Genomic DNA, 57,671 nt, shown 5'->3' on the forward strand with positions numbered 1-57,671 from the left:
GTTTTTGCTTGTTCAGCTAAATAGTTTGGATTACACACATTCGGTGGGCAATTCGCCACATCTTTTGCAGCTTTAACACCTTGTGCAATGGCTTGTGCATGTTGAATAGCAAGATGTGCTTGCATATCTTCTGTATGGAAAATAATTTGTTCTAATTTATCTGCACGCTCAGTTTTTTTGCTTTTGAATTGATCAAACACATATTGGTTATTTTCAATGGTTTCAATACTAAAGCGAATGTTCCAATATAGATCTCGTTGTTTAATTTGTACTTCAGTTAAGGCATTCACCAATTGCGTTGCGGCTGTCAATCTGACGTTTTTAATTGCCGTTTCGGTGATTTGTTTGAATTGGCGTTCAGTTATTTCATTTTGTTTGCCTGCACCAACTAAGAAAATGCGTTTTCCTTGTTGGCGCAATAGGGTGATTTCCCCAATTTTGCCTGAAATTTCACCGCACTTTATCAGTTCACTCATTTCGCCATTATGGTCCAATTGTTGTGCTGTTGGCGATAATTTACCTTGCTCGAAAACTGCCACTAATAGGGCATCAGCACTAGAAAGTGCGGTTAAATTTGCTGAATATTTCATTGTGATTCCTACTGTTTTTATAGTGAAAAATGAGCTATTATATGCGGCAAAATATTGACGCAAAAAGTGAAAAATAATGCGTTAAATTAACCGAATTTCAATAAATTGCAAGTGAAATAATAGGCGATAATGTGATTTTAAATAGATATTTAACCAAAGAAGTTTTTAAAAGCCAGATAGCGATTTTGTTTATTCTGCTGTTGATCTTTTTCAGCCAACAATTAGTGCGCGTACTTGGCTCTGCAGCAAATGGTAAAGTGCCAGCAGATTTGGTACTTTCATTGCTTGGTTTAGGTATGCCAGCCATGGCGCAATTAATGTTGCCTTTATGTTTGTTTATCGCCATTTTATTAACTTTTGGACGTTTATACGCAGAAAGTGAAATTACAGTCATGCGTGCCTGTGGTATTGGTTCTAGCTTGTTAGTTAAAGTTGCCTTGATTTTATCGGTTTTAACCGCAGGACTTGCTACTTATAATGCGCTCTGGTTATCACCATGGGCAATTAAGAAACAAACTGAAATTGTTGAGGATGCGAAAGCAAATCCTCGTCTTGCAGCCTTATCATCTGGACAGTTTATGTCTTCTGATAATGGCGATTTTGTTTTATTTGTCAATGAAATAAAAGACAATTCATTAAATGATATTTATATTTTCCAAATGAAACCTAAGAAGAATATTAAACCAGCAGTGGTGACTGCTGAAAAAGGAAAATTAGTTTCTCTACCTAATGGTGACCAATTATTAAGTTTGGAAAATAGTCAACGTGTTGAAGGTACGGCTGTATTGTCTGATTATCGAATTACACATTTTGAGGATTATCAGGCTTATCTTGGTCGTCAAATGGCAGATGATAAAGCAGCAGAAGTTGAAGTGTTACAACTAAACGAATTATTAGCGACAAAATCACCTGCGGCGAAAGCTGAATTACATTGGCGTATTACTTTGATCCTTGCGGTGCCTTTAATGGCATTATTGGCAGTACCTTTAAGTCGCGTTAATCCACGCCAAGGTAAATTTTCGAAAATTTTACCCGCACTTTTACTTTATCTGATTTATTTCTTAGCACAAAGTGCATTGAAATCAGCTGGTGGCGCTGGAAAATTAGATGCAGGGCTTTGGATGCCATTAGTGAGCATCGTCTTTTTGTTACTTGCCATTATATTAAATAGTTGGGAAAGTACGTTTATGTATAAATTTCGCTATGCGTTGAATCGCACTAAGGTGGCATAGATATGATGAATACATTAGAACGCTATATTGGAAAAAATATCCTTGGCACTATTTTTGCGACCTTATTTACCCTTGTTGGTTTGTCTGCAATTATCAAATTTGTTGAACAATTCCGCAGTGTAGGTAAAGGCAGCTATGATAGTATGCAGGCCGTTATTTATACGATATTAACGATCCCAAAAGATATTGAAACTTTCTTTCCGATGGCTGCCTTATTAGGGGCGTTAATTGCATTAGGGAATTTAGCTAGCCGTAGCGAATTAGTTGTGATGCAGTCTGCGGGTTTTTCCAAAATGAAAATTGGTTTGGCGGTAATGAAAACTGCATTGCCACTAGTTGTTCTTACCATGATTATTGGGGAATGGGGCATCCCTCAAACTGAGCAATATGCTCGTGATATGCGTGCAAAAGCGATTTCTGGTGGTGCAATGTTGTCGGTAAAAAATGGTGTTTGGGCAAAAGATGGTAATGATTTTATTTTTGTCCGTCGTATAACTGAAGAGGCGAAATTAAGTGATGTTTACATTTATCACTTTAATGAAAATCGTCAATTAGCTCAAATTAGCCATGCAAACCAAGCGCAATTTAATAATGGTGAATGGTTATTAAGAAATATTAATACTTCAGTTATCGAAGATGAACAAATCGTTACCACAAATAAACTAAATGATAAATGGAATACTAATTTAACCCCTGATAAATTGGGTATTTTCTCAATACGACCAACATCGCTCTCTATTTCAGGTTTATCTGATTATATTAGTTTCTTAAAACAAACAGGGCAGGATAGCAAAAAGTTTGAGTTGACTTATTGGCGTAAATTATTTCAGCCAATTTCTGTGGGGGTTATGATGTTACTTGCGCTATCCTTTATTTTTGGTCCATTGCGTAGTGTGACTGCAGGTGCTCGAATTGTAACAGGTATTTGCTTTGGTTTCCTATTTTACGTTGTGAATGAAATTTTTGGACCGATGAGTTTAGTTTACAATGTTCCCCCTATTATGGGTGTTTTAATGCCAAGTGCCCTTTTCCTTGTGATTACTTGGTGGTTGCTCAGTCGGAAACGTGATTAAAAAATTAAAGGACAGATTAAATCTGTCCTTTAATTTTGGTTATTTAATTATTCCATACTTTTTTGAGTTTCCTCTGCTTTTATACTATTTTGCCAGATTTGGTTATTCTCATAGCGGAGTTCAAATTCATATTTATTATTTTGTTCATTTTTAATAAATAGTCCTTGTTGTATTGCTTGAGCAATTTGTTGCCAGAATAAGGTGTCTGGTTTATTTGGTTGGGTAAGTTCGGTTGATAGCGCGCCAGTAAGATTTAGTTTTAATGGACTATCTGAACCATAAAATACAGCGACAGGGTCAATAAATTTTCCATTGGTTGTTAAATCTAGTTTAAATTCAACGGGTGCAGGCCCCGTTGCTTTCGGGTAAGTATCAATTTCACTTGTTAAAACTGCATTATTAATTTCGCCACCTAGTTTTTGATACATCTTAATCGCTACATTAGCATATTCTTCTTCCCCTAAATGATAGAAGCAGAGTACAGAGTAGAAAGTGTTATTACAAATATAGCTTTGATAAAATTCATCATTACTGAGCCATGCAAAAGGTAATTTGAATTCACTTTGTTTAAAGTGCACTTGTTGATCTTCAACAATTAACTTACCAATTTTGATGTTTGAATCAATATTTAAACTGTCTTTTGTTGGTTTCTCTTGATAGTTTAATTGCAGATTTTCACCACTGATTTTGTTCTTTATTGCAAGTTTTTTTAGCGTTAATTGGCTTGTTAATTCCGTTTTATAGTTGCTCGCCATTTTCTTTAGGTCAGTTAAAAAAGCTTTGGTACTCTTTTTAGATTTATCTAATTCATTAATATTTGAAGGAGTATAACGAGCTAAAAATGCCAAGTTCTCACTTAAGTCTAGTTGTGAGAATTCACTTTTACCATTGAGATCAGTCAATGTGATTGCAGGTAAGTCATTACTATTTTTGTCTGAAATGCTTAACGTACCAATATTGGTTTCATATTGATGGACTACGTTATGTTTATCTTGGTTATTAAATGTCGTTGAAAAATCGGCTTTTTTGAATTCCAAGGCATTTTCTGGTGAAATAAAGGCCCCTATTGCAATTTTGCTTTCAAATTGTTGGTTATTAAACAGAATATCGGAAACATATTGTAGTAATTTATTGAAATCAAAATTCTCTGTTTCAAACTGTTTTAATTGTTCGATAAATGTGATGTGAGATGGCACACCAGTATGTTTAGTGGATAATGCAAAGTCCTGAAAGCGCGTTTTATCTTCATCAAATTTTGTTGCTTTATTTGAAAAATAAATGCCTGGTGTTTTAAAACTTTGAACTAAATCATAGCCGATGTCAGTGATTTTCTTATCAATTTTATATTGACCTTTAACAATACCAATATGAGTGTTGTCGCCGTCTAATAAATTAATATCCGTTTTCTTAATGGTTAAATCTGCTTTTACTAAATCATATAAGCTATCTTTAACAGGGCTTAGCAAAAATTCACCACTTAGTTCTTTTAGGTTTAACATTTTGTCATAGTTAAAGCCTGACAGTTGGGTTTGTAAAGCAATGGTTTGTTTGTTATTTGAGTAGGTTAACTCAGATTCAAGGGTTTGAGATTTATTAGTTCCATCACGAAATTCAGTGATCATACGAGAACTTAAATTATCACTAAATGCTAAAAATTGATTGATGATGGTGTTTTTATCAATAGTAATATTTAGCTGTTTATTCAGTGACTTGATGATTTCTGGTGTTAATTTTGATTCCGCATTAATCATAGCGGGAAGTGCGGTTAATTTTGTCTGAATAAAATCGGTTTTTTGACCATTGTGTTCAATACTAAAAGTCAGATCTCTGGTAATAAAATCGCGATTACTTTCACTAACGGAAATATGAAATTGATCTTTTAATTGATAAGGAAACTGGCTGAGGGTTTGATCAATTTTATAATTGGTGTAAAACTGACCTGCAGTGCCTAAGGCTAATGCGACAGCAGAGAAAGTTAATAGCGCTTTTCTTTTTTTACTCATGGATACGCCTATATAAAAAGGGAATGAATGGCAAAAGTATAACCAATTCAGTCATTAACTACAAATGGCTTATTATGAATTCAATTCATAATAAAATTGAAATATTTGAAATTGAAGTATGTTAGAATTTATTTTAATTTAGTATCCAACATATATACGGAGTTATTGGAGTTTAACAATGAGTTATGCAAAGCAAATCGATACACTAAACCAACATATTGCTGATTTAAATGGAAAAATTAATGTGTCTTTTGAGTTTTTCCCACCAAAAACAGAAAAAATGGAAGAAACATTATGGGCATCAATTCATCGTTTAAAACCATTAAATCCTAAGTTCGTTTCTGTTACCTATGGTGCAAATTCAGGGGAGCGCGATCGTACTCACAGCATTGTGAAAAGTATTAAGCAACAAACAGGATTAGAAGCTGCACCACATTTAACAGGCATTGATGCAACACCAGAACAATTACGTCAAATTGCTAAAGACTATTGGGATAGTGGTATTCGTCGCATTGTAGCTTTACGTGGTGATGAACCTGAAGGTTATGTGAAGAAACCATTTTATGCTTCTGACTTAGTGGAATTATTACGTGACGTGGCGGACTTTGATATTTCTGTTGCTGCTTATCCAGAAGTGCACCCTGAAGCTAAATCAGCTCAGGCGGATTTAATTAATCTAAAACGAAAAATTGATGCGGGAGCAAATCATGTGATTACCCAATTCTTTTTTGATGTAGAAAGCTATTTACGTTTCCGCGATCGTTGTGCAGCAATTGGTATTGATGCCGAAATCGTACCGGGCATTTTACCAGTGACCAATTTCAAACAATTACAAAAAATGGCGAAAGTGACTAATGTGAAAATTCCTACTTGGTTAGCGAAAATGTATGAAGGTTTGGATGATGATCAAACCACTCGTAATTTAGTCGCTTCGAGTGTAGCAATTGATATGGTGAGAGTGCTTGCAAGAGAAGGAGTGAACGATTTCCATTTTTATACCTTAAACCGTAGCGAGTTAACCTATGCCTTATGCCATACTTTAGGTGTTCGCCCTTAATTTTTTATTTCAAAAATAAAAAAGTGCGGTTAAAAACGTATAATTTTTTAACCGCACTTTTTAATTATATTAATTAAAGAAATTTTTATTTAATTGTTACTCTTGCGAATTTGCGTTTACCCACTTGATATACCGCAGTTGTACCAGCGCTGATAACTTGTTTGATATCAGATACTTGTTCGCCGTTAATACGTACGCCACCTTGTTGAGCTGAACGGATCGCTTCAGAAGTTGAAGGCACTAACCCCGCTTCTTTTAATAGATTTGCTAATCCAATTTCGCCTTCAAAAGTAAATTCGGGCATTTCATCTGGCATTGCACCTTTTTGGAAACGGTTAATAAATTCCTGTTCCGCCGCGTCTGCTGCAGCTTGGTCATGGAAACGCGCGATTAATTCTTTCGCTAACAGAATTTTGACATCGCGAGGGTTTTTACCATTTGCTACATCTTGTTTTAGCTGTTCAATTTCAGTTAATGGACGGAATGAAAGTAGGTTATACCAATCCCACATTAAATCATCGGAAATTGACATCACTTTACCAAACATATCATTTGGTGCTTCGGTGACACCAATGTAATTGCCTAATGATTTAGACATTTTTTTCTCGCCATCAAGACCTACTAATAATGGTAATGTAATAGCAACCTGTGGTTTTTGTCCTGATGATTTTTGTAATTCACGACCAACTAATAAATTGAATTTTTGGTCTGTACCACCTAATTCAACATCCGCTTCTAGAGCCACAGAATCATAGCCTTGTAGTAAAGGATAGATGAATTCATGGATTGCGATAGGTTGTTGATTTGTAAAACGTTTTTTGAAATCGTCACGTTCTAACATACGTGCTACGGTATAGTTTGACGCAAGACGAATCATCCCTTCTGTACCAAGTTCGCCTAACCAACTTGAGTTGAACACAATGCGTGTTTTTTGTGGATCAAGAATTTTGAAAATTTGTTCTTTGTAGGTTTCTGCATTGCGTAATACATCTTCGCGGCTTAATGGTGGACGAGTACTATTTTTACCTGATGGATCGCCAACCATACCTGTAAAATCACCAATTAAGAAAATTACTTCATGACCAAAATTTTGGAATTGGCGCAATTTATTTAAGACAACTGTATGACCTAAGTGAATATCTGGTGCGGTTGGGTCCGCGCCTAATTTAACTTTTAATGGACGGTTTTCTTTCAATTTCTCAATCAAATCTTGTTCAGAAAGAATTTCATCAACACCTCGCTTTAATTCGGCGAGAACGGTATTCATATCAGTCATTTTGCATTCCTATTTAATGTAAACATAAAGCTGTCATTATAGAGGATATAAATGAAATATAAAGTGCGGTCTGGTTTTTTTTCGTTTTATTTTAGTTTTATTTCGCTTATGCCTTTTTTTTGTTATGCTAGCTGCAATTTTATTTCCATATTTTCTAAAGGGGGCACAAATGAAAATAGTATTTCTTGATAGTACGGCATTACCAAAACACATTCCTATTCCACGCCCAAAATTTGCGCATGAATGGATTGAATATGAAGAAACGTCGCCACAACAATTATTAGAACGAGCGAAAGATGCAGATATTTTAATTACCAGCAAAGTGCTCATTAATCGTGAATCTATGCAACAATTGCCTAACTTAAAATTGATCGCAGTGACTGCAACTGGCACAAACAATATTGATTCGGTTGCAGCAAAAGAGTTGGGTATTGTCGTTAAAAATGTAACAGGTTATTCCTCTGTCACAGTGCCTGAGCAAGTGTTAGGTTTTATTTTTAATTTAAAACATAGTTTGCATTTATGGTATCGCGATCAGTTACAAGGCAAATGGGCAGATTGCTCTCAATTTTGCTATTTTGATCATCCAATTAAGGATGTGAGAGGTTCAACATTAGGGGTGATTGGTAAAGGCTGCCTTGGTGCAGAAGTAGGGCGTTTAGCCTCTGCCTTAGGTATGAATGTGCTTTATGCTGAACATCGTAATGCAACGAGTTGTCGAGAAGGTTACACCCCATTTTATGAAGTGTTAGCTCAATCTGATATTGTGACCTTGCATTGTACATTAACAGATGAAACCAATAATTTGATCAATAAAGAAACTTTAGCACATTTCAAAAAAGGGGCTTGTTTAATTAATACGGGACGTGGTCCTTTAGTAAACGAACAAGATTTATTAGATGCGTTAAAATCAGGGCATTTGGCGGGGGCTGCATTGGATGTGTTATCAAAAGAGCCACCTGAAAAAGACAATCCAATTGTGGTTGCAGCTAAAACCATGCCTAATTTACTTTTAACACCACATATCGCTTGGGCATCGGATCAAGCAGTAGAGATTTTGGTGGATAAAGTGCGGTTAAATTTAGAAACGTTTTTTGAAACAGGCAAATAATGAATTTAGGCATTTCTCTTTTTATTGCCTTACGTTACTGGCGAGCGAAAAGTGCGGATCGTTTCGGGCGATTAGTCACTAACCTCGCCAGTGCAGGTATTGTGCTAGGGGTTATGGCATTGATTATTGTGCTATCGGTGATGAATGGATTGGAAAATTATCAGAAAAGCAACGTGTTAGCTGATATTCCCCATGCTATTGTGATGAATAAAGATGGCTATTTTGCGGAAGATAATTGGCACAAACAATTACCTAATTTTAGACAATACCCATATGTGCAACAGGTTGTGCCAATCAACACGACGCAAGTGATTTTCCAAACCGCAAATGGTATTAGTGCTGGTCAAGTCATTGGCGTGCAACGGCCTACTGATGATCGTTTATTGAATTATCTGGATAATGAACAGCTGACACAATTATTACCGACGGGCGAATTTAAGTTGATTATTGGTGCACAGTTGGCTGAGCAATTAAAGGTACAAATTGGTGATAAAGTGCGGTTAATGTTGACGGAAAATAGCCAATATACACCATTTGGTCGAGTGCCGGCACAACGCTTATTTAAGGTAAGCGATATTTATTTGGCTTCATCAGAAGTGTCCAGCTATGTTGCTTTTGCGAATTTAGCAGATATTGGGCGGCTAATGCGTATTAAGCCAGAGAATGTTCAAGCAGTTCGTTTAAGTTTATCAGATCCGTTTAAAATTACCGAATTAAATCAAATTTTTCCTGAATCAGCATGGAAAATTGACGATTGGCGCAAGCAAAAAGGTGAATTTTTCCAAGCTGTTCGCATGGAAAAAAATATGATGGGATTGCTGATTAGCCTGATTATTGTGGTTGCAGTTTCCAATATCATTACTTCTTTAAGTTTAATGGTGGTGGATAAACAAGGTGAAATCGCCATTTTACAAACTCAAGGTTTAACCAAACGCCAAGTTGGGCGTATTTTTATTTTACAGGGTTTCTTTGTTGGATTAGTTGGCACCATAATTGGCTGCATTTTAGGGATTTTGATCACTTTAAATTTAAGCCAAATAGTTAATTTAATTAATCCAAATGGCATTTTCTTGCCAACAGAACTAAATGCAACGCAAATTTTGATTATTGTATTGTTTTCTCTTGGATTATCATTAATTTCAACGATTTATCCAGCCTATCGTGCAAGTCAAATTGAGCCTGCACAGGCACTACGTTATGAATAATCCCTATTTTTACAGTTAAAAAATATATGAATGAAATATTATTAAATTGCCAGAAAGTAAGTAAATTTTATCAAGAAGGCGATAAACAAACGCAAGTATTAAAAGAGGTTACTTTTTCTTTATATGAGAAAGAATTAGTGGCGATAGTCGGTTCTTCTGGCTCAGGGAAAAGTACGTTGCTACATACATTGGGTGGGCTTGATCAACCATCAAGTGGTGAAATTTTTATTAAAGGGCAATCATTGCAACAAGCGAGTCAAGACCAGCTAGCGAAATTACGCAATCAATACCTTGGTTTCGTGTATCAATTTCATCATTTAATGGCAGATTTCACCGCACTTGAGAATGTGTTAATGCCGATGTTGATTGCGAATAAAAACAAAACAGAAGCACAGGATAGAGCAGAAAAAATGTTAAGTGCGGTGGGATTATCTCACCGAATTTCCCATCGCCCTTCAGCTTTGTCTGGTGGTGAACGTCAGCGAGTGGCAATCGCTCGTGCTTTGGTTAATGATCCTGCTTTAGTGTTAGCTGATGAGCCAACCGGTAATCTTGATCGTAAAACAACAGAAAGTATTTTTGAGTTAATTCAACAACTTAATCAAGAACAGCACATTTCTTTCTTGCTCGTTACCCATGATTTACAATTAGCTGAAAAATTGCAACGCCGCATGATTATGCAAGATGGCGTATTGCGAGCGGAGTAATTATGAACACGCCTTTTTTTATTAGCTGGCGTTATCAACGCGCAAAACAGAAAAATCATTTAGTTTCCTTGATTTCTTTTTTCTCTACTTTAGGAATTGCTTTAGGTGTGGCTGTCCTGATTTTGGGATTAAGTGCAATGAACGGTTTTGAGCGTGAATTAAACCAACGTATTTTGGCAGTCGTTCCTCATGGCGAAATTGTGTCAGTGGATGGTCCTATTGATCAATCAAGCAAATTACAGAAATTATTAACCAGTAGTCCTCATATTCAATCGGTTTCTCCTTTTGTGCATTTTACCGCTTTAGTGGAAAATGGCAGCAAAATGAAAGTGGTACAGGTAAAAGGGATTGATAAAGCCGCACAAGATCAAGTTAGCTCATTAGGGCATTTCGTATTGGATAATCAATGGCAACAGTTTTCTGAACAAAGTGGTTTGGTTTTAGGCTATGGTATAGCCAAAGAATTGGACGTGAATGTCGGCGATTGGGTGACATTGCTTATTTCACAAAATAATGGCGAAGAAGTCGGACAACCAAATCGCGAGCGAATTCAAGTGAGTGGTATTTTACGTTTAGATGGCCAGCTTGATCATAGTTATGCTCTAATTCCAATCCATCAAGCGCAGCAATATCTGGGCTATAATGATCAGCAAGTGTCCGGTATAGAAATGAAAGTTGATACTCCTTTCAATATGAATAATCTTGATTTCTCCGCACTCTATGATTATCCGCAGCGACTTAATCTACAAACCTGGATGAGTAAATTTGGCTATATGTATCGTGATATTCAATTAATTCGAACAGTGATGTATATTGCGATGGTGTTAGTGATTGGTGTAGCTTGTTTTAATATTGTCTCAACATTGATTATGGCGGTAAAAGATAAAGCGAGCGATATAGCTATTATGCGAACGCTAGGGGCGAATAATGGTTTTATTAAGCGTATTTTTGTTTGGTATGGATTACAAGCTGGTATGAAAGGCTGTGTGATAGGAATTGCTTTAGGCATTATTTTAGCGCTAAATTTAACCGCACTTATTCAAGGTTTAGAGCAATTATTTGGTTGGAAATTATTATCTGATGGCATTTATTTTGTTGATTTCCTACCGAGCGAATTACATTGGCAAGATGTGCTTCTCGTATTAGTTGCAGCCTTATTGTTAAGCCTAGTAGCAAGTTGGTATCCTGCGAATCGGGCGGCTAAGTTAGATCCTGCTCAAGTATTAAGCAATCATTAAATGAAATAATTGTACTGTTTTACCAGTGCAAAAATATGTGTTAAATTAACCGCACTTTATAAGATTTGTGTGGTTCGTCTTTTGGATAACATCGGGAAGCAAAAAGAGAATTAATATATGACAAAGGCAAAAAGTAAAAATGAAATTCGTATCGCCAATGACGATACGCGTATTGAACGAATTGAACAGTTGTTGCCACCTGTTGCGCTATTAGAAAAATATCCAGCAAGTGAAGTGGCGATAAAAACGGTAAAGAATGCACGCCAGAAAGCGCATGACATTATTCATGGCGTGGATAATCGTTTGTTAGTAATTATTGGACCTTGTTCTATTCATGATCCAAATGCGGCGCTAGATTATGCTAAACGCTTGAAGGCATTGCGTGATAAATATAAGGACAACCTTGAAATTATTATGCGTGTTTATTTTGAAAAACCACGCACTACAGTAGGTTGGAAAGGTTTAATTAACGATCCTTATTTGGATGATACCTATGCATTAAACGACGGTTTACGTATTGCGCGTAAATTATTAGCAGATATTAATGATTTAGGTTTGCCAACTGCGGGGGAATTTCTTGATATGATTACACCGCAGTATTTGGCTGATTTTATGAGTTGGGGTGCTATCGGTGCGAGAACTACTGAATCGCAAGTTCATCGTGAATTAGCTTCAGGTTTATCTTGTCCAGTAGGATTTAAAAATGGCACAAATGGTGGAGTGAAAATTGCACTAGATGCTATTGGTGCTGCAGAAGCATCGCATTATTTTTTATCAGTGACTAAATTTGGTCATTCTGCCATTGTAGCAACAAAGGGTAACCAAGATTGCCATATTATTTTACGTGGTGGCGATAGTGCAACCAATTATGATGCAGAAAGTGTTGCCGAAGTTTGTCAACATATTGAGAAAACAGGGCGTATCGGTCATGTTATGGTGGATTTTAGCCATGCTAATAGCCATAAACAATTTAAACGTCAAATGGATGTGTGCCAGAATGTGTGTACTCAGTTATCTAATGGCTCAAAACAGATTTTTGGAGTGATGGTAGAAAGCCATCTGGTTGAAGGTCGTCAGGATCTTGTGGAAGGTAAAGAACTTGTTTATGGACAAAGTATCACTGATGCATGTATTGGCTGGGAAGATACCGAAAGTTTATTGCAACAACTTTCTGATGCAATTAAACAAAGAAATAATGATTAAAAAACAAAGCCTCATGAAAAATGAGGCTTTGTTGTTATGCAGGATTTGGGATATCAATAAATTCAATATCAAATTGATATTCGGTTTTTAACCATTCTCCTAACGCTTGAATACCACAACGTTCTGTCGCATGATGTCCACAAGCGAAATAATGAATACCTTGTTCTCGAGCGGAATGAGTAGTTTGTTCTGAAATTTCGCCACTGATGAAAGCATCACAGCCCTGTGAAGCTGCTAAATCAATATACCCTTGTCCGCCACCAGTACAAATGCCCACTTTTTGAATAAAGTGCGGTGCATTTTGCGAAAGTTCTGCCGCATTGCAAACGGTAGGTTCGCGACCTAATACATTGCCAATACGTTGCGTAAATTCCTCTAAAGAAATCGGTTGGGATAATTCGCCCCACATTGGAATACTAATACTGCTTTGTTCTAATGGTTGTAAGTTTTGGATACCAAGTAACTTCGCTAATTGTGCATTATTGCCTAATTCAGGATGAATATCTAAAGGCAAATGGTAAGCATATAAATTAATATCATTCACTAATAATTCTTTGATTCGTTTGCCTTTCATTCCTCGAATACAAGGATTTTCACTTTTCCAAAAATAACCATGATGAACCAATATTGCGTCAGCTTGTTGTTTGATCGCATAATCAATTAATGCTTGCGATGCAGTGACGCCAGTGACAATTTTGCGTACTTCCGATTTCCCTTCAACTTGCAATCCGTTAGGTGCATAGTCAGAAATCTCATGGATATTGAGTTTTTGATTGAGAAGCTGCTCGAGCTGAAAATTATTCATTATTTCACCGCACTTTTTAATTTTGAATAGAGTAATGCAAGTGCAAAGAATAATGCTTGTAATAAAATAATACAAGGGCCAATGTCTGCATTGATATGATAACTCAATATTGTGCCGAAGAAATTAGCTAAAACAGAACTGCATATTGCAATAATAATCATCCTTTCAAAACGTTTTGTGAGGAGATAAGCGGTAATGCCGGGTGATATTAACATGGCGACAACCAAAATGACCCCGACTACTTGCATCGCCGCAACGATGGTTAACGAAAGTAAAATGAGCAAACCATAATACAGTTTTTGTGGTGAAAGCCCGACAACTCTTGTATGGCTAGGATCGAAGCAGAAGAGTAATAAATCGCGATGTTTAAGTAAAATTGCTACAAAAACGATGCCAGAAATCACCGCAGTTTGTATAAAATCAGCTTGGCTGATGCCTAATAAATTACCAAATAAGATATGCATTAAATGATGTTCGGTTTCTATTTTAGTGAATAAAACCAAACCGAAAGCGAACATCCCTGAAAAGACAATACCCATAACAGTATCTTCTTTGATTCGGCTATTATTTTTGAGATAGCCCACGCTGAGCGCGCAAAATAAGCCTGAGAAGAATGCACCAATCATTAAGGGTAGATTAATGAGGTAAGCGATGATAATCCCAGGTAAAACCGCATGAGAAATGGCATCACCAATTAATGACCAGCCTTTTAATACTAAATAGCAAGAAAGCAGTGCACAAATAATGGATACAATAATAGCGGTTGTTAATGCTAATTGCATGAAAGGGTATTGGAATGGCTCAGTTATCCAATTCACTAAATTCATAAGTCCGCCTGTAATTTAACGCGTCTTTGCGCAATTAATCCATATTTTGGTGAGAAGATGAATGCCAAAATAAATAATAATGCTTGTAAACAAACGATAATACCGCCCGTTGCACCGTCTAAATAATAGCTTAAATAAGCACCAGTACTGCAAGTAAACATGCCTAAACAGACAGCTATTTTTATTAATGTACTGAATTTATCGGTGAGTAGATAAGCTGTTGCTCCAGGCGTAATGACCATGGCAATCACTAAAATGGCACCGACAGTTTGTAATGCAGCAACAATGCAAGCACTTAATAGGCTAAAAAAGAAAATTTTATATGTTTGTGGAGATAATCCCACTGAAATTGCCTGAATTTCGTCAAAGAAAACTAATAATAAGTTTTTCCACGAAAGAATGAGTAACAAGGCTGAAATCACAATAATAATCGCAATCTGAACAATATCTTCATCACTGATAGCAAGGATATTACCAAAAATAATGCTTTGCACGTCAACAGATGTGGGATTGAGTGAAACGATCAATAGACCCGCAGCAAAGAATGTGGTGAAAATGAAGCCAATAATGGCATCTTCTTTCAGTTGAGTGATAGATTTAACCCATAAAATAGAAAGTGCGGCTAAAATGCCTGAGAAAAAGGCGCCAACAATGTAGGGGAGAGAAAATAAGTAGGCAAGGGCAACACCCGGCACAACAGAGTGTGTCAGTGCATCACCGATTAATGACCAACCTTTGAGCATTAAATAGGTGGATAAGAACGCACAAATACCACCAACTGCAGTACTTACTAAGATGGCTTTTATCATATAATCATAAGTGAAGGGTTCCAATAATATGTCAAACATCATTAGTTCCTTTGCGTGTTAATGATAAATTTTTTGTGCTTGAGGTTGGTGGATCGATTTTACTTTGTCCATAGAATACGGCAGGACGCTCATCATCGGTTAGGACAGTCACCGCACGTTCATCTTCATCATTATGCAGTTCCATACCTGATAATTTGATATGACGTAATACCCCACCAAAAAGTTGCTCTAAATTATGTTGATTGAAGGTATTTATGGTTTCGCCTGAAGCTATGATTTTACGATTAATCATTACCACATGATCACAAAAATCAGGCACAGAACCTAAGTTGTGAGTGGAAACGAGAATAAGATGTCCTTGTTCTCTCAATTGGGTGAGCAATTCAATAATCGCGTTCTCTGTTTTTACATCAACGCCTGTAAAAGGTTCATCCAATAAAATAATTTTACTTTGTTGTGCTAAAGCGCGGGCAAGAAAAACACGTTTTTTCTGACCACCAGATAATTCGCCGATTTGACGTTCAGCTAAATGTTCAATATCCACACGCTGCATAGCTAATTGAACTTTTTCTTTATCAAGTGCGGTGGGAATTCGGAGAAAATTCATATAGCCATAGCGTCCCTGCATAACAACATCATATACAGAAACAGGGAATTGCCAATCCACATCTTCACTTTGTGGCACATAAGAAATCAGGTTTTGCTTAAGTGCTTTTTGAATAGGTAGATTACAGAGTGAGATTTTCCCTTGTTGCAAGCGAATTAATCCCATTAAACTTTTAAATAGCGTTGATTTTCCGCCACCGTTGACGCCAAGTAAGGCACAAATCATACCGCCTTTGAGATGAAAAGAAACATCTTCAATTGCGGTATGACCATTGTTATACCTTACAGTCGCATTCTCAACTTGAATTGCAGCTGTATGTGTCATGTTATTGTTCAAATCCTTTTACAACAGTAGAAACAGTTGTATTTAATAAATCAATGTAGGTTGGAACTGGGCCGTCTTGTGTCGATAATGAGTCAACATAAAGTACGCCACCGTATTTTGTACCTGTTTCTTTCGCTACTTGCATCATTGGTTTTGGAGAAATGGTGCTTTCACTAAATACCACAGGAATTTTATTCTTTTTAACCGCATCAATGACTTTTTTCACTTGTTTAGGTGTACCTTGTTGTTCAGCGTTCACTGCCCATAAATAAAGTTCATTGAGGTTATAATCTTTTGCTAGGTAGCTGAATGCACCTTCACTTGTTACTAACCAACGTTTATTTTCTGGTAACTGATTTAATTTTTCACGTAATGGTGCATCTAATGCTTTGATTTTTTCAGCATAAACTGCGGCATTTTTTGTGTAAGTTTCTGCATTGCTTGGATCATATTTAATAAAAGCATTTTTGATATTCTCAATATAAATTAATGCATTAGATGTTGACATCCAAGCGTGAGGATTTGGTTTACCTTTATATTCGCCTTCATAAATCGAAATAGGGGTAATACCTTCACTCACTGTTACAGAAGGTACATTCTTCATACTTTGGAAGAATTTTTCAAACCAAAGTTCAAGATTTAGTCCATTCCATAAAATAAGATCGGCAGATTGCGCTTTTACTAAATCCTGTGGTGTTGGCTGATATTCATGAATTTCCGCACCAGGTTTGGTAATGGAATGGACTTCAGCCGCATCGCCAGCCACATTTTGAGCAATGTCTTGAATAATAGTAAAAGTTGTGACGACTTTAAATTTAGCATAGCTTGGTGTCGCTGTAAAACTTAATAATGAAAATAAAATAAGATAGAGTGATTTTTTCATAGACTTTCCTTAATAGTCAATAAAACCATATAAATAGTAAGTCAAATATCATTAGTTGTCAAGTGATAATTATTATTATTTACAAGCATTTTGCAGGTTTGGGTAATCCTGCGAGTTTTGTAGCCTGTTTTGCGGGGCCATCAGGGAATAATCGTTGCAAATATCGGCTATTTCCTTTATCTGCATCGAGTTTCTCTGCCATTGCTTTCACTAACATTCTAATTGCTGGCGAAGTATTATATTCTTTGTAGAATTGACGAACGAAGTAAATGACTTCCCAATGCGCTTCTGTTAAATGGATATTCTCTTGTTCTGCAATAGCCAAAGCAATTTCTTCATTCCATTGATTTGAATCTAGAAGATAGCCAAAAGCGTCGGTTTCGATAACCACATTATTAATTTCAAGCATAGGTAAATTTTTCTAAATTGAATGTGGGACAAGTATAACAAAAAACGCCCCATTAGGGGCGTTCTTTACAGAGAATGGGCTATTTAGTCATCACCACGGAATAAACCAAGGATATTCAACAAGCTAATAAATAAGTTGTAGATAGATACAAACAAGCTGACTGTTGCACGAATATAGTTGGTTTCACCATTGTGAATAATATTGCTGGTTTCAAATAGAATACCTGCTGCAGAGAAGATCACAAATAATGCGCTCATTGCGATGTGAATTGCTGGCATGTTTAAGAAGATGTTTGCGATCATACCCACTAATAACACGATAAACAGTGCGAATAGCATACCAGAAAGGAAAGACATATCCTTTTTAGTGGTTAATACATAAGCTGAACAAGCGAAGAATACCGCAGCTGTTCCGCCTAATGCCAACACAACAGTATCACTTAAGCCTGCACCAACATATAGATTAAGAATTGGACCAACGGTATAACCTAAAAATCCTGTAAAAGCGAATACCGCTAAAATACCTGCTGCACTATTAGCTAATGCATTTGTTAAAAAGAGTAAGCCATAGAAACCCACTAACATCACAATAATATTTGGACGCGGCAAGTTCAATGACATTGAAATATAAGCCACAATAGCAGAGAACGCTAAGGTTAAACCCAATAAGAAATAAGTATTACGTAATACTTTATGGGTTTGCAGTAGTGAAGTCGAATGTTCACGAGAGTCGAAAACAATACGAGATTGTTGCATAGTTTTTCCTTCTATTTAAATGAAAACATTATGGTTAAATATATGTTAAATTAATGGAAAGTCAAAGTATTTTTAACTAATTTGTATTTATAATAAGCAACTTGGGCGAAATATCGTCTTCCAATTGTAAATAGTGAGAATCTAGTTTACTCAATATAAAAACTATATTATATTTAACCGCACTTATCCGGAGGAATGGTCGAGTGGTTGAAGGCACCGGTCTTGAAAACCGGCGAGGGTTTACGCCCTCCGTGAGTTCGAATCTCACTTCCTCCGCCATCAAATTTTTAAGCCGTAAGTTTCCATTTGAAAATGGGGCAATTTACGGCTTTTTAGTACTTTTAAATACCCCGTCTAATTTTTCATTTGCATTATCGTAGGGCTTTATATTGTCATTTATTTAATAACCAATAAAAAACGAACTTCTTTTGAGAAGTTCGTTTTTCATCAAGCAATTAATCCGTTGTTGATTTTAGTTATGGCTATCTATCTGGATTCTCAACTGCAGGTGGTTCTTCATCATCTTCCCCTACCTGCTGATCTCCTGAACCACCACATGCACCGCAAGGTTCTCCTGCCGTATTTCCTCCTGTGCCAGGTTGTTCAGTGCCAGGTTGTTCAGTGCCAGGTTGTTCAGTGCCAGGTTGTTCAGTGCCAGGTTGTTCAGTGCCAGGTTGTTCAGTGCCAGGTTGTTCAGTGCCAGGTTGTTCAGTGCCAGGTTGTTCAGTACCAGGTTGTGTCGCAATATCTCCCCCTGTAGCGCCTCCTGTAGCACTGCCGCCCCCATCATTACCACCATCTTCGGTAGTCGTGCCTTGGTTTTCAGTTGGGGTGTTACTAGCCCCATCATTACCACTTACTTCGGTAGTAGTGCCTTGACTTTCTGTTGGAGTATTTGTAGGATTATTACCTCCATCATTACCACCTACGGTAGTAACTTGGTTTTCAGTTGGAGTGGTCGTAGTATTTCCATTTCCTATATCTGTATTTGGTGTATTAGTAGGGGTGGTATTGATATTCACTCCTAATAATCCTGTAGAACTATCTTGATCATTTTTATACCAATCGCTCACACATTCGCCACCATGTCTGTGCTTATATTCTTCTGTGTTTTTAAAACGGTAGTCATCACAATCATCACGATGTTTTGTTGGTGTTTGGCAAGCGACTAAGAAAGCCGAAACCGCAACAGCTAATGTTGTTTTTACTAAATATTTTATTGTTTATCCTCAATAAAAAATAATCTACTTTGTGTAGATCTAAACTACATAGGTTAAATTTAGTACAGCGGATGGATTTTAAATGATATAAACCCAAATGAAAAGTGCTTTATTGTAAAAAAATGTAAAGAAATGCTCAAGAGTGGAAGATGTATTGCTAATTGTTTTAGACATAAAAAAGCCGCTTAAAGCGACTATCTTATTGATTTGATTATGTGTTTTAAATGGTGCCCGAGGCCAGACTTGAACTGGCACGCCTCGAAAGGCGAGGGATTTTAAATCCCTTGCGTCTACCGATTCCGCCACTCGGGCACAACGCATTTAAAATGGAGCGGGAAACGAGGCTCGAACTCGCGACCCCGACCTTGGCAAGGTCGTGCTCTACCAACTGAGCTATTCCCGCATTGTTTACAGCAACGCTGTCAACGGATGTGCATTTTACGGATTTAATAACGTTAGTCAAATATTATTTTAATAAAAAAAGTTAAGCGTTTAAAAATAAGTCGATTTGCTAGCTTTGTAAGCAAAGTGCGGTGTTTTTTTACAAAGTTTCATCCAATAATGGACCTTTGGCGGCTTTTAAATATTGCATCATTGACCAAATCGTTAAAATTGCTGCTATGTAGAGTAGGATAATCGCAGCTGTTTCCATTAAACTGTTATAACGCCATAAAAGTCCACCAAGAGCAAACATTTGCGCAGTTGTTTTTACCTTACCAACCCAAGAAACTGCGACTTTTGTGCGGCTGCCCAATTCCGCCATCCATTCACGCAAGGCAGAAATAATAATTTCGCGTGCGATCATAATAATAGCAGGAATGGTGATCCAAAAAGCGTGATAATATTCCACCACAAGCACGAGGGCGACAGCCACAATCACTTTATCTGCAACGGGATCTAAAAATGCGCCAAAAGGAGTGGTTTGTTTTAATTTTCTAGCTAAATAGCCATCAAACCAATCTGTTACAGAAGCGATAAAAAAAATCGCGGTGGCAGCAAAAGGCGACCAACTGACAGGCAGATAAAAAGCAATAATAAAGAATGGAATTAATACCACTCGGAACAGCGTAAGAAAGATTGGTAGATTTAGTTTCATAAAACGAGAAATGAATAAAGAATATGCGTTATTTTAAAATATATTCGGACATTTGGGAACGTGAAAAATGCATATTCTGTGATTTTCCTAATAAAATTATGGGTAATAAAAAAGCTAGGTGTTATTCCTAGCTTTTATTTCATTTATTCCACAATTTCAATTTTCACACCACTATGTAAACCGCGTGGTAGAGAAGAACCTTTACGACCTCGTTCTGCGCGGAATTTTTGCAGTTCATCGGTTTTTAAGGTGATTTTACGTTTTCCTGAATGGAAGACCAAATGTGCATTTTCGTTTATCAAGAATAAGTTAACGATATAATCAGTGCGTGCTTTGGCTTCTGTAGCTGAAATATTGATGATCTTATTGCCTTTCCCTTTGCTTAAACTTGGCAAATCTTGCACAGGGAACATGAGCATACGCCCAGCTTGTGTTAATGCGACCAAAAGCGCGGTGGAATTTTGGATAGTTTTAGGCGGTAGTACCTGTGCATTATCTGGCAAGCTTATCAAGGCTTTACCCGCTTTATTGCGAGAGATTAAATCTTCAAATTTACAAATAAAACCATAGCCAGCATCGGATGCCATCAGCAAGCTTTGATCTTCATTTTCCATTAATACATGTTCAATAGTGGCGCCAGCTGGTAAGTTCAGTTTGCCGGTTAATGGTTCGCCTTGTGAACGAGCAGAAGGCAGACTTAATGGCTCTAAGGCATAGCTTCGTCCTGTGCTGTCAATAAAGACGACTGCTTGATTACTTTTCCCATAAGCATGTGCTTTGTAGCTATCGCCAGCTTTATAGCTTAAACCTTGCACATCAATATCATGACCTTTGGCGCAGCGAACCCAACCCATTTTAGACAGAATAACGGTAACAGGTTCTGCTGGCAGCATTTCTGTTTCAGAAATGGCTTTGGCTTCTGCACGTTCCACTAATGGTGATCGTCTTGGGCTTGCATAGGTTTTAGCATCTTGCTGGATTTCTTTTTTTATTAGCGTATTTAAACGTCGTTCAGAATTGAGTAAAGCTTCTAGTGTTTGACGTTCTTCTTCTAATTTAGCTTGTTCTGCTTGTAATTCATGTTCTTCTAATTTTGCGAGATGGCGTAAACGTAAATTTAAAATAGCTTCAGCTTGTTCATCACTCAGATTAAAACGAGCCATTAATACTGCTTTCGGTTCATCCTCATTGCGAATAATGTCGATGACTTCATCAATATTCAGAAAAGCAATCATTAAGCCAGCTAAAATATGTAAGCGAGATAATACCTTATCTAAACGGTAATTCAGGCGTCGTGTCACTGTTGTGCGACGGAATTGCAACCATTCATTGAGAATTTGCAATAAGTTTTTTACAGCGGGTTTATGATCAAGCCCGATCATATTCATATTTACACGATAGCTTTTTTCTAAATCGGTGGTGGCAAATAAATGTGCCATTAAGGCATCCACATCAACACGATTTGAACGAGGCACAATCACTAAGCGAACTGGATTATCTTGATCGGCTTCATCTCGGACATCTTCTACCATTGGCAATTTTTTCGCAGTCATTTGATCTGCGATTTGTGTCATAATTTTGCTTGGTGAAGCCTGATGAGGAACAGCGCTAATAATAATTTCGCCATCTTCTTTTTTCCAAATCGCGCGCATTTTGATTGAGCCGCGACCTTGTTCATAAATTTTACGAATATCCGCTTTTGGCGTAATAATCTCGGCTTCTGTTGGATAATCAGGACCTTGCACAACAGTTAGAATATCGTCCAAGCTGGCTTGTGGATTATCTAACAACATCACTGCTGCATCGGCGATTTCATTAATATTATGAGGTGGAATGTCCGTTGCCATACCAACAGCAATCCCAGTGGTGCTATTTAATAAGATATGCGGTAGGCGAGCAGGCAGATATTGCGGCTCTTCGATTGTGCCGTCAAAGTTAGGTTGATAATCCACCGTTCCTTGCCCTAATTCACTTAACAAAATCTCGGCAATTTTGGATAAGCGAGATTCCGTATAACGCATAGCTGCAAAGGATTTTGGATTGTCCGGATCGCCCCAGTTACCTTGACCATCGACCAACGGATAGCGATAAGAGAAAGGTTGTGCCATTAATACCATAGCTTCATAGCAAGCAGAATCGCCATGAGGATGAAATTTACCTAACACATCCCCCACTGTGCGCGCAGATTTTTTGTATTTTGCTGCTGCATTGAGTCCCAGTTCGGACATAGCATAAATGATACGTCGCTGTACGGGTTTCAAACCATCGCCAATAAAAGGCAACGCACGATCCATAATTACATACATGGAATAGTTGAGGTAAGCCTTTTCACTAAAGGTGCCAATCGGCATTTGTTCAATGCCTTCGTAGTTAATTGTACTCATTTTTCTGTTTGTTTATTGAATTTAAAATAATGTTGGATGAGATATAACAAGTTAAACGGAGAGTTCAACTAAATCACCATTTGTTTGTAACCAATTTTTACGATCTTCTGCTCGTTTTTTGTTTAATAACATATCCATGAGTTCAAAAGTCGCATTTTCTTCTTCATTTTCCACCGCACTTTCTTCTGGTGTTTCATAAGTAAGTTGCACTAAACGACGAGTATTTGGATCCATGGTGGTTTCTCGCAACTGGCTTGGATTCATTTCACCTAACCCTTTGAAGCGTTGAACATTTGCTGTACCACGTTTATGTTTTAAACGATCTAAAACAGCTTCTTTTTCACTTTCATCTAAGGCGTAATAAATTTCTTTTCCTAAATCAATACGATAGAGTGGTGGCATTGCTACATAAACATGTCCATTTTGGACTAATTTAGGGAAGTGTCGCAAAAATAATGCGCAGAGTAGTGTGGCAATATGTAAACCATCACTATCCGCATCGGCAAGAATACAAACTTTCCCGTAGCGGAGCTGGCTTAAGTCATCGCTATTGGGATCAATACCTAAAGCAACTGCAATATTGTGGGCTTCTTCAGAAGCAAGTACGCGATCTGATGATTCTTCCCAAGTGTTTAGAATTTTACCACGCAAAGGCAGAATTGCTTGGTATTCGCGATTGCGTGCTTGTTTGGCAGAACCGCCAGCGGAATCGCCTTCCACTAAAAACAATTCTGTTTTGTCTAAATCTTGTGAGCTACAATCAGCTAATTTACCAGGAAGTGCAGGACCGCTCACTAATTTCTTACGCACGACTTTTTTCGCTGCATTGAGACGACGTTGTGCGGAATTAATCGCCATTTCAGCTAATAATTTCGCTTGTTCAATATGTTGATTGAGCCACAAGCTAAACGCGTCTTTTAAAACGCCGCTAATAAAGACCGCACTTTGACGTGAAGACAAGCGCTCTTTGGTTTGGCCTGCAAATTGTGGATCTTGCATTTTAAAAGAAAGAACGTAGGCGCAACGATCCCAAAGATCATCTGCAGTAAGTTTAACATTGCGAGGCAATAGATTATGAAATTCACAAAATTCACGCATTGCATCCAGTAAGCCTTGTCTTAATCCATTGACGTGGGTACCGCCTTGAATGGTAGGGATGAGGTTTACATAGCTTTCACCTAATAATTCACCACCTTCTGGTAGCCATAATAATGCCCAGTCAACCGCCTCCGTATTGCCGCTAAATTGTCCGACAAAAGGTTTTTCTGGCAAGGTTGCGAAACCATTTACTGCTTCACTTAAATAATCAGCTAAGCCATCTTGATATAACCAAATATCTTCGGTGCCATTGATTTTATCAATAAATTTAATTTCTAAGCCTGAACAAAGGACGGCTTTTGCACGCAATAAATGGCGTAAACGGCTGACAGAAAATTTATCACTATCAAAATATTTTGCATTCGGCTTGAAATGTACAGTGGTACCTGTTGTGCGGCGACCACAAGAACCAATAACTTCTAATTCTTTGACTTTTTTACCATTTTCAAAGGCGATATGATGTACATTGCCATCACGTTTTACAGTGACATCAACGCGTTCAGAAAGAGCATTAACTACAGAAATACCTACGCCATGTAAACCACCGGAAAAAGCATAATTTTTATTTGAGAATTTCCCGCCTGCATGTAACTTGGTCATAATGACTTCTATACCAGACACTTTTTCCACCGGATGAATATCCACTGGCATGCCTCGACCATTATCAATGACTTCAAGAGATTGATCTTTGTGTAAAATGACTTCGATTTTACTAGCGTATCCAGCTAAGGCTTCATCGACACTGTTATCAATAACCTCTTGTCCCAAGTGGTTTGGACGAGTCGTATCTGTGTACATGCCTGGACGGGTTTGTACAGGCTCAAGATCTTTTAATACAGTAATTTCCTGTGCGGAATAATTGGTTGACATAATGGTTATTTCTCAACTATTAATGTTTTTCTTTTCTTCTAATTCTTCCCAACGCAAAAAGGCAGCTTCAAGCTCTGCTTCTGTATCTGCAAGGGTTTGCAATTGTTTTGCCGTATAGTCGTGAGGTTGTTGGAAAAAGGCAGGATCACTCATTTCGGTTTGAAGTGCGGTGATTTTTTGCTCTAATTCTTCCAATAATTGTGGTAGCTGTTCAAGTTCTCGTTGTTCTTTATATGAGAGTTTTACCGTTTTATTTTTGTTAGGTGTAGAAACTTGCGGATTTTTTACCGCACTTTCAGCATTCGACGAGGCTTTTTTCTGTTTTTCTTGTTCTAGCGCAGCTTTTTGTGCAAATACATTGGCTTGTTGCTGTTTCGCATCAAAAAATCCGCCAACATATTTATTTAGTACGCCATTTCCTTCAAAAATATAACATTCTGTGGCGATATTATCGATAAATTGACGGTCGTGGCTAACAACAATTAAGGTACCTTGATAATCAGATAAAATTTCTTCTAATAATTCAAGGGTTTCAATATCAAGATCATTCGTTGGTTCATCCAAAATCAATAGATTGTTGGGTTTGAGCAACAATTTTGCCAATAATAAACGATTTCGTTCGCCACCAGATAGAGCTTTAACTGGGGTCATTGCACGTTTCGGTGGAAATAAGAAATCTTGTAAGTAGCCTAGAACATGGCGTTTAACACCATTTACTTCAATATCTTGTTTACCATCCGCTACATTATCCATGACGGTTTTTTCGGGATCTAAATCAATGCGATATTGATCAAAATAGGCAATCTCTAATTTTGTACCACAACGAATTGATCCAGAAGTGGCTTGTAATTGATCAAGCAATAATTTGATAAAAGTGGTTTTGCCACAACCATTTGGACCGACTAAAGCAATTTTGTCGCCACGCAGAATGGTTGTGCTAAAATTCGTTAATAATTTTTTACCCTCTATTTCATAGCTGGCATTTTCCATTTCGAATACAATTTTGCCTGAACGACTTGAATTATCCAGCTGTAACTTGGCAGTCCCCATCACTTCTCGGCGTTGGCGGCGTTCTTCTCGTAAGGCTTTTAGGGCTCTTACGCGACCTTCATTTCTAGTACGACGGGCTTTGATACCTTGACGAATCCAAACTTCTTCTTGTGCCAGTTTTTTATCAAATAATTCATTTTGTAACGCTTCAACACGTAGGTTTTCTTCTTTGGTGCTGAGATAGGTATCGTAATTTCCTGAATAAGAAACAAGCTGACCGCGATCTAAATCAACAATGCGCGTTGCCATTTTACGAATAAATGAGCGGTCGTGCGAAATAAAGACAATGCTACCCGTAAAGTTGAGTAAAAAATCTTCTAGCCATTCAATCGCATCAACATCTAAATGGTTGGTTGGTTCATCTAAGAGTAAAATATCCGGATTGCATACCAAAGCGCGCGCTAATGCGGCTTTGCGTTGCCAACCACCAGATAAGTCGGATAATAATGTGTTGGGATTGAGTTCTAATTTAATTAAAACTTCTTTGATTTTATTTTCAAATTGCCAGCCGTTAGCATGCTCAAGTTGGCTTTGAACTTGTGATAATTGGTTAAGTAGGCTATCAGAATAATCATTTTCTAGTTGAGTAGAAATATGATGATATTTTTTTAATAAATCTGCTAAGTGACCAATTCCTTCTGCCACATAGTCAAACACATTGCCTTTAGCATTACGAGGCGGATCTTGCTCTAAACGAGAAATCACTAAATCTTGGCTGAATTGCAACTTGCCATCATCTAAAGGCATTTCTCCAGATAAAATTTTGAGTAATGTGGATTTACCTGCGCCGTTACGCCCCACTAAACAGACGCGTTCATTGGGTTCAATATGTAATTCTGTGTGATCTAATAAGGGATGATCGCTAAAGGAAAGATAACCGTTGGTTAAACTAATTAATGCCATGTTTTATTTAATGTTATTGCATAAAATGCGGTGATTTTATCAGATTTATCCCTTTTTTTATAGAATAAACTCTTTTTTAGCAATAAAGTGCGGTGCATTTTTGCGAAGTTTTATAATGCTTAAAAAAAAATGCAACCCGAGGGTTGCATTTTCATTAGTAGGTTTAGGATATTATGAATAAAATTTTCACTTAACTTTGGAATCATAACTAAGTGAAGTATCAAAAGCATTAGGGACGCTTAAGATGGATGCAATATACCATTTTCTTTTATAAATTACAAATAATCATTTGGTGATTTTCAAAATATTTGAACATATTTCTAATATCACCCAGACTAGGTATTACAAGAGTTGGCGCTATTTCATACAAAGGTACAATAACAAATTCTCTGTTATGCATATCATAATGAGGAATAGTTAAGCGTTCCGTTTGCATAATAAGTTGATCATAAAGCAATATATCTAAATCTAAGGTGCGTTCACCCCAACGACGTAAGCGTACGCGTCCTTGAGCATTTTCAATGTGTTGCAAACTATCCAATAAATCAATTGGTGTTAATTCGGTATTTAATTCAACAACTGCATTCACATAATCAGGTTGATCCTGTGGGCCGAGCGGTTTACTTTGATAGAAGGAACTGGTTGCCACGACCTGAGTATTGGGTAATGCCGCTAATGCTTTTATGGCTGAATTTAATTGCTCAATAGGTTGTGCTAAATTGCTACCTAATGCGATATATGCCGTTGCCATTTGTTTTCCTTAATGACTGCTTTTTTTCTTACGAGGTCGGTAATAGCGTTTTTTGCTTTTTGGCGCATTTTTAGTTTGTTCTTTTACTAAAGAATTTCGCTGTTCTTGAGTGCTGAACTGATATTCATGCCACCATTTTGCTAACTCGATAGCTTCGCCACCTTCAATTTCAGCACGCATTGCCAGTAAATCATAGGCTGCGCGGAATTTCGTATGTGCCATGGTTTTTTCTGGTGCTTTACCAACACGTTTCATCAATTGTAATTGTAAAAACCAAATATCACGAATCACCCCCGTATGGCGACGAGGTGCTGCAAGTGTGGTGCAAAGTAGGTCCATAATTTCATTGCCCGCTAAAGCATGGGCATCATGGTTATTCAATCCACCTTCATTTTTGAGAATTTCCACTTTTTCACGTAATGGATACCAAAAAAATGCAGCAAATAAGAAAGCAGGATTAATACGTAGATTATCTGCAATGCGTTCATCAGTGGATCTGAGCGCTTGCACAATCATACGTTCTGCAAAGCTATCGCCTTTTTCAGTGAAATAGGGCATTAGCGCTGGGAAAAGTTGTTCAAATAAACCATACTGACATAGTAATTGATAGTTTTTTTCCCCCACACCAGTTTGCAAGAGTTTTAAGCTTTCATCAAATAAACGAGCTGGTGGAATATTTTTGAGTAGAGGCGCGAGTTCTCTAATTGGCGTTTCACTGGCTTTATCCAAGAACATATCAAGTTTCGCCATAAAGCGAATTGCGCGTAGCATACGAACAGGATCTTCTTGATAACGAACAACAGGATCGCCGATTAAACGTAATTTACCTGCTTTGAGATCTTCAATGCCCTGATAATAGTCTAATAAGGTGTTGTTTTTAGGATTGTAATATAGGGCATTGACAGTGAAGTCTCTGCGTTCTGCATCTTGCTCTAAATTACCGTACACATTATCTCTCAATAACATACCATCTTCATTTTTCTTCGCTTGACCTTCGGACAAACTATTTTGATGGCCTGCTCGGAAAGTCGCAACTTCAATAATATCGCGACCAAACATAATATGCGCTAATCTAAAGCGTCGTCCAACTAAACGACATTGACGCTGAAATAATGCTTGAATTTGCTCTGGACGCGCATTGGTGGCAACATCAAAATCTTTTGGTTGCTTACCCAGTAAAAGATCACGCAAACATCCCCCAACAATATAGGCCTCATAACCATTACGTTGCAGTTTCTCTACAATATAAAGGGCATTTTTACTAAATTGACGAGGATTAATGCCAACCAAGTTTGCTTTGATTGCTTGCTTATGCTGGTTAGAAACCTGTTCTGAGTTTTTAATAGGTTGTGACTGTTTGACAACGCGATTAAGATTAGGCGCTGTTCTTTCAGCTTGTTGAGATTGAGGCTGTTGGTGCTTTTGATTAAACAGCTTTTTTATATAGTTTAAAATAATAAACTCCACAAATAAAACAAGGGACGCATTTAAAAATGCGCCCAACTTTATTATTTACTTGATTATTGTTTAGGGGAAATTAGAAACCCATTTGTTTTTCACGTACTTCCGCTAAGGTTTTGCAATCAATACAAAGATCCGCAGTTGGACGCGCTTCTAAACGGCGAATACCAATTTCCACTCCACAAGAATCACAATAACCGAAGTCTTCGGTATCCAATTTCTTTAATGTATTTTCGATTTTTTTCATTAATTTACGTTCACGATCACGCGCACGTAATTCAAGGCTAAATTCTTCTTCCTGCGTCGCACGATCTGCTGGATCGGGGAAATTTGCCGCTTCATCTTGCATATAAGCAACAGTGCGACTTGCTTCATCCACAATTTGATCGTGCCAAGCTTGCAGGATTTTACGGAAATGAGCGATTTGATTTTCGTTCATGTATTCTTCGCCTTCTTGTTCCTGATATGGCGAAACACCTGCTAACGCTAAAAGGCTTAACGAGGATTTATTTGTGGTCGTCATTTTGTTCTCCAATTCATATTATGCTTGCTTGTGTTTTGTTCCATTCACATCAAACAGGATAAAAAAATGCCCTAATAAATTAGGGGGGAAATTTTGAAGGCGTATAAATATCAGAAGTTGAAACAATAAGCAAATGAAATCGTATAATTTTACATTTTCTTTACTTATTTTGTGATCTTAGTTCCAAAAAACGTGGACTAAATTTGCAGTGACCGATTTTCTATCATTAATTTACCCAAGATAGTTATCAAAAGTGCGGTGGAAAATGGCAAAGTTTTGGTTTGGGCGAATTTTTATTAATCATATTCAAAATTTGATTAACATTGATTGGCTGGTTTATAGCCTAATTCTGTCTGCTATTTCATTGTATTATTTGCCCGAAACTTATTTGCTCTATTGGTGGCAAGCATTAGCATCTGCATTGTTATTTGGCGCTTGTTCTTATTGTTTTAACAAGTGGACGAGAATAAAAAAAGTTGTTCATTTTTTATGTTTATTTTCTCTTACATTAGGTTATTTCCATTTTCATGCTTTATCGTTATTAGCACAGGCGAACTTTACGCCTTATCACCTCAAAGCAAATTTCAAAATTTTAAAAATCCAGCAGCAAAAAGATTATCAAACCTTAATCATTGAATTAAAACAGCCTGATTCGAATTCTCCTCAACGTTTATATACCAATTGGCAAGTAAAGGAAATGCCTAAAATGGGCGAGGTTTGGCAAGGGAATTTGCATATTCGCCCCATTTCTTCCAGATTAAATCAAGGTGGTTTTGATCGACAAGCGTGGTATTTGTCGCAAGGTATTACTGCAACAGCAAGGATAAAAAGTGCGGTGAAAATATCGCAAGATTTTTCTTGGCGAGAAAAATTGTTTGAATCCGTTTTAAAAAAAACGCAAGGTCTAAAACAACAAGGATTATTGCTAGCATTGGGATTTGGCGAGCGTGCCTGGTTAGAGGAAGAAACGAAACAACTTTACCAAAATAGTAATACTGCACATTTGATGGCGATTTCGGGCTTACATATTGGTTTAGCCATGGCGATAGGATTTTGGCTTGGGCGAATAGGGCAGTATTTTTTGCCAACCCATTGGATTACACCGACATTTCCTATTTTGGCAGGATTATTATGCGCTATCATTTATGCTCAATTGGCAGGTTTTGCTGTCCCTACCTTCAGAGCCATTGTCGCACTCTGTTTATTGTCTTTATTTCGGTTGAATAGGGGATATCATCATCTTTGGCAATTGTTTTTTGCGGGTACTGCTTTGTTGTTATGTTGCGATCCCATGATGATTTTATCCACGAGTTTTTATTTATCTGTCGGTGCTGTTGGCAGCCTGTTACTATGGTATCAACTTGTGCCTTTTTCTGTATTCAGTTGGCAAGGCAAAGTATTACCCGCTAAAGTGCGGTGGATTTTTGCTTTGTTTCATTTGCAATGCGGTTTATTTCTCTTTTTTGCCCCCATTCAAGTTGCACTATTTGGCGCTTTTTCTTGGCAATCTTTATTCGCCAATTTATTAATTGTGCCTTTATTTAGCTTTGTTTTAGTACCTATCGTGTTGCTTTCTATTTTGATGCAGGGCGCATTTGAAAGTTGGCAATTTGCGAATTTTATTGCAGAAAAAATAACCTCATTACTCATTTATTTTCAGCAAGGTTGGATCTATTTATCTAATCTACAAATCATGTTTATTACGTTTATTATCTGCGCATGTTGTCTGTTGTGGCTTATTTTGGTTTGTTATCAAGCTAAGCCATTTTATTGGCTACGAAATGGGATGGCGATATTATGCAGCATTTTGTTGGTGAAAATCGCAACAACAATGTGTTTACAACCTGATTGGCGAGTGGAAATGTTGGATGTAGGGCAAGGTTTATCTGTCTTAATTGTCAAAAATCAACGGGGAATTTTATATGATACAGGCGCGAGTTGGGGCAATTCTTCTATGGCGGAGGTGGAAATTTTGCCTTATTTGCGCCGAGAGGGGATTGATTTAGATTATGTTGTGGTGAGCCATGATGACAACGACCATTCTGGTGGTGCGAGGAAAATTCTGCAAGCCTATCCAAATGCGATGTTAATTAGCGCTTCTCAACAAAACTATCAAGAAAAACACCGCACTTTTTGCCAAAAAGATCAAATTTGGCAATGGCAAGGGTTGAAGATTGAAGCGCTTTCACCAACACATGTAGTTGAAAAAGCAAGAAATGCAGATTCCTGTGTATTATTGATTTCTGATCAGAAACATCGTCTTTTATTATTGGGCGATGCGGATACCATAGTCGAACAGCAAATTCTTGCCCGATTTGGTGAGCAATTAGGGGAAATTGATATTTTGCAAGTGGGGCATCATGGCAGTAAAACTTCCACAAGCCAAGCGTTGATAAAGCGAATTGATCCTCAAATTTCATTAATTTCAACCAGTCGTTGGAACCCTTGGCAATTTCCACATTCAGTCGTGTTGCAACGGCTTAAGCAGGCAAAAAGTGCGGTGTATAATAGCGCAGTTTCTGGGCAAGTTTCGCTGCAAATTACGCAAGATGATATAAAAATTAAAACAGCACGTAATAGCTTGAGTCCATGGTATCAACAAATAATAGGGCAAACACAAAGGGATTAATGGGGTTTAATTTGGCTAATTGCGCAAATAATTGTACAATGCGTACAATTTATAACTACAGATCAGATTATGAAAGAAAAAGATATTTCTGTATTTAAAACCTTCAAACGTTTATGGCCTGAAATTGCACCTTTCAAAGCAGGATTGCTCGCCGCAGCAATCACTTTGGTATTAAATGCACTCATTGATTCAGGGTTGATTTATTTATTAAAACCGCTTTTAGATCAAGGCTTTGGACAAGCAGATCATGCTTTCTTAAAGCTGATGTCTTTGTTGATTGTGGTGTTTATATTATTCCGCGGTCTGACCAATTATGTTTCTACTTATTGTTTAGCTTGGGTGTCAGGCAAAGTCGTGATGAATTTACGTCGTCGCTTATTTAAACATTTAATGTTTATGCCAGTGCCTTACTTCGATCAACATCCAACAGGACGTTTATTATCTCGTGTCACCTACGATACAGAAATGGTGGCGAGTTCCTCTTCTAGTGCCTTGGTCACAATTGTTCGTGAAGGTGTCTATTTAATTTCATTATTTGTGGTTATGATCTACACCAGTTGGCAACTCTCCGTCGTGTTATTTGTGGTTGCACCTGTTATCGGCGTGTTAATTGGATTTGTATCGAAAAAATTCCGCCAACTTAGCCGTAATATTCAAGACAGTATGGGCGCCTTGACCATTACCACCGAACAAATGTTAAAAGGGCATAAAGTCGTATTGTCTTTTGGTGGGCAAAAAGTCGAAGAAGCGCGCTTTAACGAAGTGAGTAATGATATGCGTCGTAAAGGCATGAAAATTGTTTCTGCTGACGGTATTTCAGATGGTTTAGTTCAACTCATTGCCTCTTTGGCTCTTTCTGCGGTGCTTTATGTGGCAACTTTTCCTGATGTCATGAGTGAAAATTTGACCGCAGGTTCTTTTACTGTGGTGTTTTCTTCCATGATGGCGATGATGCGTCCGCTAAAATCATTAACCAATGTCAATTCACAATTCCAGCGTGGAATGGCGGCTTGCCAAACCCTATTTGAGTTTTTGGATTTAGAAGAAGAAAAAGATCATGGCACTTATGAAGCAGAGCGTGTGAAAGGTGATGTTCAGTTCAATAATGTCGCTTTTGCTTATCAAGGCAAAGATGAACTCGCGTTAAATCACCTTTCTTTTGATATTCCAGCTGGTAAAACGGTGGCATTGGTGGGGCGTTCAGGTTCAGGCAAATCCACAATTGCTAATTTATTAACTCGTTTTTATGATATCAATCAAGGCGAAATTTTACTTGATGGTGTTAACATCCAAGATTATCGCTTAGCGAATTTGCGTCAACAATGCTCGGTTGTATCGCAACAAGTGCATTTATTTAATGATACCGTTGCCAATAATATTGCTTATGCTGCAACAGATAAATACAGTCGCGAACAAATTATTGAAGCAGCTCGTGCGGCTCATGCGTTGGAATTTATTGAAAAGCTCGACAATGGATTTGATACAGTAATTGGCGAAAATGGGGCGAGTTTATCTGGCGGTCAACGTCAACGTTTAGCCATTGCTCGTGCATTGTTGCGCAACTCGCCGGTTCTCATTTTGGATGAAGCCACTTCTGCGTTAGATACCGAATCAGAACGCGCAATTCAAGCTGCTTTAGATGAGCTTCAAAAAGATCGAACCGTTTTAGTGATTGCACATCGTTTGTCCACAATTGAAAAAGCCGATGAAATAATTGTCATTGAACATGGTGAAATTAAAGAGCGAGGAAGTCATCAAGCATTGTTAGCGCAAAATGGTGCTTATAAGCAATTACATTCAATGCAATTTTCAGGCTAAATAGCCGCTAATATAGGGCGAGGTTAAAACTCGCCCATGGAGCAATAATGAAATTTTGGTATTCTCACTCCTTCATTTCTTACTTACTTTTACCCTTTTCACTGATTTTCTTTATTATCAGTAAGTTACGTCGTTTTTTATTTCAATCTGGCATACTTAAATCCTATAAAGCCCCTGTTCCTGTTATTGTTGTAGGCAATTTATCTGTGGGTGGAAATGGCAAAACGCCAGTCACCATTTGGTTAGTGCAGCAATTGCAACAAAAAGGCATAAAGTGCGGTGTTATTTCACGAGGTTATGGTAGTCAATCTACAACCTATCCATTATTAGTCGATGGAAAAACTGATCCTATTCTGGGGGGCGATGAACCTGTATTAATAGCCAAACGGACGGGTGTTCCTGTTTGTATTTCGCCGAATCGCCAACAGGCAATTGAATTACTGTTACAGCATTTTGATTGTGATCTGATTATTAGTGATGATGGCTTGCAACATTATAAATTACAACGAGATATGGAAATTGTGGTGATGGACGCCAAACGCGGTTTAGGCAATGGATTTATGTTACCAGCGGGTCCGTTACGGGAATTAGCAAGCCGATTAGATGAAGTGGATTTCGTTATTGGCAATGGTGGTGAGAACCAATATACCCACGCGGTTATGCAGCTTGTGCCAGAATATGCGGTTAACTTAGTGACGCAAGAAAAACGATTGTTGTCAGAATTTAATCAAGTTGCAGCTATCGCAGGAATCGGTCATCCGCAGCGTTTCTTTGATATGTTACAAGCCTTAAACATCCATATTATTCAAGCAAAAGCTTTTCAAGATCATCAAAAATTCAGTATGGATTTATTCCAAGAATTTGAAGGCAGCAAGCCATTATTAATGACAGAAAAAGATGCGGTAAAATGTGCTAAATTTGCGCAAGATAATTGGTGGTTTGTTCCAGTAGAAGCAAAAATTTCTGGGCAGAAATTGACCGCGCTTTTAGATAAAATAGTTGAAAAAACTCAAGGATAACAATATGACTCAGTTTACTGTAATTATTCCCGCTCGTTTTTCTTCCACTCGTTTACCAGGCAAACCCTTGGCAGATATCGCAGGCAAACCTATGATTCAACATGTATGGGAAAAGGCCAAGTTATCAGGGGCTAATCGTGTGATTGTAGCGACGGATAATGAAAAGGTACGTGATACAGTAGTGGCTTTTGGTGGCGAAGTTTGTATGACTTCTCCAACGCATAATTCAGGAACGGAACGTTTAGCTGAAGTGGTCGAAAAGCTGGCGATTCCATCGGATGAAATCATTGTAAATATTCAAGGTGATGAGCCATTAATTCCGCCAGTAATCGTCAGCCAAGTGGCAGAAAATTTAGCTAAATATCAAGTCAATATGGCAAGCTTATCAGTGAAATTTGAGAGTGCAGAAGAATTATTTAACCCTAATGCGGTGAAAGTGATTACTGATAAATCAGGCTATGTGTTGTATTTCTCCAGAGCGGTTATTCCTTGGAATCGCGATAAATTCGCCAATTTAAATCAACTGAATTTGAATGAACTTCCATTAGAAGATAATTATTTCCGCCATATTGGCATTTATGCTTATCGCGCAGGCTTTATTCGACAATATGTGCAATGGCAACCAACAGCGTTAGAACAAATAGAAAGCCTCGAACAATTGCGTGTGCTGTGGAATGGTGAAAAAATCCATGTGGAACTCGCAAAAGAAGTACCAGCTGTAGGCGTTGATACACCAGAAGATTTGGAAAAAGTGCGGTCTATTTTGGCTTAGTTTTTCGTAATGAATAAAAAAGGAGCAATAGCTTCTTTTTTATTTGTGAAAAATTAACCGCGCTTTATTGAGTAAAATCAATGATTATATTTCCCTTTACAAGTTATAAATTATCTTTTAATATTTATCTTGTTTTATATTAAAAAATAAGTGGAGATTTTATGAAAAAGGCTTTTTTAGCAACATTATTATGTTCTGTAGCAGCTTCGGTGCAAGCACATCGTGTGTGGATGCAAGCTGATCATACTCATGAAAATGAGATTTTAAAAGCAGATTTAGGCTATGGAGAATTTCCTCATTTAGAGCAAATTCCAGAAAAACGCTTACATTTTTTTGAGCGTGGTGTGACTTTATTTGGTGCTGATGGCAAACAAAAATTGGTGCAAAAAAGCGATAAAAACTATCATTTTGAAACTGCACAGCCAGTAAAAGAAGGAAGCTATATTTTAGCCGGTGAATATAAACCAACATTTTGGTCTAAAAATGCAGAGGGTTGGAAACAGGCTGATATGAAAAATATGGATAAACCAACTTACTGTGAATTGACCTCAATGTATGGCAAAAATATTGTGAATGTAGGCCATGAAAGTGCGGGTAAAGATGTCATTAGTAAGCCAATTGGTCACCAATTAGAAATCGTACCATTAGATAATCCAGCCAATATTAATGTTAGTGATTTATTTAAAGTAAAAGTACTTTATCGTGGTGAGCCATTACCAAATGTGACTTTAACTGCAACCTTTGATGGCTTTGATACAGCAGATCACAGTAAAACTCATAAAGTTGAAGCACAAGCATTCTCAGATGTGACTGCAGACGATGGCACAGTAAATATTATTCCATTACGTCAAGGTTTTTGGAAAGCACAAGTGACTTATGAAGTGCCGTTTAAAGATCCTGCACAATGCCAAGTAGAGAAACATTACGCGACATTAACTTTTGATATTGGTAGAACATATCACTAATTGCCTAAGTTGAAATCAATTCATCAATTTGGCATAATTACTCGGAGAGCAAGCCTGATAAACCCTTGTGAATAGACAAGGGTTTTCTTTATTTAGTGAATACTATGTTCGATTATAAACCCTTCTTAAAAAATGTGCCTCATCACCCTGGTGTTTATCGAATGTTCGATAAAAGCGATACAGTGATTTATGTTGGCAAAGCAAAAGATCTGAAAAAACGTTTATCGAGCTATTTTCGTACAACATTAAGTAGTAAAAAAACAGAAGCCTTAGTGGCAGCAATTGAACGAATTGAAACCACGATAACCAGTTCAGAAACAGAAGCCTTATTATTAGAACATAATTACATTAAAACCTATCAACCTCGTTATAACGTCTTATTACGAGATGATAAATCCTATCCTTATATTCTATTAACTCAAGAACGACATCCTCGTATCACTGCTTATCGTGGTGCCAAAAAAATTAAAGGCGAATATTTTGGGCCTTATCCCCATGCAAGTGCGGTGCGAGAAACTCTTTCTTTGTTACAAAAACTGTTTCCCATTCGTCAATGTGAAAATTCAGTGTATAAAAATCGTTCTCGCCCTTGTTTACAATATCAAATTGGACGTTGCTTGGCTCCTTGTGTCTCTGGCATTGTGAGTGATGAGGATTATGAGCAGCAAGTGGAATATGCGCGTTTATTTCTACAGGGCAAAGATCAGCAAGTTTTGGATCATTTAATCAAAAAAATGGAGCAGGCGAGCGTAGAGCTTGATTTTGAAAATGCCGCTCGCTTTCGAGATCAAATCCAATCTGTGCGTTCCGTTATTGAAAAGCAATTTGTGAGCAATGAAGGATTGGATGATATGGATATTATCGCGATCGCTTATCAATCGGGCATAGCTTGTGTTCAAGTGTTATTTATTCGACAAGGCAAGATTTTAGGTAATCGTAGCTATTTCCCTAAGGTGCCAGCAAATACGGATTTGACAGAATTGATCACTACTTTTGTCGGTCAGTTCTATTTACAAGCTCATCAAGGAAGAACTGTTCCGAATAGTATTGTGATAGACAATAAAATTGAAGAAAAACATGAGTTAGCTACTTTGTTATCTGAACAAGCAGGGCGAAAAGTGGCTATCCAAGATAACGTAAAAGGGCAGAAAAGCAAATATGTGCAGTTGGCGCAAATGAATGCCAAAGCAGCATTAAATCTAAAACTCAAAGAAAGTAGTTTAATCAGCGAACGTTATCAAGCCTTGCAGAATTTATTACAGATTGACGAAATTCGACGGATGGAATGTTTTGATATTAGTCATACCATGGGAGAACAAACCATTGCTTCTTGCGTTGTTTTTAATCAAGATGGGGCAATGAAATCGGATTATCGTCGCTTTAATATTGAGGGGATTACTGGTGGGGATGATTATGCTGCAATGGAAATGGCATTGAAGAAACGCTATGACCGAGATTTAGAAGAAGATAAAGTGCCTGATGTTATTTTTATTGATGGTGGTAAAGGGCAACTTAATCGAGCATTACAGGTTTTTGAACAGCTTCAAGTAAAATGGGATAAAAATAGACCGCACTTAATTGGTGTAGCAAAAGGTGTGGATCGACGAGCGGGGCAGGAAACCTTAATTTTGAGCAAACAAGGCAAAGAAATTCATTTGGATCCTGATGATTTAGCATTGCATTTAATTCAATATATTCGTGATGAAAGCCATAACCATGCCATTACAGGACATCGCAAGAAACGCCAAAAAGCCTTCACGCAAAGTGGGTTAGAAACTATAGCAGGCGTAGGAGCAAAACGCCGCCAAGCATTATTGAAATATTTAGGTGGTATGCAAGGGGTGAAAAATGCGAGCCTTGATGAAATCGAGTCTGTGCCAGGGATTTCTAAAACGCTGGCGGAAACCATTTTTGAAACCTTGCAAAATTGATATGAGGTAATGATGACAGACATTGAAATTCATCCTTTTGAGCCGATTTTGCCTCGAAAAGCGAAAGTCATGATGATGGGGACTTTTCCGCCACCGCCAGATAAATGGAGTATGAATTTTTATTATCCTAATTTCCAAAATGATATGTGGCGTATTTATGGTTTGGTGTTTTTTAATGACAAGCAATATTTTCAAGTTGAAGGTGAAAAGCGTTTTGATGCGGAAAGGATAAGGGCTTTTTTATATGATAAAGCGATAGCTTCTTGCCCAGCAGTATGGAAAGCTATTCGAGAGCAAGGCAATGCTTCGGATAAATTTTTGAAAATTGTTGAGCCAATCGATTTAGCTTGGGTATTAGAACAGGTTCCTGAATGTGAATGGATTTTTACAACAGGTGGTAAAGCAACGGAAGCTTTGTTTCATTTAACACCAGAGAAATTAAAAGAACCTAAAACGAATGAATTTATTGATTTTCCTTTTGCGGATCGAACGTTAAAATTATATCGAGTCCCCTCTAGTTCAAGGGCTTATCCTTTAAGTTTAGAGAAAAAAGCGGCAGCTTATCGTCAATTTTTTCAATTGGCAGGCGTGTTATAAGGAATAAACTATGTTAGATCAAGAATTATTAGGCTTAACTCATGAGCAACAACAGGCTGCTGTGGAGAAAATCCAGCAGCTTAGTGAACAAGGTGTTCCCATTGGGCAAGCGATTAAAATGGTGGCAGATGAATTACGCCAACAATATCAGCAACAAAAATAAGCATTTTGCTTAATTGATTTGAGCAGATTACAATAATCCCATCTTGCAAAGATGAATGAATTTTTAGAGGGAAAAATGGATAAAAAATTAACCGCACTTCAAACAGAGAGCATTAGTTGCCAGATTGATGATGTGCGATTGACACAATATAGTCATGGGGCTGGTTGAGGCTGTAAAATTTCTCCTAAGGTGTTAGGGACAATTTTACAAACGCAATTAGAGCCTTTTATCGATCCGAATTTATTAGTGGGACATGATACTGCAGATGACGCGGCTGTATATGATATTGGCAACGGGGTTGGCATTATTAGTACCACAGATTTTTTTATGCCAATAGTTGATGACCCTTTTGATTTTGGCCGCATTGCAGCAACTAATTCTATTAGCGATATTTATGCGATGGGCGGGAAACCCATTATGGCAATTGCGATTTTAGGATTTCCAATAAAATCATTGCCTGCTGAAGTGGCGCAACAAATTATTGAAGGTGGTCGTTTTGCTTGCAGAGAAGCGGGTATCGCTTTAGCAGGTGGACATTCTATCGATGCACCAGAGCCTATTTTCGGTTTGGCTGTAACGGGCACAATTGCCACCGAAAAAGTGAAGAAAAATGCTTCTGCGCAAGCCGGTTGTTCTCTTTATTTAAGTAAACCCTTGGGTATTGGTATTTTAACGACGGCAGAAAAGAAAGGGAAATTATTGGCTGAACACAAAAATGTCGCCACTGAAGCCATGTGCCAACTCAATAAAATCGGCTCATTATTAGCTGATATTCCGGGTGTTGAAGCCATGACCGATGTAACAGGTTTTGGTTTGTTGGGGCATTTGATCGAAATGTGCGAGGGAGCTGATTTAAACGCGGAAATTCAATTTAGCCAAATTAAAACCCTTGAAGGCACATTGGATTATATTGAACAAGGTTGTATTCCAGGAGGAACAAGTCGTAATTTTGACAGCTATGGAACAAAGGTATCTGCTTTAACTGACGTGCAAAAAGCGATTTTATGTGATCCTCAAACCTCAGGAGGTTTACTTGTTGCGATTCAACCAGAAGGAGAAGCGCAAGCTTTACAAGCTGCACAACAACTCGGTATTGAATTAACAAAAATCGGACATTTATTTAAGGATCCAAAAAGCGCGGTGCAAATTTCTGTTGTTTCTTAATTTAAGCATAAAAAAACCGCTATCTAAATCAGATAGCGGCGAACTTTATAAAAAATTCTGAAAAAGACGACTGACATATAGAGAATCAAGATATGCAGTGCACTAGCAATTACTCAGACTCACAATTTTTCAAATAGTTCAGATTTTTTTCATATTTTGTAAAAAATTTTCAATTTGTTGTTCAATCCCTTCAGAATCAAGCTGTAATTCAGCTAGCATTTCTTGTTGTGTACCTTGCGGAATGAAGAAATCAGGCAAACCAAGCTGTAAAAGTGCGGTGGATTTTTGCAAACTATTTAAGGTTTCTGCAACAGCACTACCTGCACCACCTTGAATTGCATTTTCTTCTAAGGTAACAATGAGATTGTGTGATTGAGCTATTTCCTCAATGCGCGCGATATCCAATGGTTTCACAAAACGCATATCAATGACGGTTGCATTTAATTTATCTGCCACTTCTTTGGCGTAAGGCAATAGAGTACCAAAATTCAGGATGGCGATATTTTCGCCTTGACGAATTAATTTGGATTGACCAATCTTGAGCCGTTGTAATGGCTCAAGTTCTACGCCAATGGCATTACCTCTCGGATAACGAACCGCAGCTGGTTTTCCACAACGATAACCCGTATAGAGCATTTGGCGGCATTCATTTTCATCACTTGGCGTCATAATGATCATGTTTGGAATACAACGCATAAAACTGAGATCAAAAGCACCTTGGTGAGTTTGTCCATCAGCCCCTACAATGCCTGCTCGATCAATGGCAAACAACACTGGTAGGTTTTGAATGGCAACATCATGAATAAGCTGATCGTAAGCGCGTTGCAAAAAGGTTGAGTAAATAGCGACCACTGGTTTATAACCGCCAATAGCTAAGCCAGCTGCTAAGGTAACAGAATGTTGTTCAGCAATCGCAACATCGAAATATTGCTCAGGAAAACGCTCCGAAAACTCTACCATGCCAGAACCTTCTCGCATTGCAGGGGTGATACCAATGAGTTTGGGATCCTGTTCAGCCATTTCGCATAACCAATCGCCAAAAATTTTGGAATAAGTTGGTTTACTATTGGATTTAGGCAATTGATTACAAGTTGGATCGAATTTCGGTACGCCATGATAACCAACAGGATCTTCTTCCGCTGGTGCATAGCCTTTTCCTTTTTTAGTTCTAATATGTAAAAACTGCGGTCCTTTCAGTTCACGCATATTAGTGAGTGTTGCCACTAATTCTTCAATATTATGTCCATCAATAGGGCCAATATAGTTAAAACCTAAGGCTTCAAATAAGGTACTTTCAGGCGAGAACACCACACCTTTCATGTGTTCTTCGGTTTTTTTCATGAAATTCTTAATGGTCGGCACTTTATCCAGAATTTTTTTACTGCCATCTCTTACAGTGGAATAAAGTGAACCAGAGAAAATACGAGCTAGGTGGTTGTTTAAGGCGCCGACATTTTTAGAAATAGACATTTCGTTATCATTTAAGATAACCAGCATGTCTGTATGTAGTGCGCCTGCATGGTTTAAAGCTTCAAATGCCATGCCGGCTGTAATCGCGCCATCGCCAATCACACAAACGGTTTTACGCCCCGCATTTTCTTTTTCTGCTGCAATAGCAACACCTAAACCTGCACTAATTGAGGTGGATGAATGACCTACGCTTAATACATCAAATTCACTTTCTTCACGCCATGGAAAAGGATGAATTCCTCCTTTCTGACGAATAGAAGGCATTTGTTCACGACGACCGGTGAGAATTTTATGTGGATAGGCTTGATGACCCACATCCCAAATTAATTGATCAAAAGGCGTTTTATAAACATAGTGCAGTGCAACGGTGAGTTCAACACAGCCTAAGCCAGATGCGAGATGTCCGCTGCTTTGGCTAACGCTTTCGAGTAAATATTGTCTTAATTCATCGCAAACTTGAGGAAGTTCATCTTTAGTTAATGTGCGTAAATCATCTGGAGAGTCAATTTTTGAAAGTAGGCTGTAATTTGTCATAAGTTACGAATAATAAAATGATTTTTTAGCTAGGAGCCATTCTACTTTATTTTTCAAGGAATGTTAAAAATTTTTCCCAAAAATGAAGGGGGAGTGTCCCCCATTAATGATTGTTTGATTTGAAAAGTGCGGTTAATTTCGACGATGAATGATAAATTCCGCCAATGCTCTTAATGCACTGGTATCAAAGGGAATTTCATCTAAATTTTGCACCGCAGTTTGATAGAGTTCTAGCGTTTTTTGTTTTGCGCCATCAAGTCCGAGCAGTTTAGGATAGGTGCTTTTGTCTAAATCCAAATCAGAACCCACCGGTTTACCAATTTCTGCTTGGTTACCTTCAATATCTAAAATGTCATCTTGCACCTGAAACGCCAATCCAATTGCAGCAGAGTAGCGATTGAGTTTTTCCGCTAATTGATCATCCTCAAAATGAGGGGAGCAAATAAAGCCCATGGTCATTGCTGCCGATAATAATGCCCCTGTTTTGTTGCGGTGGATGGTTTCTAATTCAGGTAAGGAAACCTGTTTGTGTTCGGCAAGTAAGTCTAAACTTTGCCCTAAACACATGCCTTTTACACCCGAGGCTTGGCTTAATACTTGCACTAAACGCAACTTTTGTTGTGCGGAAAGTGCGGTGGATTTTGTGATAATTTCAAACGCAAAAGCTTGTAAGGCATCGCCAGCTAAAATTGCAGTAGCATGATCAAAGGCAATGTGGCAAGTAGGTTGACCACGACGGAGTTCGTCATTGTCCATGGCAGGTAAATCGTCATGAATTAACGAATAGGCATGGATACATTCAATTGCCGCTGCTGCATAATCAAGCTGTGACATTTCTGCCCCTAGCATACGTCCTGTAGCATAAACTAAAAATGGGCGGATTCGCTTTCCACCCAATAATAAACCATATTTCATAGCATCTGCCAAAGGCGATGAATGGCTATCAATATCAGCAAATTGCGTCAGCATAAAGTCGTTAATACGCTGTTGAATTTGTTGTAAATCTTGTTGAAATTGATACATATTTCACCGCACTTTTATTGTTCAGGCTCGTAATCTGCAAGCTCAGCTTGATCATTCTTCTGTAACAAAATTTGAATTCGTTGCTCTGCTTGTTGCAAACGTTGTTGTCCTAATTTTGCTAACTGAATCCCTTCTTCAAAGGCTTTTAACGCATCTTCAAGGGGCAAATCGCCACTTTCTAATTGCGTCACGACGGTTTCTAATTTGGCAACTGTCGTTTCAAAATCAAGATTTTCTGCTTTACGAGCCATGCTGTTATCCTTTGCTATTCAATAGGTTTGCGTATTTTACAATAATGTCTTGCCTTAGCCAATCACTTCAGGCAACCATCCTTGTTGAATTAAGAAAGGAACGATAACAATAAAGACACCAATCACTAAAGCAAGAATTAATGCAGTATAGCCACCTTTTACGCGATAAGGCAGTCTAGGCATAGTTGCACGCAATTTCCATACCATTGCGATAGGTAATACGATAGCGTAGAACGCAAACATTTGTCCTGCATAACCTAGTGCAGTAACGAAGCCTTTTGGATAGAAAAAGGCGAATAACATAGGAGGAATAAAGGTTAATAAGCCTAAAGAAATACGGTTAGTTGGAAGATGTATGCGTTTAAATAAATCTTCGATACTTTCTAATAAACCAAGGGCAACACCAAGGAACGAAGTAATCAATGCCAATGCCGAGAATAAACGTACCATACCACTGATCATATTGCTGCCTGTCATTTGGCGAACAGCTTCGGCTAAACCATTAAGTGTAGGATCTTTGGCTAAAATTTGTAGGAATTCTGTTTGGCTAAGCACACCATGGGTTGCTAGTTGCCATAAAATGTAAGCCACTAATGGAATAGCTGTACCAATTAAGATGGAAATACGAAGTGCTTTGACATTACCTTCTAAGTATTTATTCAGGCTTGGGATGGAACCATGAAAACCGAATGCGGTAAAGAAGATTGGGCTAGCGGAGATTAATAGCGCATTATCAATCGGCATTTCGGTCAGATTTTCTAAACGAATGTTAGGTAAGAGTAAAAACAATACCAAAATAAAGGCTGCGATTTTACTCATAAATAAAATGCGATTAGCGATATCGACACTACCTGTACCAATCACGACGAAAGTCCCGAAAACAACAGTAAAAATCACACCTGCGATACGAGAAGTAGTTTCGGCATCACCAATTGTTGGCATCACGCCTGCAAGGATTGCACTACCGCCAGAAACATAAGCGGACAAAATCGCATATAAGAATACCATTAGTACTGTGGTTGAAAGCACGCGCCCAAAGGTGCCGTAATATTTTTCTGCAAGGGTGCCAAGTCCAGCATCGCTGTCAACTGTTTGATACACCTCGACAAATAATAATGCACTGAACGCCAATAATGCCCATAATGCAATTAAAAGAACGACAGTAAAGCCGAAACCAATACCAGCGGAAGTTAATGGCATGGCTAACATTCCACCACCAATAGTTGTTCCCGCAACAATTAATGTACTACCTAATGTTTTATTTTTCATAAAAACTCCGTTTATAACAATAATGTGCGTACTTTATCATAAATAAAAATAAAATGTAACGTATTATTTCCTGTGTAAATTATATTTTACATTAAGTTCTATAGGGAGAGAAACTGGGATTTTTTCCGCTTAATGCGCAAAATTGCGGTATAATGCGCAAAATTTTTTTCTAATTGAGATAAATATGAAATTTATTATTAAACTTTTCCCTGAAATTATGATTAAAAGCGATACGGTTCGTAAGCGCTTTATTAAGATCTTAACGAGTAATATTCGTAATGTGTTGGATAAACATGATGATACGGTGGCAGTGGTGCGCCATTGGGACTACATTGAAGTGCGGTCAAAAAATGAAGAAAATCGACCGCACTTAATTGAATTATTACAGCGTATTCCGGGTATTCACCATTTTTTAGAAGTGGAAGAAACCGAATTTACCGATCTACATCATATTTTTGAGCAAACCTTAGAACGAGTAAAAGACAGTTTAGAAGGAAAAACCTTCTGCGTGAGAGCAAAGCGTAAAGGGCATCATAGTTTTAGTTCATTAGAAGTGGAACGCTATGTGGGCGGTGGCTTAAACCAACATATTGACAGCGCAAAAGTGAAATTAAAAAATCCTGATGTAACGGTGCGTATTGATATCGATCACGATAAGTTGCTTTTTATTAAACAACGTTATGAAGGCTTGGGCGGTTATCCAATTGGCACACAAGAAGATGTGTTGTCCTTAATTTCTGGTGGCTTTGACTCTGGTGTATCAAGCTATATGCTCATCCGTCGTGGTTCTCGCGTGCATTATTGCTTCTTTAATTTAGGGGGGGCAACCCATGAAATTGGTGTGAAGCAAATGGCGTATCATATTTGGCAACGTTATAGCCCTTCTCATAAAGTGCGTTTTATCGCCATTAATTTTGAACAGGTAGTGGGCGAAATTCTTGAAAAAGTAGATAACGGGCAAATGGGCGTGGTGCTCAAACGCATGATGGTGCGAGCGGCGAGTCTTATTGCACAACGTTTTGCTATTGAAGCTATTGTGACTGGCGAAGCGTTAGGACAAGTATCTAGTCAAACACTCACCAACTTACGCTTAATTGATGAGGCGGCAAGTGCTTTAGTTTTGCGTCCGTTAATTACTCATGATAAAGAGCAAATTATTGCGATGGCAAAAGAAATTGGCACTGATGATATTGCTAAATCTATGCCAGAATTTTGTGGCGTGATTTCTAAAAATCCAACGGTGAAAGCGATCAGAGAAAAAATTGAAACAGAAGAAGGCCATTTTGATTTTTCAATTTTAGAAAGTGCGGTGCAAAATGCACAAATTTTGGATATTCGTCAAATTGCAGAGCAAACAGAAAAAGAAGTGGTAACAGTAGATACTGTTTCTGTATTAGCTGAAAACGATGTGATTTTGGATATTCGCAGTCCAGAAGAAACGGAAGAAAATCCTTTGTTATTAGCGGACCGAGAAATTCAATTAATGCCGTTTTATAAATTAGCTTCACAATTTGCGAGTCTAGATCAAAGCAAAAATTATGTGTTGTACTGCGAACGTGGTGTGATGAGTAAATTACAGGCGCTATATTTAAAAGAAAATGGCTTTAATAATGTCACTGTATTTAAAATGAAAGCCTAGTTAATATTCAGAGGAAATAAAAAGTGCGGTAGAAAATACCGCACTTTTTTTATGAAGAAAATTATTTACGTTTTTTACCCGCTTGGCGTGCTTTAAAACGTGGGTTTTCTTTATTGATCACATAAATTACACCATGACGGCGTACCACTTTACAGCCAGGATGACGTGTTTTAGCACTTTTTAATGAAGCAAGAACTTGCATGGTTTGTTATCCTTTTATTTTGTTTTTAATGAACCAAATGATGAATAGCGTTGTGCGAAGTCGCTTGCTTTGCCTTCATTATTAATTTGACGTGTTTTACCTGTGTAGAATGGGTGTGAAGCTGAGGAAGTATCACACATAAACACTGGGTATTCGTTACCATCTTCCCATTTCATTGTTGAAGTTGTTCTTGCGCAAGAACGGATTAAAAAGCCTTGCTTTGCATTGCTATCATAAAATAGTACGGTACGATAATTTTCTGGATGAATCCCTTTTTTCATAAAATCCTCTTGTTATTTTTTAATGATAAATAAGTGGGTGAATTATACAAAAAGAAAGCGATTTGGCAAGTGTTATTTTTCAATAAAAAATAAGATTGGGATTTATTTGCTTGAAAAAAAGGCCTCAATAGGCTGATCTTCAAATAAAGGAATAGGTTTGAATGGCATTTTTTGTGGTTGTAATGTGAGAGGATAAGTGCGTTTTCGTGCAACAACAACGGTTAATGGTGCAGTACAACAATTGCCAATATGCTGTTTTTGTAAGATGTCAAAATTCAGTAATTCTAACCAATCGATAATTCGAAAAAGAAAAAATTTACGGAACATAAAAGAATCAGTCTTATCTTTGGCGAGGTTCTGTTTAAACAACAATGGACTGCAAGGATTAAATACAGATAAAAAAAGATAACCATCATCGGTGAGAATACGTTGGATTTCCCGTAAAAGTTGATGAGGATCTTGAACAAAATTTAAGGTATTTGCGAGAAGGCAAGCATCAATAGATTGTGATTCAAAAGGGATTTCATCTAGTGTATTTTGTAATAAATAGCCTTGATTTTGTTGAGAAAGTGCGGTGAGTTTTGACGTAATTTCTGGGCTAATAACGGTATGATAAGGTGCAGTCATCTGGCAATCTAATTCTGCGCTTAATCCGCCAATGCGAAGCAATTGTTGTCCTACAATCTTGTGTGCCCAACGGGAAAAATACGCACTCAGTATTGCACAATATTGTTGACCATGCTGTAATTGTTGCCAACTTGTTGGCAATTTAAGTGCTTGCTCAGACTTTGCTTGCCAGTTCATTTTATTTACCTAAAGAGAAAAAATCATGTTAGTACCTATTGCTGCACTTAATGATAACTATATTTGGGTTTACGGACGAGAAAATTTATCCGTAATTGTGATCGATGTACCAGAAATAAACCATTTATTGCCTTTTATTAAACAAAATGGCTATACCATTGAGGCATTATTATTGACTCACAACCACCGTGATCATGTGGGTGGCGTGGCAGATTTTAAGCTAGCTTTTCCTGATGTGGCGATTTATGGCCCTTCAGAATGTGCGGATGTGGGTGTTCATCATATTGTTAATGAAGGACAGATCCAGTTAGCAAATTATCACATTCAGGTTATTCCTACGGGTGGACATACTACGAATCATGTGAGTTATCTTGTAGATCAGCACTTATTTTGCGGCGATACGTTATTTTCAGCAGGCTGTGGACGTGTTTTTACGGGCGATTACGCACAAATGTTTGATTCTATTCAACGTTTAAATCAATTGCCCGATGAGGTTATTATATGCCCGGGACATGAATATACTTTATCTAACCTTGCTTTTGCTGAAACAGTGATAAAAGATAAAAGTGCGGTACAAAAACAACGAGTTTTAGTGGAAAAATTAAGGGCAAACCAGCAAGCCAGTTTGCCCACAACATTGGGTTTAGAGCGGCAAATCAATCCGTTTTTACAAGTAAAAACTTTGCAAGAATTCACCGCACTTCGTCAGGCTAAGGACCATTTTTAACGCTATTATTCCGCATAAAGTGCGTTGTAAAATTGATTTTCAAATTGCACAAGGGGCGCACGTTTGGTTTTGCTTTCCAGCTCTCCAGTTGAGTAACCATTAATAAATTGGACGAAAGCGATTTTCTCGCCTCGAGCATTGGTCATAAAGCCCGCTAAATTATAAACGCCTTTTAACGATCCTGTTTTGGCAATCACATTTTTTACTAATGGCGGTTGAATTAAACCGCCGCGTCCACTAATGGTGCCATCAACACCTGCAATAGGGAAGGTTTCTAATAAATTGAGTTTATCTTCATTTTTCGCAATATATTCTAAAGTTTGCAACAAAATGTTCGGATCCACTAAATTATGGCGGGATAAACCTGAGCCGTCAGCCACAATCGCATTATTAAATTTAATGCCAGCTTTGCTAAGCACTTGTTTCATTGCCATAGTGCCCAATTGGAAACTAGCCGGGCGTTTGTAGGTTTCGTAAGCAATGGTGCGGAATAAAGCATCGGCAATTTGGTTATCCGATTTTTTCATCATTTTTTTTAATAATTGTGGTAAGGGTTTGGATAAATGCTGAGCTAATAAAGTACCTGTTTGTTGCGGTCTATGTGGAATTTGAACCTGACCACTAAATTGAATGCCTAAACGTTTTAATTGGCGTTGAATAATGGCTGCCGCATAAGCATCAGGATCTTGCACCGCGAAACTTAAGCCAAAAGGTTTATTTTGGCGAGCCATACAACCTTTGATTTGATAGCGATTATTATCATGCACAACTGCATCAAGCTGACAATATGCCGCCTCTTTTGCATCCACCACTTTTACTTGCCCAAACACTTGAATAGGGAATTGGGATGGCACATTAAATTTCACATTTTCACCAATGGATAAATTGGCATCTAAATCCACATAAAAGCAGTTATTATCGATATTTGCAGCGGCTGGTGGCGAATTAAAGCACATGGTTAAATCATTCCAAATCCACCCTAAGCCGCGATCATGACTGGCAAAAATAGAGGTGTCTAAGATGAGATTGCCGTTAATTTTTTGAATATTTTGTTTTTTTAATTGAGCTAATAAGTTGTAGAGCTCTCCACTAGATAAATCAGGATCGCCAGTAAATTTAACTATTAAGTCACCATTTAATGTGGCATTTTGAATTTTTCCGTTGGTCAGTAAACTGGTGCGAAATTGGAATTGATCGCTAAGACTGAGTTTAGCAGCAAGTGCGGTAAATACTTTCTGCGTGCTGGCTGGCAACATAAAGGTATCGGCATTATAGCTTGCAATAATGTTATTTTGATTAAGATTTTTTGCCACAACACCTAAACTCGCGCCCTGTGGTAAATGTTGAGCAATTTGAGCAACATCCACTTGAGCAATAACATTAGCCGAAAATAAAAGACTGGAAAAAAGCCATTTTTTAGTAAGATTTAACATAGTAAATTGTGCTTAATAGTTGCTATTTTTTTTTAGACGAACAATAATAGATCCCGAATGAAATTGAGTAAATCAATTTCTTTATATTTACGATTTATTTTGCTAACTACGACATTGTTTTGCAATGCCGTAGTTTTGTTTTTATCTAAAAAGGATGATTATGAAACAAATTCCAATGACAGTTCGTGGCGCTGAGCTACTAAGAGAAGAATTGGATTTCTTAAAAAATACCCGCAGACCAGAGATTATTAAAGCAATTGCTGAAGCACGCGAACATGGTGATTTAAAAGAAAATGCAGAATATCATGCAGCTCGTGAGCAGCAAGGTTTTTGTGAAGGGCGTATTCAGGAAATCGAAGGTAAATTAGCCAATAGCCAAGTAATTGATGTCACCAAAATTCCAAATAATGGCAAAGTTATTTTCGGTGCTACCGTTGTGTTAGTAAATGTGGCAACGGAAGAAGAGGTAACTTATCGTATTGTGGGTGATGATGAAGCGGATATTAAATCGGGATTAATTTCAGTAAATTCACCGATTGCGCGCGGTTTAGTTGGTAAAGAAATTGACGATGCAGTGAGTATCACAACTCCAGGTGGCGTCGTTGAATTTGAAATTATTGAAGTGGATTATGTATAACAATTATCCCCTGCAAGCAGGGGATAATAAAAAGTGCGGTTAAAAATTCATTATTTTTTAGGGAGTGAAATTTTAGTTTCTTCACTTGGACGATAAAGCACTAAAATATGTCCAATGGCTTGCACTGACGCAGCACCCGTTTCTCTGCAAATTGCATCGATGATTAATTGTTTAGTTTCACGATCTGAACCTGCAATTTTTACTTTAATTAATTCGTGGTGGTTGAGTGCGTTATCAATTTCAGCTAACACACCTTCAGTTAAGCCGTTTCCGCCGAGCATAACAACGGGATTTAAATGATGTGCTAATCCCTTTAAAAATTGTTTTTGTTTAGTTGATAATGTAATTGACATAAATAATCCTAAAAAAGTCATGTAATTTGTCATGAAATTGCTGACAAATGGTTGAATTGCATAATTCTAACCTCATATTAAGAAAAATGCCAAAAGTTTATAACAATGGGAAGAAAAAGATCGGCAAGTTCAAGCCGTTGGTTAAATGAACATTTTAAAGATCAATTTGTGCAAAAAGCACATAAACAAAAGCTGCGTTCTCGTGCTTATTTCAAATTAGATGAAATTCAACAAACAGATAAGTTGTTTAAGCATGGAATGACTGTGGTCGATTTAGGCGCTGCGCCAGGCGGTTGGTCACAATATGTGGTTACGCAAATTGGTGGTAAAGGACGAGTGATTGCTTGTGATATTTTAGAAATGGACCCTATTGTTGGGGTTGATTTCTTGCAAGGCGATTTTCGTGATGAAAATGTGTTGGCTGCATTATTAGAACGTGTTGGTGAAGAGAAAGTGGATGTGGTGATGTCGGATATGGCACCAAATTTTAGTGGTATGCCATCTGTTGATATTCCACGAGCGATGTATCTTGTTGAACTTGCGTTAGATATGTGTAAACAAGTACTTGCACCAAAAGGCAGTTTTGTGGTCAAAGTATTCCAGGGAGAAGGATTTGATGAATATTTGCGTGAAATTCGTTCTCTGTTTAGCGTAGTGAAAGTGCGTAAACCCGAAGCATCTCGTGATCGTTCACGAGAGGTTTATATTGTCGCTACTGGTTATAAGCATTAAATGAATTATTGTTTTTATAAACGATGAGTTTATAGTAAGCTAGTAACAATTTATTAACTTTTTAAATAACGAGGTCAACCCTTGAAAGATATGGTGAAAAATATTGCCCTATGGGTAGTTGTTGCGGTTGTAATGATAACAGCCTATCAAGGTTTCAATTCTTCTGATTCAGGCAATCGTATTGACTATACGACATTTATGACAGATGTTGAAAACCAACAAATTTCTCAAACCAAATTTAATGAAATTGGTGAGATTTTTGTGACGAAGAAAGATGGAACACGTTATACAACCGTTCTACCAACACCATTAGAAGATCGTCAGATTTTAAATGACTTATTGAAACAAAAAGTCAAAGTGGAAGGGGCATTACCAGAACAACGTGGTCTTTTATCACAGATTTTAATTTCTTGGTTCCCAATGCTATTTTTAGTGGGTGTTTGGATTTTCTTTATGCGTCAAATGCAAGGTGGTGGCGGTAAAGCGATGAGCTTTGGTAAAAGCCGCGCTAAAATGTTGACCAAAGAGCAAATCAATACCACATTTGCCGATGTTGCAGGCTGCGATGAAGCAAAAGAAGAAGTCGCGGAAATTGTTGATTTCTTACGTGACCCTAGCAAATTCCAAAAACTAGGTGGGAAAATTCCTAAAGGCGTATTAATGGTTGGGCCTCCAGGTACGGGTAAAACCTTGATTGCTAAGGCAATTGCTGGTGAAGCAAAAGTACCATTTTTTACTATTTCAGGATCTGATTTCGTAGAAATGTTTGTGGGGGTTGGTGCTTCTCGTGTACGTGATATGTTTGAACAAGCGAAGAAAAATGCACCTTGCTTAATTTTTATTGATGAAATTGATGCTGTTGGTCGCCAACGTGGCGCGGGTTTAGGTGGTGGTCATGATGAACGTGAACAAACCCTCAACCAAATGCTCGTTGAAATGGATGGTTTTGAAGGCAAAGAAGGCATTATCGTTATTGCCGCTACAAACCGACCAGATGTATTAGACCCTGCACTTGTGCGTCCAGGACGTTTTGACCGTCAAGTTACTGTTGGTTTACCTGATGTTCGTGGTCGTGAACAAATCTTAAAAGTGCATATGCGTAAAGTTCCTTTAGCAGAGGATGTGGATGCCATGACTCTAGCTCGTGGAACTCCTGGTTATTCTGGTGCAGACTTAGCGAATTTAGTCAATGAAGCGGCATTATTTGCTGCGCGTACTAATAAACGTGTTGTGAGTATGCTTGAGTTTGAAAAAGCGAAAGATAAGATCAATATGGGACCTGAGCGTCGTACTATGATCATGACAGAAAAAGAAAAAGAAGCCACTGCCTATCATGAGGCAGGACATGCTATTGTGGCTTATTTAGTACCAGAACATGATCCTGTGCATAAAGTCACTATCATTCCACGTGGTCGGGCATTAGGTGTGACCTTCTATTTACCAAAAGGTGATCAAGTGAGTTTCAGCCAAAAACAATTGGAAAGTAGACTTTCTAGTCTTTATGCTGGTCGTTTAGCAGAAGAACTGATTTATGGTGAAGAAAACATTTCTACTGGTGCTTCCAATGATATTAAAGTGGCAACAAATATTGCGCGTAATATGGTTACCCAATGGGGATTCTCTGAAAATCTAGGGCCAATTCTTTATACAGAAGATGAAGGCGAAGTCTTCTTAGGTCGTTCAATGGCAAAAGCTAAACATATGTCTGATGAAACGGCTCATACGATTGATGAAGAAGTGCGTGCAATAGTGGCGCGTAACTACGAACGAGCAAGACAAATTTTGCTTGATAATATGGATATTTTACATGCAATGAAAGATGCATTAATGAAATATGAAACCATAGAAGAAGAGCAAATTAAGCAGTTGATGAATAGAGAAACAGTCACTGCACCTGCTGGTTGGCAAGAGCAAGAAATTGCTACCCCTGAAGTACCACCAACAAAAAGTGCGGTGGAAAAACCAGCATTTTTAGATGAAGATAAAGAATAACTATTATTCAATACTATTTTAGGACGCCATTGGCGTCCTTATTTTTTAGCTATGCCATATGAAATATATTGCTTAAACATAAAATATGTATAATAGGTTTATTCTTTTCAGACATAGTCATTTTTATCCATATTGATATGCAGAGCGAACAATTTCAAAATATCTTAGCATTATCCGCTAAGGCTGAAAGCCTGACTGAGCAACTTACGGTGTTACAAGCTTATGATCGCTTTATTCAAAATTATCCAGACAGTGCTGCTGCTTACCAAAATCGCTCCGATTTATTGCAAAAACTCGGTTTATATCAGCTTGCATGGCAAGACGCAGAAAAAGTGACAGAACTTGCTCCCGATTTTGCTCTTGGACATTGCAACAAAGCCTTTTTACTTAATTTATTTGGTCATTATGAGCAGGGATGGGCTGAGTATGAATGGCGATTTAAAACAGATATTCCCACTTTTAAGGATCCGGGTTGGCCAATTTCTCGTTGGCAAGGTGAAACAATAGAACAGGGGAAATTATTGTTGATTCATGCTGAACAGGGACTAGGGGATAATATTCAGTTTGTCCGTTTGGCTATTTTAGCAAAGCAACGTGGCCTGCCTGTTGTTGTGGTTAATCATTCTCCTGTAGAAAATTTGCTCAATCACAATTTGGCGTTACATGATGTAGATTATGCTTCCAATGGAAGTGCTATTGCCGATCTTGCTTGTTATTGTTCAATGATGAGCTTGCCACATTACCTTGATTTACGACTCGATAATATTCCTTTTTCTGACGGTTATCTACAAGCAGAACCCCTGTTCTTTGCTAAATGGCAAGAAAAATTGAGAAGTGGTAGCAAGCGAACACGCCTTAAAATCGGTGTAGTTTGGTCTGGATCTGCAAAGCATAATCGTAATAAAACTCGTAGTTTACAGTTTGCACAGTTTAGTCAATTATTTGGTTTGGACGCCGATTTTCATTGCCTACAAAAAGAAGTGAGTGAGGTGGATTTAGCTTGTTCACAAGGAATTGACAATCTTCATTTTTGGCATAATGAAATCAATGATTTTTCTGATACGGCGGGTTTAGTAGCACAGATGGATCTTGTGATTAGTGTTGATACATCTGTAGCACATTTAGCTGCAGCAATGGGTAAACCAACTTGGATTATGATTAGTTATCATCCAGATTTTCGTTGGTTATTAAATCGAAATGATAGTCCATGGTATCGTAGTGTGCAGCTTTTTCGCCAAGATAACGATCAAAATTGGTTGAAGGTTGTGCAAAATATCTATAAACAGCTTGAGAAAGAAATTGGATTAATACAAAGTAGCTGATAAGTACTGCAAAATTTCGTTATAATTGACCGCACTTTTTATCTTTGGAGCCTAATATGACAGCTCAAATGCTTTATGCAAATGGCAAAAAACTTGATATAACCATCCCTCAAATAATGGGGATTCTTAATTTTACCCCTGATTCCTTTTCTGATAGTGGGCAATTTTTTCAATTAGATAAAGCCTTATTTCAAGTAGAAAAAATGTTAGCAGCAGGCGCGGCCATTATTGATATTGGTGGAGAGTCGACCCGTCCAAATGCGGAGGAAGTAAGTCTTGATGAAGAGCTAAATCGCGTTGTTCCTGTGGTTGAGGCTGTTCATCAACGTTTTGATTGCTGGATTTCTGTAGATAGTTCAAAAGCATTGGTAATGAAAGAAGCCGCGAAAGCAGGGATGGATATGATTAATGATATCCGCGCATTACAAGAACCTGATGCTTTGCAAACTGCGGCGAAATTGGATTTACCAACTTGCATTATGCATATGCAAGGGCAGCCGCGTACTATGCAAACCAATCCACATTATCAAGATGTGGTGCAAGATGTGATGGAATTTCTGCAAAAACGCACCGCACTTTGTCTGCAAGCTGGGATGAAAAAAGAAAATATTATTTGGGATGTGGGTTTTGGTTTTGGTAAAAGTGTTGAACATAATTATCAGCTATTGCAGCAACTATCCAAATTTTGTGAGCAATATCCAGTGTTAGCTGGGCTTTCTCGTAAATCGATGTTAGGCGCTGTCTTGGATAAACCTGTCGGACAACGTATAATTGGCAGCGTAGCTGGCGCATTAATTGCAGCAATGAATGGCGCAAAAATTATTCGTGTGCATGATGTTGAAGAAACGGCAGATGCGTTTAAAATACTCAATGCAACCTATTATAGATAACAACAAAAGGATTCTTTATGGCAAATCGTAAATATTTTGGCACCGATGGTGTGCGTGGCAAAGTGGGGACTTTCCCAATTACACCTGATTTCGCGCTTAAATTAGGCTGGGCTGCGGGTAAAGTATTAGCAACTCAAGGCTCTAAAAAAGTATTAATTGGTAAAGATACGCGTATTTCAGGCTATATGTTAGAGTCAGCGTTAGAAGCTGGCTTAACAGCAGCAGGCTTATCAGCAGTTTTCGTTGGTCCCATGCCTACGCCAGCAGTAGCTTATTTAACCCGTACTTTCCGCGCTGAAGCAGGAGTGGTGATTTCTGCTTCCCATAATCCTTATGATGATAATGGTATTAAATTTTTCTCTTCACAAGGCACCAAATTACCCGATGATGTAGAAGAAGCCATTGAAGCTATGTTAGATCAGCCAATTGATTGTGTGGAATCTGCTGAGCTAGGTAAGGCGAGTCGTATTAATGATGCAGCAGGGCGTTATATTGAATTTTGTAAGGGAACATTCCCAACCCATTTGAGCTTAGAAGGTTATAAAATTGTGGTCGATTGCGCTCATGGTGCGACTTATCATATTGCGCCGAGTGTTATGCGTGAGCTCGGTGCTGAAGTGATTGAAATCGGTACCGAACCGAATGGTCTTAATATTAATGAGCAATGTGGCGCAACAGATGTAAAAGCCTTACAAGCTAAAGTACTAGAAACTGGTGCGGATATTGGACTTGCTTATGATGGCGATGGTGACCGCATTATGATGGTGGATCATTTAGGTAATAAAGTCGATGGTGACCAAATTCTATTTATTATTGCACGTGAAGCATTGCGTTCTGGTAATTTAGAGGGCGGTGTTGTCGGTACTTTAATGAGTAATATGAGCCTTGAAATTGCACTAAAACAGTTGGGTATTCCATTCTTGCGTGCAAATGTGGGCGACCGCTATGTACTAGAAAAAATGCAAGAGAATAATTGGAAATTCGGTGGTGAGAATTCAGGGCATATTATTATTGCGGATAAAAACACCACAGGGGACGGTATTATTGCTTCATTAGCTGTATTAACTGCGATGGTTCAACATAAATTGAGCTTAAATGAACTGGCTGGTGCAGTGAAATTATTCCCTCAAGTGCTATTGAATGTTCGTTTTGCTGGTGGTGCAAATCCATTAGAGAGTGAAGCAGTGAAAGCTGTTGCTGCAGAGGTAGAAAAACGCTTAATTGGCAAAGGGCGCATTTTGTTACGTAAATCGGGAACAGAACCATTAATTCGCGTCATGGTGGAATGTGAAGATGGTGATTTAGCTCAGAAATGTGCGGAAGAAATCGTTGAAGCGGTAAAAGCAAATTAAATAGCATGCAATAAATAAAGTTCGGTGGATTTTTATGAAGTTTTAAAACTCAATGAAAATTCACCGCACTTTTTCTTAGTAACTAAAATCCACCTTCTATGCAGGTGGATTTTTATATTAATTAACCGGTGTTACGCATACCTGCGGCGATCCCTGTAATCGTAATCATTAATGCTTGTTCCAAATCAGGATTTGGATTATCAGGTTGCTGACGAATACGACGTAATAGTTC

General features: G+C 37.8%; 53 protein-coding genes and 3 tRNA genes (2 of these 56 running past the window's edge). 26 read left to right on the top strand and 30 right to left on the bottom strand.

What is annotated here, in order from left to right; translation table 11 throughout:
- Positions 1 to 590, bottom strand: the beginning of a protein-coding gene (locus ACT2CV_RS02030) for a leucyl aminopeptidase (RefSeq protein WP_464972680.1). It extends 865 nt beyond the left edge of the window; only the first 590 of its 1,455 coding nucleotides appear in the window; it begins with the start codon at positions 588 to 590; its stop codon lies beyond the left edge, outside the window.
- A 131-nt stretch (positions 591 to 721) separates the two neighbouring features.
- Between ACT2CV_RS02030 and lptF the strand changes: the two genes are divergently transcribed.
- Positions 722 to 1,822 carry an LPS export ABC transporter permease LptF gene (gene lptF, locus ACT2CV_RS02035; RefSeq protein WP_464972679.1) on the top strand — a complete coding sequence of 367 codons (1,101 nt, stop codon included), beginning with the start codon at positions 722 to 724 and terminating at the stop codon, positions 1,820 to 1,822.
- Positions 1,823 to 1,824: 2 nt separating this feature from the next.
- Complete coding sequence (gene lptG, locus ACT2CV_RS02040) at positions 1,825 to 2,895, top strand: LPS export ABC transporter permease LptG (RefSeq protein WP_464972678.1); 1,071 nt, start codon at positions 1,825 to 1,827, stop codon at positions 2,893 to 2,895.
- 47 nt (positions 2,896 to 2,942) lie between these two features.
- On the opposite strand, the gene ACT2CV_RS02045 is transcribed toward lptG, so the two are convergent.
- Positions 2,943 to 4,898: a hypothetical protein gene (locus ACT2CV_RS02045; RefSeq protein ID WP_464972677.1), complete on the bottom strand. Its 1,956-nt coding sequence runs from the start codon at positions 4,896 to 4,898 to the stop codon at positions 2,943 to 2,945.
- Positions 4,899 to 5,076: 178 nt separating this feature from the next.
- Here ACT2CV_RS02045 and metF point away from each other — a divergent pair, with 178 nt between their 5' ends.
- A complete protein-coding gene (gene metF, locus ACT2CV_RS02050; protein WP_464972676.1) occupies positions 5,077 to 5,955 on the top strand; it encodes a methylenetetrahydrofolate reductase in 879 nt (292 codons plus the stop codon).
- 85 nt (positions 5,956 to 6,040) lie between these two features.
- Here the strand turns inward: metF and tyrS are convergent, their stop codons facing one another.
- On the bottom strand, positions 6,041 to 7,231 hold the full coding sequence (gene tyrS, locus ACT2CV_RS02055) for a tyrosine--tRNA ligase (RefSeq protein ID WP_464972675.1): 1,191 nt from the start codon (positions 7,229 to 7,231) through the stop codon (positions 6,041 to 6,043).
- Positions 7,232 to 7,400: 169 nt separating this feature from the next.
- Here tyrS and ACT2CV_RS02060 point away from each other — a divergent pair, with 169 nt between their 5' ends.
- From ACT2CV_RS02060 to aroG, 5 genes are all read left to right on the top strand, one after another.
- Positions 7,401 to 8,342, top strand: a complete 942-nt coding sequence (locus ACT2CV_RS02060; protein WP_464972674.1) for a 2-hydroxyacid dehydrogenase — start codon at positions 7,401 to 7,403, stop codon at positions 8,340 to 8,342.
- Positions 8,342 to 9,547, top strand: a complete 1,206-nt coding sequence (locus tag ACT2CV_RS02065; RefSeq protein WP_464972673.1) for a lipoprotein-releasing ABC transporter permease subunit — start codon at positions 8,342 to 8,344, stop codon at positions 9,545 to 9,547. The genes ACT2CV_RS02060 and ACT2CV_RS02065 overlap by 1 nt, the downstream gene beginning before the upstream one ends.
- 26 nt (positions 9,548 to 9,573) lie before the next feature.
- Positions 9,574 to 10,254 (top strand): lipoprotein-releasing ABC transporter ATP-binding protein LolD, encoded by a 681-nt coding sequence (lolD, locus tag ACT2CV_RS02070; protein WP_464972672.1) that lies wholly within the window; start codon positions 9,574 to 9,576, stop codon positions 10,252 to 10,254.
- 2 nt (positions 10,255 to 10,256) lie between these two features.
- A complete protein-coding gene (gene lolE / locus ACT2CV_RS02075) occupies positions 10,257 to 11,492 on the top strand; it encodes a lipoprotein-releasing ABC transporter permease subunit LolE (RefSeq protein WP_464972671.1) in 1,236 nt (411 codons plus the stop codon).
- Between the two features lie 117 nt (positions 11,493 to 11,609).
- The gene (gene aroG, locus ACT2CV_RS02080) at positions 11,610 to 12,695 is read left to right on the top strand and encodes a 3-deoxy-7-phosphoheptulonate synthase AroG (RefSeq protein WP_464972670.1); all 1,086 of its coding nucleotides are present in this window, start codon (positions 11,610 to 11,612) and stop codon (positions 12,693 to 12,695) included.
- A gap of 34 nt (positions 12,696 to 12,729) precedes the next feature.
- On the opposite strand, the gene ACT2CV_RS02085 is transcribed toward aroG, so the two are convergent.
- The 7 genes from ACT2CV_RS02085 to ACT2CV_RS02115 all read right to left on the bottom strand — a co-directional run bounded on the left by ACT2CV_RS02085 (position 12,730) and on the right by ACT2CV_RS02115 (position 18,114).
- A complete protein-coding gene (locus tag ACT2CV_RS02085) occupies positions 12,730 to 13,500 on the bottom strand; it encodes a Nif3-like dinuclear metal center hexameric protein (RefSeq protein ID WP_464972669.1) in 771 nt (256 codons plus the stop codon).
- The gene (locus ACT2CV_RS02090; RefSeq protein WP_464972668.1) at positions 13,500 to 14,327 is read right to left on the bottom strand and encodes a metal ABC transporter permease; all 828 of its coding nucleotides are present in this window, start codon (positions 14,325 to 14,327) and stop codon (positions 13,500 to 13,502) included. Before ACT2CV_RS02090 ends, ACT2CV_RS02085 begins: the two co-directional genes overlap by 1 nt.
- Positions 14,324 to 15,175 carry a metal ABC transporter permease gene (locus ACT2CV_RS02095; protein WP_464974019.1) on the bottom strand — a complete coding sequence of 284 codons (852 nt, stop codon included), beginning with the start codon at positions 15,173 to 15,175 and terminating at the stop codon, positions 14,324 to 14,326. The genes ACT2CV_RS02090 and ACT2CV_RS02095 overlap by 4 nt, the downstream gene beginning before the upstream one ends.
- Positions 15,168 to 16,067 carry an ATP-binding cassette domain-containing protein gene (locus ACT2CV_RS02100; RefSeq protein ID WP_464972667.1) on the bottom strand — a complete coding sequence of 300 codons (900 nt, stop codon included), beginning with the start codon at positions 16,065 to 16,067 and terminating at the stop codon, positions 15,168 to 15,170. Before ACT2CV_RS02100 ends, ACT2CV_RS02095 begins: the two co-directional genes overlap by 8 nt.
- A 1-nt stretch (position 16,068) precedes the next feature.
- A complete protein-coding gene (locus ACT2CV_RS02105; RefSeq protein WP_464972666.1) occupies positions 16,069 to 16,950 on the bottom strand; it encodes a metal ABC transporter substrate-binding protein in 882 nt (293 codons plus the stop codon).
- Between the two features lie 79 nt (positions 16,951 to 17,029).
- Positions 17,030 to 17,359, bottom strand: a complete 330-nt coding sequence (locus tag ACT2CV_RS02110) for a TusE/DsrC/DsvC family sulfur relay protein (RefSeq protein WP_464972665.1) — start codon at positions 17,357 to 17,359, stop codon at positions 17,030 to 17,032.
- An 83-nt stretch (positions 17,360 to 17,442) separates the two neighbouring features.
- Positions 17,443 to 18,114 (bottom strand): Bax inhibitor-1 family protein, encoded by a 672-nt coding sequence (locus tag ACT2CV_RS02115; protein ID WP_464972664.1) that lies wholly within the window; start codon positions 18,112 to 18,114, stop codon positions 17,443 to 17,445.
- 189 nt (positions 18,115 to 18,303) lie between these two features.
- On the opposite strand from ACT2CV_RS02115, the gene ACT2CV_RS02120 reads away from it, so the two are divergent.
- A tRNA-Ser gene (locus ACT2CV_RS02120) sits at positions 18,304 to 18,393 on the top strand.
- A 203-nt stretch (positions 18,394 to 18,596) separates the two neighbouring features.
- Here ACT2CV_RS02120 and ACT2CV_RS02125 read toward each other — a convergent pair.
- The 10 genes from ACT2CV_RS02125 to dksA form a co-directional block, all read right to left on the bottom strand.
- Positions 18,597 to 19,187 carry a hypothetical protein gene (locus ACT2CV_RS02125; protein ID WP_464974041.1) on the bottom strand — a complete coding sequence of 197 codons (591 nt, stop codon included), beginning with the start codon at positions 19,185 to 19,187 and terminating at the stop codon, positions 18,597 to 18,599.
- Positions 19,188 to 19,559: 372 nt separating this feature from the next.
- Positions 19,560 to 19,646, bottom strand: a tRNA-Leu gene (locus tag ACT2CV_RS02130).
- Positions 19,647 to 19,661: 15 nt separating this feature from the next.
- Positions 19,662 to 19,737, bottom strand: a tRNA-Gly gene (locus ACT2CV_RS02135).
- Positions 19,738 to 19,875: 138 nt separating this feature from the next.
- Complete coding sequence (gene pgsA / locus ACT2CV_RS02140; protein WP_464972662.1) at positions 19,876 to 20,430, bottom strand: CDP-diacylglycerol--glycerol-3-phosphate 3-phosphatidyltransferase; 555 nt, start codon at positions 20,428 to 20,430, stop codon at positions 19,876 to 19,878.
- 143 nt (positions 20,431 to 20,573) lie between these two features.
- A complete protein-coding gene (gene parC / locus ACT2CV_RS02145; protein WP_464972661.1) occupies positions 20,574 to 22,814 on the bottom strand; it encodes a DNA topoisomerase IV subunit A in 2,241 nt (746 codons plus the stop codon).
- A 51-nt stretch (positions 22,815 to 22,865) separates the two neighbouring features.
- Positions 22,866 to 24,782 carry a DNA topoisomerase IV subunit B gene (gene parE, locus ACT2CV_RS02150; RefSeq protein ID WP_464972660.1) on the bottom strand — a complete coding sequence of 639 codons (1,917 nt, stop codon included), beginning with the start codon at positions 24,780 to 24,782 and terminating at the stop codon, positions 22,866 to 22,868.
- Between the two features lie 12 nt (positions 24,783 to 24,794).
- Positions 24,795 to 26,735, bottom strand: a complete 1,941-nt coding sequence (locus ACT2CV_RS02155) for an ABC transporter ATP-binding protein (protein ID WP_464972659.1) — start codon at positions 26,733 to 26,735, stop codon at positions 24,795 to 24,797.
- A 268-nt stretch (positions 26,736 to 27,003) separates the two neighbouring features.
- On the bottom strand, positions 27,004 to 27,486 hold the full coding sequence (gene folK, locus ACT2CV_RS02160; protein ID WP_464972658.1) for a 2-amino-4-hydroxy-6-hydroxymethyldihydropteridine diphosphokinase: 483 nt from the start codon (positions 27,484 to 27,486) through the stop codon (positions 27,004 to 27,006).
- A gap of 9 nt (positions 27,487 to 27,495) precedes the next feature.
- Positions 27,496 to 28,830 carry a polynucleotide adenylyltransferase PcnB gene (gene pcnB, locus ACT2CV_RS02165; RefSeq protein ID WP_464974018.1) on the bottom strand — a complete coding sequence of 445 codons (1,335 nt, stop codon included), beginning with the start codon at positions 28,828 to 28,830 and terminating at the stop codon, positions 27,496 to 27,498.
- Positions 28,831 to 29,023: 193 nt separating this feature from the next.
- Entirely contained in the window at positions 29,024 to 29,470 is a 447-nt protein-coding gene (gene dksA / locus ACT2CV_RS02170) for an RNA polymerase-binding protein DksA (RefSeq protein ID WP_464972657.1), read from the bottom strand.
- Between the two features lie 265 nt (positions 29,471 to 29,735).
- Between dksA and ACT2CV_RS02175 the strand changes: the two genes are divergently transcribed.
- The 9 genes from ACT2CV_RS02175 (at position 29,736) to selD (ending at position 40,528) form a co-directional block, all read left to right on the top strand.
- On the top strand, positions 29,736 to 32,099 hold the full coding sequence (locus ACT2CV_RS02175) for a DNA internalization-related competence protein ComEC/Rec2 (protein ID WP_464972656.1): 2,364 nt from the start codon (positions 29,736 to 29,738) through the stop codon (positions 32,097 to 32,099).
- 69 nt (positions 32,100 to 32,168) lie between these two features.
- Entirely contained in the window at positions 32,169 to 33,917 is a 1,749-nt protein-coding gene (gene msbA, locus ACT2CV_RS02180; RefSeq protein WP_464972655.1) for a lipid A ABC transporter ATP-binding protein/permease MsbA, read from the top strand.
- Positions 33,918 to 33,964: 47 nt separating this feature from the next.
- Positions 33,965 to 34,936 (top strand): tetraacyldisaccharide 4'-kinase, encoded by a 972-nt coding sequence (gene lpxK / locus ACT2CV_RS02185; RefSeq protein ID WP_464972654.1) that lies wholly within the window; start codon positions 33,965 to 33,967, stop codon positions 34,934 to 34,936.
- Between the two features lie 4 nt (positions 34,937 to 34,940).
- Positions 34,941 to 35,708: a 3-deoxy-manno-octulosonate cytidylyltransferase gene (gene kdsB / locus ACT2CV_RS02190; protein ID WP_464972653.1), complete on the top strand. Its 768-nt coding sequence runs from the start codon at positions 34,941 to 34,943 to the stop codon at positions 35,706 to 35,708.
- Between the two features lie 161 nt (positions 35,709 to 35,869).
- Entirely contained in the window at positions 35,870 to 36,673 is an 804-nt protein-coding gene (locus tag ACT2CV_RS02195) for a DUF4198 domain-containing protein (RefSeq protein ID WP_464972652.1), read from the top strand.
- 104 nt (positions 36,674 to 36,777) lie between these two features.
- The gene (uvrC, locus tag ACT2CV_RS02200; RefSeq protein WP_464972651.1) at positions 36,778 to 38,604 is read left to right on the top strand and encodes an excinuclease ABC subunit UvrC; all 1,827 of its coding nucleotides are present in this window, start codon (positions 36,778 to 36,780) and stop codon (positions 38,602 to 38,604) included.
- Between the two features lie 9 nt (positions 38,605 to 38,613).
- Entirely contained in the window at positions 38,614 to 39,201 is a 588-nt protein-coding gene (locus tag ACT2CV_RS02205) for a DNA glycosylase (protein WP_464972650.1), read from the top strand.
- A 10-nt stretch (positions 39,202 to 39,211) separates the two neighbouring features.
- A complete protein-coding gene (locus ACT2CV_RS02210) occupies positions 39,212 to 39,364 on the top strand; it encodes a YoaH family protein (RefSeq protein ID WP_464972649.1) in 153 nt (50 codons plus the stop codon).
- A gap of 75 nt (positions 39,365 to 39,439) precedes the next feature.
- Positions 39,440 to 40,528, top strand: a complete 1,089-nt coding sequence (selD, locus tag ACT2CV_RS02215; protein WP_464972648.1) for a selenide, water dikinase SelD — start codon at positions 39,440 to 39,442, stop codon at positions 40,526 to 40,528.
- A 138-nt stretch (positions 40,529 to 40,666) separates the two neighbouring features.
- Here selD and dxs read toward each other — a convergent pair whose 3' ends face one another.
- The 4 genes from dxs to ACT2CV_RS02235 form a co-directional block, all read right to left on the bottom strand.
- The gene (gene dxs / locus ACT2CV_RS02220) at positions 40,667 to 42,532 is read right to left on the bottom strand and encodes a 1-deoxy-D-xylulose-5-phosphate synthase (RefSeq protein ID WP_464972647.1); all 1,866 of its coding nucleotides are present in this window, start codon (positions 42,530 to 42,532) and stop codon (positions 40,667 to 40,669) included.
- Between the two features lie 132 nt (positions 42,533 to 42,664).
- Positions 42,665 to 43,555, bottom strand: a complete 891-nt coding sequence (gene ispA, locus ACT2CV_RS02225) for a (2E,6E)-farnesyl diphosphate synthase (RefSeq protein WP_464972646.1) — start codon at positions 43,553 to 43,555, stop codon at positions 42,665 to 42,667.
- A 14-nt stretch (positions 43,556 to 43,569) separates the two neighbouring features.
- Positions 43,570 to 43,806, bottom strand: coding sequence for an exodeoxyribonuclease VII small subunit (xseB, locus tag ACT2CV_RS02230; RefSeq protein WP_464972645.1), 237 nt, complete (start codon positions 43,804 to 43,806; stop codon positions 43,570 to 43,572).
- 54 nt (positions 43,807 to 43,860) lie between these two features.
- Positions 43,861 to 45,075 carry an aromatic amino acid transport family protein gene (locus tag ACT2CV_RS02235; protein ID WP_464972644.1) on the bottom strand — a complete coding sequence of 405 codons (1,215 nt, stop codon included), beginning with the start codon at positions 45,073 to 45,075 and terminating at the stop codon, positions 43,861 to 43,863.
- Between the two features lie 184 nt (positions 45,076 to 45,259).
- Between ACT2CV_RS02235 and thiI the strand changes: the two genes are divergently transcribed.
- Entirely contained in the window at positions 45,260 to 46,714 is a 1,455-nt protein-coding gene (gene thiI / locus ACT2CV_RS02240; RefSeq protein WP_464972643.1) for a tRNA uracil 4-sulfurtransferase ThiI, read from the top strand.
- Positions 46,715 to 46,775: 61 nt separating this feature from the next.
- On the opposite strand, the gene ykgO is transcribed toward thiI, so the two are convergent.
- From ykgO to ACT2CV_RS02255, 3 genes are all read right to left on the bottom strand, one after another.
- Positions 46,776 to 46,916 carry a type B 50S ribosomal protein L36 gene (gene ykgO / locus ACT2CV_RS02245; protein ID WP_464972642.1) on the bottom strand — a complete coding sequence of 47 codons (141 nt, stop codon included), beginning with the start codon at positions 46,914 to 46,916 and terminating at the stop codon, positions 46,776 to 46,778.
- Between the two features lie 14 nt (positions 46,917 to 46,930).
- A complete protein-coding gene (locus ACT2CV_RS02250; protein WP_464972641.1) occupies positions 46,931 to 47,197 on the bottom strand; it encodes a type B 50S ribosomal protein L31 in 267 nt (88 codons plus the stop codon).
- Positions 47,198 to 47,299: 102 nt separating this feature from the next.
- On the bottom strand, positions 47,300 to 48,001 hold the full coding sequence (locus ACT2CV_RS02255; protein WP_464972640.1) for a class I SAM-dependent methyltransferase: 702 nt from the start codon (positions 47,999 to 48,001) through the stop codon (positions 47,300 to 47,302).
- Positions 48,002 to 48,026: 25 nt separating this feature from the next.
- Between ACT2CV_RS02255 and gloB the strand changes: the two genes are divergently transcribed.
- Positions 48,027 to 48,728, top strand: coding sequence for a hydroxyacylglutathione hydrolase (gloB, locus tag ACT2CV_RS02260; protein WP_464972639.1), 702 nt, complete (start codon positions 48,027 to 48,029; stop codon positions 48,726 to 48,728).
- Between the two features lie 5 nt (positions 48,729 to 48,733).
- Here gloB and dacB read toward each other — a convergent pair whose 3' ends face one another.
- Positions 48,734 to 50,161 carry a serine-type D-Ala-D-Ala carboxypeptidase gene (gene dacB / locus ACT2CV_RS02265; RefSeq protein WP_464972638.1) on the bottom strand — a complete coding sequence of 476 codons (1,428 nt, stop codon included), beginning with the start codon at positions 50,159 to 50,161 and terminating at the stop codon, positions 48,734 to 48,736.
- A gap of 160 nt (positions 50,162 to 50,321) precedes the next feature.
- Here dacB and greA point away from each other — a divergent pair, with 160 nt between their 5' ends.
- Positions 50,322 to 50,798, top strand: coding sequence for a transcription elongation factor GreA (greA, locus tag ACT2CV_RS02270; RefSeq protein ID WP_464972637.1), 477 nt, complete (start codon positions 50,322 to 50,324; stop codon positions 50,796 to 50,798).
- A 50-nt stretch (positions 50,799 to 50,848) separates the two neighbouring features.
- On the opposite strand, the gene yhbY is transcribed toward greA, so the two are convergent.
- Positions 50,849 to 51,151: a ribosome assembly RNA-binding protein YhbY gene (gene yhbY, locus ACT2CV_RS02275; RefSeq protein ID WP_464972636.1), complete on the bottom strand. Its 303-nt coding sequence runs from the start codon at positions 51,149 to 51,151 to the stop codon at positions 50,849 to 50,851.
- 105 nt (positions 51,152 to 51,256) lie between these two features.
- Between yhbY and rlmE the strand changes: the two genes are divergently transcribed.
- From rlmE to glmM, 5 genes are all read left to right on the top strand, one after another.
- Entirely contained in the window at positions 51,257 to 51,883 is a 627-nt protein-coding gene (gene rlmE, locus ACT2CV_RS02280) for a 23S rRNA (uridine(2552)-2'-O)-methyltransferase RlmE (RefSeq protein ID WP_464972635.1), read from the top strand.
- A 90-nt stretch (positions 51,884 to 51,973) separates the two neighbouring features.
- Positions 51,974 to 53,875, top strand: coding sequence for an ATP-dependent zinc metalloprotease FtsH (gene ftsH, locus ACT2CV_RS02285; protein WP_464972634.1), 1,902 nt, complete (start codon positions 51,974 to 51,976; stop codon positions 53,873 to 53,875).
- 137 nt (positions 53,876 to 54,012) lie between these two features.
- Entirely contained in the window at positions 54,013 to 55,197 is a 1,185-nt protein-coding gene (locus tag ACT2CV_RS02290; protein ID WP_464972633.1) for a glycosyltransferase family 9 protein, read from the top strand.
- Positions 55,198 to 55,253: 56 nt separating this feature from the next.
- Positions 55,254 to 56,087 (top strand): dihydropteroate synthase, encoded by an 834-nt coding sequence (folP, locus tag ACT2CV_RS02295; protein WP_464972632.1) that lies wholly within the window; start codon positions 55,254 to 55,256, stop codon positions 56,085 to 56,087.
- 17 nt (positions 56,088 to 56,104) lie between these two features.
- A complete protein-coding gene (gene glmM, locus ACT2CV_RS02300) occupies positions 56,105 to 57,439 on the top strand; it encodes a phosphoglucosamine mutase (RefSeq protein WP_464972631.1) in 1,335 nt (444 codons plus the stop codon).
- A 121-nt stretch (positions 57,440 to 57,560) separates the two neighbouring features.
- Here the strand turns inward: glmM and ppc are convergent, their stop codons facing one another.
- Positions 57,561 to 57,671, bottom strand: partial view of a phosphoenolpyruvate carboxylase gene (gene ppc / locus ACT2CV_RS02305; protein WP_464972630.1) — the final stretch only. Its footprint extends 2,532 nt past the window's final position; 111 of the gene's 2,643 nt are visible here — the last part of the coding sequence; the start codon falls outside the window, past its right edge; the stop codon is at positions 57,561 to 57,563.

Source organism: Reella acinonychis (assembly GCF_052384575.1).
Taxonomy (GTDB): domain Bacteria; phylum Pseudomonadota; class Gammaproteobacteria; order Enterobacterales; family Pasteurellaceae; genus JBQSUQ01.

Coding starts and splice junctions, on each gene's coding strand:
- lptG (WP_464972678.1), top strand. CDS start 1,825: ATGATGAATACATTAGAACGCTATATTGGAAAAAATATCCTTGGCACT.
- ACT2CV_RS02045 (WP_464972677.1), bottom strand. CDS start 4,898: ATGAGTAAAAAAAGAAAAGCGCTATTAACTTTCTCTGCTGTCGCATTA.
- metF (WP_464972676.1), top strand. CDS start 5,077: ATGAGTTATGCAAAGCAAATCGATACACTAAACCAACATATTGCTGAT.
- tyrS (WP_464972675.1), bottom strand. CDS start 7,231: ATGACTGATATGAATACCGTTCTCGCCGAATTAAAGCGAGGTGTTGAT.
- ACT2CV_RS02060 (WP_464972674.1), top strand. CDS start 7,401: ATGAAAATAGTATTTCTTGATAGTACGGCATTACCAAAACACATTCCT.
- ACT2CV_RS02065 (WP_464972673.1), top strand. CDS start 8,342: ATGAATTTAGGCATTTCTCTTTTTATTGCCTTACGTTACTGGCGAGCG.
- lolD (WP_464972672.1), top strand. CDS start 9,574: ATGAATGAAATATTATTAAATTGCCAGAAAGTAAGTAAATTTTATCAA.
- lolE (WP_464972671.1), top strand. CDS start 10,257: ATGAACACGCCTTTTTTTATTAGCTGGCGTTATCAACGCGCAAAACAG.
- aroG (WP_464972670.1), top strand. CDS start 11,610: ATGACAAAGGCAAAAAGTAAAAATGAAATTCGTATCGCCAATGACGAT.
- ACT2CV_RS02085 (WP_464972669.1), bottom strand. CDS start 13,500: ATGAATAATTTTCAGCTCGAGCAGCTTCTCAATCAAAAACTCAATATC.
- ACT2CV_RS02090 (WP_464972668.1), bottom strand. CDS start 14,327: ATGAATTTAGTGAATTGGATAACTGAGCCATTCCAATACCCTTTCATG.
- ACT2CV_RS02095 (WP_464974019.1), bottom strand. CDS start 15,175: ATGTTTGACATATTATTGGAACCCTTCACTTATGATTATATGATAAAA.
- ACT2CV_RS02100 (WP_464972667.1), bottom strand. CDS start 16,067: ATGACACATACAGCTGCAATTCAAGTTGAGAATGCGACTGTAAGGTAT.
- ACT2CV_RS02105 (WP_464972666.1), bottom strand. CDS start 16,950: ATGAAAAAATCACTCTATCTTATTTTATTTTCATTATTAAGTTTTACA.
- ACT2CV_RS02110 (WP_464972665.1), bottom strand. CDS start 17,359: ATGCTTGAAATTAATAATGTGGTTATCGAAACCGACGCTTTTGGCTAT.
- ACT2CV_RS02115 (WP_464972664.1), bottom strand. CDS start 18,114: ATGCAACAATCTCGTATTGTTTTCGACTCTCGTGAACATTCGACTTCA.
- pgsA (WP_464972662.1), bottom strand. CDS start 20,430: ATGAAACTAAATCTACCAATCTTTCTTACGCTGTTCCGAGTGGTATTA.
- parC (WP_464972661.1), bottom strand. CDS start 22,814: ATGAGTACAATTAACTACGAAGGCATTGAACAAATGCCGATTGGCACC.
- parE (WP_464972660.1), bottom strand. CDS start 24,782: ATGTCAACCAATTATTCCGCACAGGAAATTACTGTATTAAAAGATCTT.
- ACT2CV_RS02155 (WP_464972659.1), bottom strand. CDS start 26,735: ATGGCATTAATTAGTTTAACCAACGGTTATCTTTCCTTTAGCGATCAT.
- folK (WP_464972658.1), bottom strand. CDS start 27,486: ATGGCAACGGCATATATCGCATTAGGTAGCAATTTAGCACAACCTATT.
- dksA (WP_464972657.1), bottom strand. CDS start 29,470: ATGACGACCACAAATAAATCCTCGTTAAGCCTTTTAGCGTTAGCAGGT.
- ACT2CV_RS02175 (WP_464972656.1), top strand. CDS start 29,736: ATGGCAAAGTTTTGGTTTGGGCGAATTTTTATTAATCATATTCAAAAT.
- msbA (WP_464972655.1), top strand. CDS start 32,169: ATGAAAGAAAAAGATATTTCTGTATTTAAAACCTTCAAACGTTTATGG.
- lpxK (WP_464972654.1), top strand. CDS start 33,965: ATGAAATTTTGGTATTCTCACTCCTTCATTTCTTACTTACTTTTACCC.
- kdsB (WP_464972653.1), top strand. CDS start 34,941: ATGACTCAGTTTACTGTAATTATTCCCGCTCGTTTTTCTTCCACTCGT.
- ACT2CV_RS02195 (WP_464972652.1), top strand. CDS start 35,870: ATGAAAAAGGCTTTTTTAGCAACATTATTATGTTCTGTAGCAGCTTCG.
- uvrC (WP_464972651.1), top strand. CDS start 36,778: ATGTTCGATTATAAACCCTTCTTAAAAAATGTGCCTCATCACCCTGGT.
- ACT2CV_RS02205 (WP_464972650.1), top strand. CDS start 38,614: ATGATGACAGACATTGAAATTCATCCTTTTGAGCCGATTTTGCCTCGA.
- ACT2CV_RS02210 (WP_464972649.1), top strand. CDS start 39,212: ATGTTAGATCAAGAATTATTAGGCTTAACTCATGAGCAACAACAGGCT.
- dxs (WP_464972647.1), bottom strand. CDS start 42,532: ATGACAAATTACAGCCTACTTTCAAAAATTGACTCTCCAGATGATTTA.
- ispA (WP_464972646.1), bottom strand. CDS start 43,555: ATGTATCAATTTCAACAAGATTTACAACAAATTCAACAGCGTATTAAC.
- xseB (WP_464972645.1), bottom strand. CDS start 43,806: ATGGCTCGTAAAGCAGAAAATCTTGATTTTGAAACGACAGTTGCCAAA.
- ACT2CV_RS02235 (WP_464972644.1), bottom strand. CDS start 45,075: ATGAAAAATAAAACATTAGGTAGTACATTAATTGTTGCGGGAACAACT.
- thiI (WP_464972643.1), top strand. CDS start 45,260: ATGAAATTTATTATTAAACTTTTCCCTGAAATTATGATTAAAAGCGAT.
- ykgO (WP_464972642.1), bottom strand. CDS start 46,916: ATGCAAGTTCTTGCTTCATTAAAAAGTGCTAAAACACGTCATCCTGGC.
- ACT2CV_RS02250 (WP_464972641.1), bottom strand. CDS start 47,197: ATGAAAAAAGGGATTCATCCAGAAAATTATCGTACCGTACTATTTTAT.
- ACT2CV_RS02255 (WP_464972640.1), bottom strand. CDS start 48,001: ATGAACTGGCAAGCAAAGTCTGAGCAAGCACTTAAATTGCCAACAAGT.
- gloB (WP_464972639.1), top strand. CDS start 48,027: ATGTTAGTACCTATTGCTGCACTTAATGATAACTATATTTGGGTTTAC.
- dacB (WP_464972638.1), bottom strand. CDS start 50,161: ATGTTAAATCTTACTAAAAAATGGCTTTTTTCCAGTCTTTTATTTTCG.
- greA (WP_464972637.1), top strand. CDS start 50,322: ATGAAACAAATTCCAATGACAGTTCGTGGCGCTGAGCTACTAAGAGAA.
- yhbY (WP_464972636.1), bottom strand. CDS start 51,151: ATGTCAATTACATTATCAACTAAACAAAAACAATTTTTAAAGGGATTA.
- rlmE (WP_464972635.1), top strand. CDS start 51,257: ATGGGAAGAAAAAGATCGGCAAGTTCAAGCCGTTGGTTAAATGAACAT.
- ftsH (WP_464972634.1), top strand. CDS start 51,974: ATGGTGAAAAATATTGCCCTATGGGTAGTTGTTGCGGTTGTAATGATA.
- ACT2CV_RS02290 (WP_464972633.1), top strand. CDS start 54,013: ATGCAGAGCGAACAATTTCAAAATATCTTAGCATTATCCGCTAAGGCT.
- folP (WP_464972632.1), top strand. CDS start 55,254: ATGACAGCTCAAATGCTTTATGCAAATGGCAAAAAACTTGATATAACC.
- glmM (WP_464972631.1), top strand. CDS start 56,105: ATGGCAAATCGTAAATATTTTGGCACCGATGGTGTGCGTGGCAAAGTG.